Consider the following 57,671-nt stretch of genomic DNA (forward strand, 5'->3'; position numbering starts at 1 on the left):
AGCGTTCGTCCTGAGCCAGGATCAAACTCTCCATTATAGAGTAGTTGATTGCTAAATACTGCTGGCGTATCGCCGTCTCGAAAGACGCGCGATTCGCTTGATCTGCCGTAGCTGATCAGTAAGTTGTGTCACGAACACCAAAGCTTAAAATGACCGATTGCTCCGATCGCCCGGGGGCAACCATCGCAAAAGCCGTTCTCGCGCCAAGGCGCTCGTGACGTCTATTGTTGACGTTTTGCTGTTCAGTTTTCAAGGTTCATGTTGTGCGCCTCTCTTGGCGACTTGACTAATATAGCACGCTACAAAAATAACGTCAAGCTTTTATGAGAAACTTTTACCCTTTTAATTATAACTCAATATTCTTAATATTCAACTAAAAAATTATTACAATTTTGAAAGGAGGTTGCTTCCTTTCATGCAAATACTTGCCTCAATTTATTAATCGTTATTCACCACGTAAACACACCGTCTACTGGCCAATTATTTAACACACTTCCTACTATATATAGAAGAAAGCTTTCTCGACAATATAAAAAAGACTGCCAGCTTACGCCGACAGTCTTTCTTTAGACTAAGAAAATGAAATACAAAACAAAAATAACGAATAGCCCGTACATGATAGGATGAATTTCTTTTCTTCTTCCTGCAACCAACATTGTGATCGGATAGAAGATAAAGCCAATCGCAATACCCGTAGCGATGCTATAGCCAAGCGGCATCGCGATCATTGTTAGAAATGCTGGGACAGCAATTTCAAACTTGCCCCATTCAATTTGACCAAGAGCTGAGACCATCAAGACGCCCACTATGATCAAGGCTGGCGCTGTGACTGCGCTTGTGATTACTGACAACAATGGATAGAAAAGAATCGCAACCAGAAATAGAATTCCTGTAACCACCGAAGCAAAACCGGAACGTGCTCCAGCTGCTACACCAGACGTCGACTCAATGTATGACGTCGTAGTCGAAGTTCCGAAGATAGCTCCACTCACCGTTGCAATGGAATCAGCCAGTAAAGCTTTTCCAGCGCGTGGTAATTTATTGTCTTTCATAAGACCAGCTTGGTTTGCTACCGCCACTAATGTTCCGGCAGTGTCGAAAAAGTCTACGAACAAAAATGTCAGCACAATGACTAAGAATTGGATAGTCATTAATGAACCCGGATCATTAAAGATCGGTTCGAGTGCTACGCCGAATGTTGGCGCGAGACTCGGAACATTTAAATCAATGACTGCAGTCGGTAAGCTGATTACTTGGAAAACCATGCCGACGACAGCAGCAATCAGAATCCCAAAGAAAATTCCACCCTTTACTCCACGAACCATCATGATCACGGTAATAAATAAGCCGAAGATTGCGAGCAAAGCGGAGCCAGTCGTTAAATCGCCGAGCCCAACAAGTGTATCCGGATTCCCTACAATTATCCCGGCATTTTGCAATCCGATAAACGTAATGTAAAGGCCAATACCCGCACCGACTGCGTATTTCAATTGCGCGGGAATGGCATTGATGATGGTTTCACGGATGCCCGACAATGTCAGCAGGATAAAAATCAATCCCGAAACCAATACCCCCGTCAATGCGGTTTGCCAAGGTACGCCATAGGTAAGAACAACCGTATAAGAAAAGAACGCGTTGAGGCCCATACCTGGCGCCAAAGCAAGCGGGTATTTTGCTATGATCCCCATCAATAAGCTTCCGATAGCAGCCGCTAGCGCTGTTGCCACAAATACTGCACCATAATCCATGCGAAGAGCCGGATCCAAATCAGGAATCGAGTCCATCGTCAGCGTTAATGGATTGACTACCAAAATATACGCCATCGCTAAAAATGTGGTTAAACCGCCGATAAATTCTTGACGATAGTTTGTACCAAGTTCTTCAAACTGAAAATATTTTTTCATGCATAATTCCTCCGTATGCTTTTGTATAAGTCTACAAAAAAAACGCATACAGCGATTTGCCGTATGCGTCCGATTATCTCCGTCTGAAAACAGAGAGTCCGCCTATTTTATAAGGCGGACAAAAAATCGTAGTCGGATCATTTACGGTGAACCGGTAGAGACTCTCAGGCCATATTCCTGAATTTATACGACAAGCTTATTTAATTTCATAAATAGAATACCACGATAGGTATGAATAAACAAGATAAACACGAACAATTATCATTTTTTTTGATTAAAGGTTCGTAAAAAAAGGAAAACGGCTGCAATTTGCAGCCGTTTACTCTATTCCCACTCGATAGTTGCAGGTGGCTTACTCGTAATATCGTATAATACACGGTTGATGTGGTCTACTTCGTTAACGAGGCGGACACTGATTTTCTCGAGCACATCCCATGGGATTCTTGCCCAGTCAGATGTCATGCCATCGATCGATGTCACTGCACGGATTCCGATTGCGTAGTCATATGTGCGGGCATCGCCCATGACGCCGACGCTGCGGATATCCGGCAGCACCGTGAAATATTGCCAAACATCACGATCAAGGCCGGCTTTCTTGATTTCATCACGCAAAATCCAATCCGATTCGCGGACGATTTCAAGCTTTTCTTCCGTGACCGCTCCCATGATTCGAATTCCGAGGCCTGGACCTGGGAATGGCTGGCGCCAAACGATTTCATCCGGCATGCCAAGCTCCGTGCCGAGTGCACGCACTTCGTCTTTGAACAAAGTGTTAAGCGGTTCAATCAATTCGAATTGCATGTCTTCAGGCAATCCGCCCACATTGTGGTGGGATTTGATCGTTTGGGCAGTCGTTGTGCCGCTTTCGATAATATCGGTATAGAGAGTGCCTTGGGCAAGGAAATCCATGCCTTTTAGTTTCTCTGCTTCATCGTCGAATACATAGATGAATTCGTTGCCGATGATTTTGCGTTTTTGTTCAGGATCGCTTACGCCTTCGAGTTTTTTCATGAAGCGCTCACGGGCATCGATCTTGATGACGTTCATATGGAAGCCATCTGCGAAGGTTTTCATGACGCTTTCCGCTTCCCCTTTGCGGAGCAGGCCGTGGTCTACGAACATGCATGTCAATTGATCGCCGATCGCTTTGTGGATCAAGACGGCCACGACAGACGAATCGACGCCACCGCTTAATGCGCAAAGGACTTTTTTGTCGCCCACTTGCTCGCGAATTTTGGCGATTTCTAATTCAATGTAGTTTTCCATTGACCACTCGTCTTTCATGCCGCAAACGTCGAAAACGAATTGACGCAGCATTTCGTTGCCGTAAACGGAGTGGCGGACTTCCGGATGGTACTGAACTCCGTAAAGTTTGCGTTCTTCGTTGGCCATTGCCGCAACCGGGCATCCTGGGCTTGTCGCAATGACATCAAATCCAGGAGGTGCTGCTGTCACGAGGTCACCGTGACTCATCCAGACGATTTGTTCTTCAGGTACATCTTTGAAAATGGAACTTTCTTTTGTCAAAGTCAGTTCAGCTTTTCCGTATTCACGATTAGAAGCTTTCTCGACCTTGCCTTCCATACGAAGCGCCATCAATTGCATGCCGTAGCAAATGCCAAGGATTGGCAATCCCATTTCGAAAATTTCAGGGTCAATAGAAAATGCATTTTCATCATAAACGGAGTTTGGTCCGCCGGAGAAGATAATCCCCGTTGCATTCATTTCCTTGATTTCGGTCGCAGTGATTGTATGCGGATGGAGTTCGCTGTACACTCCGATTTCCCGGATGCGGCGCGTGATCAATTGGTTATACTGGCTGCCGAAATCCAAGACGACGATTTTTTTCTGTTCTTTCAACATAGGGCTGACTGGCAAATCCTTCACCTCTTCTGTTCGATTCAGGCCACAATATAAAAAAGAACGCGAAAAATCACTCCTCGCGTTCTTGTCCTCTACGTTAAAAAGGCGAATGCACAGGCAAATAAGCATGCGTCATCCGCCTTCATAGTCAAGTCATTTCCGGTGACTTGGTAGAGACATCCGAACCGTATCATCGGACATATATGAGGGCACTGTATTCTATAATTTTCTCAATTGTACAGGCTAGTGTTTTTAAAATCAACCGCTTGTCCGATTGATTAAATTTTCCCAACTTTCCTTCAGCTTCGGCCAATCGACTGAATGAGGGTCGCCGCCATAAATGGATTTCTCATACGCTGCCGTTAATTCTGTCATTTCTTTTGTGCCAAAAAATGAATCGACGTATTCAGCATAAGAACGCAGCGTCTGACCTGGCGCCCGCTTAATTCCATATAGTTCCAATTGCTTTAACAGCCGCAAATAGGCTTTTTCAAAAGTTTCTGCATCTGCTTGTTTTCGGCGGTAATACGGAATTAATACTTTGGGCATCCATTTTTTGCGGATCGAGAATAATAGGAGAGCCAACAAAAGCAAGGCGATAGTTGCTGCGATTAGCTTTCCAGCCTGTTCGGCTACAAATGCCAGGAATCGCTCACCTGTTGTAGGCTCAGCATTCGTGGCAGCGTTGCTATCCGTCTGTTCAGGCTGGGTTTCGGGTTCAGGTTCCGGGCGGTCTGGCATTTCTTCTTCCGGATCGGAAGCGTCGATTTCCAAATCGAAATCGATGGAAGACGAGCCAGTAAAGCCGATGGTTGGTTCGAACATCATCCAGCCTACTCCTGGCATATAGGCTTCCACCCAAGAATGTGCGTTATTGTTCGTAACTTCATAGACGTCGTAGCCATCCACTGTATCAATGACTTCTCCTTCATTGAAGCCTTTTACCCAACGCGCAGGAATATCCAAAGAACGCAACATAACGACCATCGATGTAGAGAAATTATCACAATACCCCCGCTGCGTCTCAAAGAGGAATTGGTCGACATAATCTTCGTCTCCCTCAGGAATGGCAATGTCACTTTGGCTATATTCAAAACCATTGGTGCCAAAATAGCGTTCTATCGCTTGTGCTTGAGCATAGACCGTATCGGAACCGGCAGCGATTTCTTGTGCCAGTTCCCCAACCCGGTCAGGCAATTCATCAGGTAGTTGCAGGTAGCGATCATATTCCGTTGGCAAGCCGTCAAGTTGTTCAACATCGGTTTCACGCAATGCGGTCAAACTGAAAGAAGGTTCGCTGTAAAATACTTCATAGACATCGGGTTCAAACGCTGTATTTTCCTGTAAAGTGTCGAAGCGTTGTTGAACGGGATCGTAGCGATAATCCAATGTTTCTTCCATTAAGAAAGAGGCGGTACCATAAGGATAGAGAACAAATGGAAATGGCAATTGCATATCAACAAGAGCTGAAGTACGGTCTTCTCCTTGTGGTGGAAAATCCGTCACTACTTCATCACCGTTTCGGTAGAATTGCTCTTGTGCATCTTCGTCCGAAAGCTCCCAGCCTTTTGTTGTGTAAACATCTTTCACTTCAACTTTCCAATATTGGCCTTCTTCGACTTCTGCCCTGAAAACAGTCGTATCATCGGAAACAAAAGAGCCACCGAGCTGAGAATCATCGACGCCATAGCCGATGCGCCCAACGCCGCCTTGCCCGACACCGCCCTGCCCCGAATAGGAAGTGATATATGGAACGGGGTCCGGCCAAATTGGTTCGGCTTTTGGCAAGTAAAAGGCAAAGGCCGTTGAAGCGACCAATAACATCAATAACGGAATTGAAAAGACCAATAGTTTATCGGTCTTCGCAGTTGCCGCGTGATGCTCCATCCACCTGGCCAAGTGCAATAACCCGGCCAATAGCAGGCCAATTACCATAATACGAACGATAGCTGCATCCCCTGAATAAGGGCTAAATGTATCCAATACCGCGATAAACACAACCGTCAATAGATAGAATAGGAAAATACTTAGGCGGAAACTAACCCAATAGTGGATCAGGTAAATAGCCATCCACAATAGTGCAAAAAACAGGACTGTGCGGAACGCATCGGTTGTTGCTTGCCAATCCTGACTGAACAGGGCCGATAAACTGATACTGGCCTGTTCCATAACAAAAGCTAGGCTTTCCGCCGTAAAAAACAGATTTCCGGTATATACATAGACGATAAACCATAAAATATAAATCACTTTCACCGGAGCGGTGACCCACCACGGGATATCGAAAAACGCCATTATGAGACCTATAGCTACAAAAGCTAAAAACAGTCTGTGATGGCCAGTTTCAGTTAATTCGATAACAGGGCGTAGCCATTCCGACAGCAGCAAAAAAACCAATATGTACAATAACCCCATAAATACTTTGTTTTTTCTGATCGAAGTCATGAGCGATTCGCCTCCATGAACGCCGAAGCGAAATTTCCAGGCTCGATTACTTTGACACGAAACCCTTTTGATCTGGCATATTGATGGTTTTGTTCGTCCTCAGGAGTGAGCGATTGACCTTTTTCTGTCACAACGAAACAGAGACATTGACTTAAGCTCGTCGCATTCCGCCGAATCTCGTCAACTATGCCGCGAGACAGCGAACCCGTGACATAAACTAGGCTTGATACATGAACTTGCTTTAAGTCCTGTCCGACGAGCGCCTCGATCGGGCGGTCTAAATCATCCTGAACTTTTGCCAAATGATAGAGCGCGCGTTGCAATTGTTCATCGCTTTGAATCAATGGAAAAAAAGCACGCGGTGTGCCGGGCGATAAATAAGCGACACTGGCACGGGATGCCACCACGGCAGTAAGGATCGAGGCAATCAATTCAACTTGCCTTTCGAAAACCGGAGACGGAGAACGGTCATCGAGCAAGAACAAATCCTGCGATTGACGGTCTTCGAATTCTTTCGTGCGCATCGTCTGCGTCCGCGCAAACGATTTCCAGTGAATCCACGAAACCCTGTCTCCCGGCTGGTAATCACGGATCCCGCTCGCCATCGTTGTATCTTTCACCAAAGTGTAAGGTGCTGCGATCGAACCTTGGTCAAAACTAGAGCCGATCGGCCGATATTTCATTTCAACCGTATTCGGGTAAACCAGTATAGATTGTGTGGCCGGCAATACTTGCCGCTTTTTTACCCATCCAAAAAAATCGGCCGTCTCCACCACTACGCCCTCTAAAATGTGCTCACCTCTTGGCATTTCCCCGATTTCGTAATCCCAGGAAAACTGACGGCGGAACCCTGGAATCAACAGCCGCTGACCGGATTCTGCCACGCGAACCTTAAAACGTGCAGATTGCGCTTGCTCTTCGAGGACTGTATACAGCAGCGGAAATGGCAAAGTGCGGCTCACCGTGACCGTGGCCGAAAAACGATGGCCGCTTTGGACGCGCGGCGTATGCACCACGCGTTCTGCGCGCAAATTCCGCAATGGATAAAATGACAACAAAATCGAATAGACGATAAATGGCACAGATATGTAAAAGATAAACCAACTAACAAATCCGCCTTGGAACATGGCAAATGCAAAAGTCAAAAAAAGCAGGATGAGCACAAATATCATCCTGCCCGAAGAGCCTAAAATTTGTTTAACCCGCTTCATTGATTTACAAGCCTTTGCACAGGAACACGCGTCTTGGCTATGATGCGCTCTGTCAGTTCTTCTGCGGTAATACCGTCATAGCGGGCTTCAGAGCGCAGCATGATGCGGTGGCCAAAAACAGGTTTTGCCAAATATTGAATGTCATCCGGCGTGACATAATTACGCCCTTTGAGCATGGCATAAGCTTGAGCCGCTTTCATTAAGGCAATCGAGCCACGCGGGCTGACTCCAAGATAAACGTAAGGGTCGCGACGGGTGTGAGTCGCCAACTCGACAATATAAGCGCGAATGGTATCGTCGACGCGAATCGTCCGCACCGCATCCTGCAGCTCCAGCAATTCCTCTAAGGTCAGCACCGATTCCAGCTCTTCGATCGGCGGAATAGACTGAGAACGTGTCAATACCTCAATTTCTTCTTCGCGTGTCGGATAGCCCATTTTTACTCTCAGTAAGAAACGATCCAATTGCGCTTCTGGTAATGGATAAGTCCCTTCGTATTCAATCGGATTCTGCGTCGCCATCACGAAGAACGGTTTTGGAATCTGCATCGTTACGCCATCCGTTGTCACTGAAGCTTCTTCCATTGCTTCCAATAATGCTGACTGGGTCTTTGGAGATGTCCGGTTGATTTCATCCGCTAAGACGATATTGCCCATAATCGGGCCCGGACGAAAATGGAATTGCATATCTTTTGGACTGTATATGGAAACACCTACCACATCTGAAGGCAGCAAATCCGGAGTGAACTGGATACGTTTAAAATCCGCTCCGACTGATTTTGCCAGCGCACGTACCAGCATCGTTTTGCCGACGCCCGGTACATCTTCCAGCAAAACATGGCCGTGTGATAATAAAGCGACCAAACTCAACTCAGCGATTTCACGTTTTCCGATAATCACTTTTTCGATATTATCTATGACTTTTCCCAATCGTTCTGTCGCTTTCACATCGGTTCCTCCTATATAAGTAAAAAAGGTTTTGAATTATCACAATCTTATTGCCATCATAGCGGATTTCAGGCGATAACTCAACTGAGCCATTGTGGCACACTTAGGGGACGGGGCTTTTTGAACGATGTGTTTACATAGAAAAACGGGAAAAGCACCCGCTTTTCCCGTTGATTGATCTTATTTAATTGTTTTTCCAGAAATCGTCAAAAATCGTCACCGGCAAATTGCGTTTATGCTGGGTTTTCAAATAATAACCTTCTAGTTTTTCACGCGCGTCTTCAGCAATTTCCTTGCCTTCGAGGTAATCGTCGATTTGCTCATAGGTGATGCCGAGCGCGACTTCATCTGGAATGGCTGGTTTATCTTCCTCTAAATCAGCTGTTGGGGCCTTAGTATACAAATGCTCAGGCGAACCAAGCGCTTTCAGCAGTTCACGACCCTGCCGTTTATTCAACCGGAACAAAGGCAATACATCCGCTGCGCCGTCGCCATATTTTGTGTAAAAACCGGTAATCGCCTCAGCCGCGTGATCAGTGCCTAGCACGACTGCATTGTACATGGCGGCCACCGAATATTGTGCTTTCATGCGTTCGCGCGCTTTTTCGTTACCTTTGGCAAAATCCGTTAGCTTGATGCCTTCCGCTTCTAGCGCACGGTCGCTTCCATCGACAGCTTCTTTGATGTTGATGGTATAAACTTTAGTTGGCTGAATGAATCGGATTGCATCCTGCGCATCGTGTTCATCGCCTTGGACACCGTATGGCAAACGCACACCGTAAAAACTGTATACCTGCTCGCCCGCTTCCTCATTCAGCTCGTCAACGGCCATCTGTGCGAGCTTGCCGGCAAGCGTTGAATCCTGGCCGCCAGAAATGCCGAGTACAAATCCTTTCAGGAAAGAATGATGCTTAAGATACTCTTTCAGGAAATTGACCGTCCGTTTGATTTCTTCCTGTGGATTGATTGAAGGTTGTACTTTCAATTCGTCAATGATCTGCTGTTGTAATGTCGACATGTAGATCCTCCTTATTTGTTCATGAATTCCTGTACTGATTCCCGCACTTCCTGGATGTTGCGCATTTTGTTATTCCAGCATTTCTCACTCAAATCAACTGGGTATTCTTCCGGGTTGAGCGATCGTTTGTATTCGTCCCATAGTAAATCGAGCGTCCCTACCGCATATTGTTGGATTTCCTGAAGCGATGGATTCTTATACACCACTTCCCCTGATTCAATCACTTGTTGATGGATGTTGACAGCATCGAAATTGGTGATGAACTTCGAGACAAAGGTATGGACGGGATGGAACATTTTCAGTCTTTCTTCAGAAGCTGGGTCTTCATCGTGCAGGGTGATATAATCACCTTCTGATTTCCCATTTTCCCTATCTATAATCCGGTAAACGTTTTTCAATCCAGGGGTCGTCACTTTTTCTGCATTGCCAGAAATTTTGATAGTGTCTTCCATTTCGCCGACACTGTTTTCGATCGAAACCAATTTGTAGACAGCTCCAAGTGCTGGTTGATCGTAGGCGGTGATGAGCTTTGTTCCAATGCCCCACGCATCGACTCGTGCGCCTTGCGCCTTCAAGTTGAGGATCGTGTACTCGTCCAAATCATTGGATACGACCACTTCGGTATCATGAAATCCAGCATCATCCAGCATTTTACGCGCTTCTTTGGATAAAAAAGCAATGTCGCCGCTATCTAGGCGAATGCCGCGGAAATTGATCTTATCGCCAAGTTCTTTCGCTACTTGGATGGCGATCGGCAAACCCGACTTCAAGGTATCATACGTGTCGACCAAAAAGACGCATTCACGATGGCGCTTCGCATAGGCATGGAACGCTTCGTATTCGTCTTTATATGCCTGGATCATTGAGTGGGCATGAGTGCCTGCTGCTGGAATGCCGAACAATTTGGCGGCACGGGTATTGCTTGTCGCTTCTAACCCACCGATATACGCAGCCCGCGTACCCCAGATCGCCGCATCCATTTCTTGTGCACGGCGCGTGCCAAATTCCATGACGCGTTCCGTGCCGACAACTTGCTTGATGCGGCTTGCTTTAGTGGCAATCAAAGTTTGATAGTTAACGATATTGAGCAGAGCCGTCTCAACCAATTGGGCTTCCAAAAGAGGGGCTTCGACACGGATTAGCGGTTCATTTTGAAAAACAAGCTCGCCTTCAACGACTGAATAGACATCTCCTGTAAAACGGACTTCTTTTAGATACTCCAAGAAATCTTCCCGATAGCCGAGTTCATCGCGCAAATAAGCAATATCACTTTCCGAAAAATGGAAATTCTTTAAATAATCAAGAACCCGCTCAAGCCCCGCAAATGTGGCATAACCATTGCCGAATGGCAATTTCCGGAAAAATAATTCAAATACCGCTTTCCGTTCGTGCATTCCATCCGCCCAATAGGTTTCCGCCATATTAATTTGGTATAAATCGGTATGTAATGCCAAGCTATCATCTGCATAACGCGTTTCCACTAAAATCCCCTTCTTCCACAGTAATGACTCTTATTATACATCAAATTCCTTATTTTATAAGCTCTTGTCTTCACACGTAAGCCCTATCATTGACATATACCCAAAAATATGAGATAGTATTCAGAGTTAACTACGAGGTAACATATATAAATTTTGATGACTGGCATTCTACGCAATGTTTTTGAAGATACTTATTCACACTGGCGCGATTAAAGGATCGCAAGGACGTAAAAGAAGGCAGGGTTTACGTTGCTTAAGTTTAAAGCACCCAGTGGAACTATTACCGCGGCAATGAAAGCAAACACTTTCAATGGAAATGATTCCCCGTTCATTACGGGTTAATATTTAAGTCAAAACGCATGATTGTTACCTAATAAACAAAGGGCCGCCCTCACTCGAGGGCGGCCCTTTTCCAATTTCCAGACGAAATAAAAGCAGCGCCGCACCGGTTCCACACCGAAGTTGACGCTGCTGTTTGTTATCGATTTAAATAATCTGTCACGGCGCCTTTAGAAGAACAAGAGACATTGTGTGCGTATTTCCCAAGGACCCCTTTTCGGTAAAGCGGCGGTGCTGTCCATTCGCTTCTGCGCTTTTCAAGTTCTTCTTCGGAAACGTCCATGGAGATTTCTTGCAGATCGGAATCGATCGTTACCATGTCGCCTTCTTGAAGCAAAGCGATCGGCCCGCCGGATTGTGCTTCCGGTGAAATGTGGCCAACGACTAGCCCATGCGTCCCTCCGGAGAAACGGCCATCGGTGAGCAATGCAACAGATTCGCCCATGCCTTTTCCGACGAGGATTGCTGAAATCGACAGCATCTCCGGCATGCCCGGACCTCCTTTGGGACCGACATAACGAATGACCAAGACATCGCCGTCGTTGATTTCGTTTGCCATGACCGCGGCCGTTGCTTCTTTTTCATTGTCAAAGACGCGTGCTGGGCCCGTGTGGCGATTGACTTTTACACCAGACACTTTAGCAACGGCGCCTGTTGGGGACAGATTGCCTTTTAAGACAATCAATGGGCCGTCTTTGCGCTTCGGATTGTCAAACGGCATGATGACGTCTTGCCCTTCTTCCAGGCTCAGCGCTTGCTGCAAGTTCTCGGCGACTGTTTTTCCGGTGACTGTCATGCAATCGCCGTGCAAATAACCCGCTTCCAACAACATCTTCATCACAGCTTGAACGCCGCCTACTCGGTGAAGGTCTTGCATGACGTATTTGCCGCTTGGTTTCAGGTCCGCAATATGCGGTACGATTTTTTGCAGGCGGTTGAAATCGTCAATCGTCAAATCCACTTCCGCTGCGTGCGCGATCGCCAGCAAGTGTAGGATCGCATTTGTCGAACCGCCAAGCGCCATGACCACGGTGATCGCGTTTTCGAACGCTTCTTTTGTCATGATGTCTTTCGGGTAGATGCCGAGCTCCAGCAAGTTATGGACCGCTGCACCTGCCGCTTCACAATCCGCTTCCTTATATTCAGACACGGCCGGATTCGAGGAGCTTCCCGGCAAACTCATGCCCATCGCTTCAGCAGCTGAAGCCATCGTGTTCGCTGTGTACATCCCGCCGCACGAACCTGCGCCGGGACAAGCGCTGCATTCGATTTTGCGCAATGCCGAGTCGTCGATGGTGCCGTTATTGTGCTGGCCAACACCTTCGAACACAGATACGATATCGATATCCTGGCTGTTGTAGCGCCCTGCTGCGATCGTTCCCCCGTAGACAAATACGGCTGGCACTTCGGAATTGGCGATGGCAATCAAACATCCTGGAATATTTTTATCGCAGCCGCCGATTGCAACGAGCCCGTCCAAGCTTTCTGCACCGACAACGGTTTCAATAGAGTCAGCGATAACATCTCGGCTCGATAGCGAATATTTCATGCCTTCTGTCCCCATGGAAATGCCATCAGAAACGGTAATCGTATTGAAGATAAACGGAACAGCACCGGCTTGTCGCGCACCTTTTTTAGCGGCTCTTGCCAGTTCATCGATATGTATATTACAAGGTGTGACTTCGCTCCATGTGCTCGCGATGCCGACCATCGGCTGCTCGAAGCCTTCGTCCGTCACGCCAACCGCACGCAGCATCGCACGGTTCGGGGCTTTCATCGGCCCTTCGCTAAAAACTTTACTCTTGATGCGCAAATCCTTCTTCATTAGTATCCTACCCTTTCTGTTCTATGTATCTGCTTCGCGGATTCACGGAGCACTCATTAAATTCACCGGCCCCAGATAAATCACCTAGCTAGCCATCCGGAATTGAGGATCCGGCTGATTTGAGTTTCTCTCTATTATAGAGTACATTTTTCAGAATTCAACGAATAAATCGATAATTAATAATAATATTTTACAATTTGTCACAATTACGTTTGTGTATCCGTTTTCACATGGTATGAAAGCATTTCTTCCATTCGTTCCCCCGTCTCTTCTCCATTTTTACATAGTGCGCTATAACATTAAAAAAGCACATAGCTCGCTTGCTATGCGCTTCGTGCTAAAACTATCCCAATTTAAAGCAAATCACTTTCGTATCGGTCATCTCCTGGATGGCGAATTTGACGCCTTCCCTGCCGAGTCCGGATTGTTTGACGCCGCCGAACGGCATGGCATCGATGCGGAAATCGCTGCTATCATTAATCATGACGCCGCCTACTTCGAGTTCTTCGATCGCACGGTGGGCATGGTCCAAGTTTTTCGTGAAAATCCCTGCCTGTAGCCCGTAATCGACAGCATTTGCCTGCTCAATCGCTTTATCCAAACCAGCCACTCGATAAAGCAAGACGACCGGCCCGAAGATTTCTTCTGTTGCGAGCGCACAACCTTCAGGAACATCCGTGAGCACAGTCGGTGAATAAAAAGCACCGTCCCGTTCCCCACCGATTTCAAGCGTCGCGCCTTTTGCGAGGGCTTCCTCGACCAGTGCCTCGACCCGTTTTGCTTCTTTTTCCGTGATCAATGGGCCCATATCGGTTATTTCAGATTGCTTGTCACCGACGATATAACGTTCGGTTCGCTCGATAAATTGGGTTTTAAACGTGTCGTAAACATTTTCTTCGATGTAAACTCGCTGGACGCCGAGGCAATTTTGCCCAGCTGCCCAAAATGCACCCGATACACAAGACGCTGCCGCGTCGTCCAAATCGGCATCTTGCAAGACGATAACAGGCGAATTCGATCCAAGTTCCATGCCCACTTTTTTCAGGCCGGCTTTTTTGGTGATCGCAAGCCCGGTTTCGACGCCTCCGGTAAAGCTGATCATCCGGACCGCGGGATGCTCGACTAGGACATCGCCGATTTCCCCGCCTCTTCCAGTAATGACTGACAGAATTTTTTCCGGCAAGCCTGCGTGCGCAAAAGCTTGTGCCATCAAAAGCGCACTGAGCGGTGTGACAGTTGCCGGTTTAACGATGATGGCATTGCCCGATGCAATCGCCGGGCCGACTTTATGCGCCACTAAGTTCAACGGATCGTTAAACGGCGTGATCGCCCCGATGATGCCGAGCGGAAAGCGCCGGTAATAGCCGACTTTGCCGATTCCACCAGGCGACTGATCAAACGGAATCGTCTCTCCGGTGATGCGTCTCGCCTCTTCTGCGCTCAAGCGCAAGGTCTCCACCGCCCGCCCTACTTCTTTACGCGCTTCACGGATTGTCTTGCTGCTTTCTTTCGCAATGATGCGCGCATATTGTTCGGAATTCGTCACGATATACTCCGCCGCTTTCCCAATAATGTGCATGCGTTCGACGACCGGCATCCGGGCTGACGTTTCAGCGCCTGATTTTGCTGCTTCGATGCATGCTTCCATGTCTTCTTTTGTAGCGGCAGGCACACGGTCGATGAGCGTCCCGTCTTGTGGGTCGGTCACATCGATCCACCGTTCCCCTTCTACCCATTCACCTGCCAAGAACATTTTCCGGCCTTCAATATGTGTCGCCATTCATACTGCCTCCTTTCATGAACGCACCGTTTCTCTCGCCTTTGCGATGGTCAATAAGTCGATCAGCAAAGAAAATCCAGTTTCCGTTTTGCCAGCCCCTGCACCGCAAAGCGTGACGGGCCCAAGCAAGTCGGTCTCGTAAGTGATGGCATTGAGCGCACCTGACACGGAGGCAAGCGGGTCATCCAGCGGCACTTTTTCAGCCGACACTTTCGCCGCAATGACCCCGTGTTCTTTTTTGGCTGTGGCAATCAACTTCCAACGTTTTCCTTCCGCACGCGCTTGTTCGATAAGTTCTGGCGTCATTTGCGAAATGCCGGTGCACTCGACAGCTTCGACCGATAAAGGCATGCCCATGACATGCTGTGTGAGGATGACGATTTTATAGCGCGCATCGTGGCCTTCGACATCACTCGTCGGATCCGCTTCAGCATAGCCAAGCTTTTGTGCTTCCTTGAGCGCAGATTCATAGCTTTCGCCTTCGTCCATTCGCATGAGCATGAAATTGGTCGTGCCGTTCAAGATGCCGCGGATCTCGGTTATGTCATTTCCGGCAAGCGCCAGTTTCGGCATCCGTAGGGCAGGCGTCCCACTCATCACCGTACCTTCAAAGCCCCAGGAGACGTTCTGCTTATTCGCTAAAGCCGATAATTCCTGGTAAGCGAGCGCAACCGGCCCTTTATTGGTCATGACCACATTTTTGCCGCTTTCGAATGCTGCGCGGCAATGGTCGATTGCCGGCTGGCCGGTTTTCACGTCGGTATAGGACACTTCCACTACGGTGTCGGCATTCGATTGTCTGATCGTTTCCAAACTGTCCCATCCAGCAACCAAGCCTTCCGTTTTCGGATAGCCGTCCAAGCTTCCCGTTTTTTGCACCGTCTCGAGCACCGCTTCGATATCAAGCCCTTCCGGATGATACAAAGAGCCTTTCCTGAAGTCCGAGATCGCCACGATTTTCGCTTCAAATCCCTCATCTTTTCTCAAGCTGTGCCGCTTATCATGCAGGATTTCCGCGAGCCCTTGGCCGACTACGCCGAATCCGATAAATGCCAATTTATGTGTCATGCTATTCCTCCCCTTCTCCATGTCTGCCCGTGAAAAAGCCGGTTGCCGCGTTCGCTAAAATGGCAGCGCCGAGCGGCAAACTGCGTTCATCAATATCGAAATTGGGCTTATGCAGATCCCGGTCGATCCCATCGCCTGGCGAACAGCCGAGAAAAAACATCGCCCCGGGCAATTGCTGCGTGACATAACCGAAATCTTCGCCTCCCATGCCAAACGGCTGGTGGGTGAAATTGATAGCGGGATCCGTTTTCCGGATGGCATTTGCGATTTGCCCATTTACGAATTTATCGTTGACCAGTGCTGGCTCCCCGTGTTGATAATGAAACGAATAATCGCCGCCCAATTGCTTCGCGAGGGCAAAAGCATCGTGGATTTCCATTTCGAGCCGGTTGCGCGTGCCGGCTGAATAGCTTCGGACGGTCCCCTCTATTTGAACTTCGTTCGGAATAATATTGCTGGCAGTTCCCGCATGAATTTGCCCGATACTGACGACTGCGGGCTCGAGCGCTGAAATTTTCCGTGGCACAATGCCGTGCAATGCTTGCAAAACAAGTCCGAGCATCCAAGTCGGGTCGCTGCCGAGTTCTGGATAGGCGCCATGCCCGCCGGTTCCTTTAATCATGCCGTGAAAGACATCGACATTCGCCATACTGATGCCGTCATGCATTTGGACTGCGCCAGCTGACAGCCACGGGCACATATGGAGCGCAATCGCCTGCTCCACGCCTTCATACGCACCCGCTTGCAATAAATAGGGCGAGCCGGACATGGCATTTTCATCGATCATTTCCTCCGCCGGCTGGAAAATGAACTTCACCGTTCCGTCCCATCGCTGCGAACGGAACCGTTCCGCAAGAAGCGAAGCGGCGCCAAGCAGGATGGCGGCATGCGCATCGTGCCCGCAAGCATGCATAACCCCAGGCGTTTGTGAACGATAATCGCATGCATTTGCTTCGTTGATTGGCAAAGCATCGATATCCGCACGCAGCGCAATCACCGGTGCCTGCCCTGTCCCGAGCGTCGCGATGACGCTCGTTTCTAGGCCCACTCCCCGGTGGATTGTCAGCCCTTCGATCGTTTCTAGCACGCCCGCGATAAAATCGGCTGTCTTGAATTCCCGGAAGCTCAGTTCCGGGGATCGATGCAGTGTTCGCCGCCATTCGCTGAGCTCTCCGCTCATTTTTTCCGCATTCGTCAGGAATTCATCTTTATGCTCCATGCTTACCCCCGGCTTTCCTTAGACGTTCATCACCGTTTCGACGTGCTGGAACGCTTGCTCGAAATCGTTAATGATGTCCTCGATTTCTTCAATGCCGCAAGATACCCGGATCAAGCCTTCCGGAATGCCCATCGCGGCGCGTTCTTCCGGCGTACATTCCACGTGGCTTGTCGTGCGCGCCGGACCGACTGTCGTCTCGACCGCCCCTAAGTTTGCGGCGCGGTTTGCGTATTGGAGTTTTGGCAACAAGTCGCGTACCGTATCGACGCCGCCTTTTACAGAAAAGCTCAGCATGCCGCCGAAGCCTTTCATTTGGCGCTTGGCGATATCATGATTTGGATGGGTTTCGAGACCTGGATAGAAGACGTCTTCAACGATATCTTTTGTCTGCAAGTACTTGGCGAGTGCCATGGCGTTTTTGCTTTGCTCACGTACACGCAAATGCAAAGTCTTCATGCCGCGAAGCAATAAATAGGCTGCCATCGGATCCATCGTTGCACCGTTGATTTCGCGGTAATGGTAAACCTGTTCGACCAGTTCGTGGGATCCGACCAAAACACCGCCGAGTGCATCTGCATGCCCTCCGAGGAATTTCGTCGCACTGTGCAACACCAAATCGACGCCGTCTTCAAGTGGATTTTGGTTGATTGGCGTGCCGAATGTATTGTCGATGATGACCAGGGCTCCCGCTTCATGCCCTGCTTTTGCCATGCGCGCAATATCTGTGATTTTGACGGTCGGGTTGGTTGGTGTTTCCAAGTAAAGGATCTTGCAGCCTTTTTTGAGTTCCGCTTCAATCGCTTCATGGTCGCCCGTGTCGACGAGCGCGACATCGATTTGCTGACGCGGCAGAAATTCCGTAAAGATTTTGTTGGTGCCGCCGTACGTATCTTTGATCGAGACGATGCGGTCGCCTGGTACAAGGAAGGTTGCGAGCGTATTGCTGATGGCTGCCATGCCTGTCGAGAAACTAGTCGCGGCTTCAGCCCCTTCAAGCAATTTCACTTTGTCTTCGAATGCCTGAACGGTCGGGTTCGTGTTGCGGCCATAGATATGTCCTTTCTTCTTGCCGATCGCAACGTCGTACCAATCCTCCATATCGTCATACGTATATGCGACGCTCAAGACGACCGGTACTTGCGATGCCCCGTGTGCCAAATAGTCTTTTTCTCCGCCCCAGACCGCTTGTGTGGATTGGTGGATTTTGTTGTTTGTCATGAACTCACTCCTCAATTTTGGATGCCTTCTAGGCAAGATGTTTTTTTATTTTCAAGCGTTCAGGCGCCACCTGAATAGCCGATCAAATGGCCTTTAGTGAATAAGCCCCTTGGCATATTCGCCAGCGTTTCACAGCCAGTTTCTGTCACACGGAAGGTTTCACTCACTTCAAAGCCCGAATCATCGAACCACATTGCCGGAATCATATGGAATGCCATGTTCGGTTCGAGTATCGTGCGGTCGCCCTTGCGGATGCTCGCGGTATGTTCGCCCCAATCCGGCGGGTAATTCAAGCCGACGGGATAGCCGATGCGCGCTTCTTTTTCAAATCCGTAGCGGGCGATCGTTTTGGTCCATGTCGCACACACTTCTTCCAAATAGATGCCCGGCTTGATCATCGCAATGCATTCGTTGATGCCTTCTGTCGTCACTTCCGCAAGATGCTGTAGTTCGGCGTCCGGCGTCCCGATAAACACGGTGCGCGCGAGCGGCGAATGATAGCGTTTATAGCAGCCGGCGATCTCCAGTGTTACCGATTCGCCTTGCTTATAGCGTTTATCGGTCCAGGTCAAATGCGGCGCGGCGGTGCGTTCCCCTGTCGGCAACAGCGGCATAATCGCTGGATAATCCCCGCCGTGCTCTTTCGTGCCTTTTACCTGAACTTCGAGAATCCGTGCCGCAACGTCACATTCCCTGACGCCTTCAGCGATCATTTCAATGCCCGCAGCCATCGCTTTTTCGGAAAAACGCGCAGCACGTTTCATATAGGCAATCTCAGTATCCGACTTCACGATCCGAACCCAGTTCACCAGCAAAGATGCATCCTGGAAACGGGCATTCGGCAATCCTTTTTGCAAACGTTCGTAGCATTTTGCCGTAAAATAATAATTTTCCATTTCAACACCGATCGAACGCCGGTCCTGACCGATCTGCGTCAAGATTTCCACGACGAAATCCATCGGGTGATGCGTTTGTGATTGCACATAGATTTCTGGATACGGGATGATGTTGTCGTGATAGAGCCAAGTAGTGATCTTGGCGCCATTGGCATCCATGATCCGCCCGACCCACAATGGCTGGTCTTCGTCTTCAATGACGATAAGCATTTGATGGACGTAAAACGACCAGGCGTCATAGCCGGATAAATAATTCATATTGGCCGGGTCCGTGATGAGCAGCACTTCAATTCCTTTTTCTGCCATTTGCTGCTTTGTTTTTCTGATACGCCCCTGATACTCTGCAGTTCCGAACGACATGGGGAATCCCCTCCTTGTAATCACGAATTAAAAGTCGAAATAATCAATCTTTTATCCTTGTTTCCACTATACTGGCTGTGCGGATTTCAAGGCATCTGTCATAGTGTATGAAAATGCACACTGCCCTTTAGTCAATTTTTCCCCATACAAAAAAGCCTTCTTAAAAAGAAGGCTTTCCAGAGTGTTGAAGAAGTCCACATTTCGCTCTCAATTTAAAAAAGAGAATCTTTTTCTATATCCAACAGTCAATAACCTCTCTAAGTATTTGGAGAAGCGTTCGCTCGTAACCCCTTCTGCTCAATAATGCTGCGCATTACTTTCGCAAAGATAACGTCTCCCGTAGGTCGACCTTATCTTTCCTGTGGATCAGCGAGACGACCGAGGCCCCGCAAGACGCGAAGCGGCTGAGGAGGCTTGGGCGCGAGCCCACGGAGTCGTGCGATAAGCTTCGGAAAATACGACTTTATCACTTTCTCAACAACCTGAAAAGCCTTCTTAAAAAGAAGGCTTTCGTTTAAATATTGTCGTATTCAGCAGCACCCATGCGATAGGTCCGGACACATAATTCCAGTAGAAACAAATCGTCCGGATCAATTAGCGATAAGCCGGTCAATGACTCGATTTTCCGCAAACGGTAAAGCAGGGATTGGCGATGCAGGTTCAACGCGCGTGCCGTTTGACTGACATTTCCCTGGTAATGATTATACGCCGAAAAAGTACCGATCAAGTCCATTTGCCGCTGCTGGTCGTAACCTGCGAGCGGCTGGATGGTCGACTGGATGATGTCTAGCATCCCTTCCGTTTTGGCCAATTGCAGCAATAGCCGGTCTGCCCGGGTGTCACGGTAATCCATCCGGTGCCCGGGCCCTTTTTTCTTACGCCCGATGTCTAATGCTGTTTTGGCATGCCGGAAACTGTCACTAAAGCCATCAAATCCTTCTGCATGATCACCGATACCCCAGGACAAGACAACTTCAGGCAACAAATTTCCGAGCCGCCGTTCGATCAAATCCAGGAAGTTAATTTGGTTTTCCTGCCCGCTTTCAAGCGGCTTTTCTAAGAAAATGATCAAATACCCGTCGGCATAACCGGTGATCACCGCACGTTTCATGGCATGCGCTGCGTAATGGACTTCTTCTTCGATATAAGCAACCATGCTTTTCGACCACTCTGTAAACGAGCTGTACCCATTTTTCTTGCGTTCGAACAATTCCCGGAAATTCTCTGGGCTGCCTGCCAGGCTAATATAGGAAAGCTCCAGATCATAGCCGAGCGCACGTGCACGAGAAGCCGCCTGCTCTTTGCTCGCAAATTCCCCATTGGCAAGCTCTCGGACAAAATCCATACGCAACGCCGCTTTGGTTTCTTCGACTGCATTTTGCCTAGAGCGCCATAAGGAAATCGTCGTTGCGGCATGCTCGAGCACATGCACCGAAAAGACATCAAGCCGCCCATCGGCAGTCTCCGGCAGTTCAACGAATAGATAACCCTGGGCTTCCTCCGATACTTGCAGCACCGGGACTTGGATAATTTTCTGGCCGCCCAGCTCACCACTGCGGAATTTTTGAATCATCGGATCGCGGTTTTCTTTCGGGGCTGCTCGATGAATCGGAAAAACCCCTTTCCCGACCTGCTGATCCCACTCTTCCAACTTAGCACGTGAAAAACCGGCGGCAGCTTGCATCGTCCCGTGGGCATCCGTGATGAGTAACGCACTGTCGAGCTCACGGCGAATATAGGCAGCGATTTTTTCCAATTCCGCATCTGCTAAGATCAGTTTCAACAAATCCTGCTGAACTTGCTCAGAGCGTTGCCGCTCTTGCCTGTGCAGGTCGTTCAAATCAATCATCACTTCTTCAATAACCGTGGAAAAGCGCAGCTCCCATGGCAGTTCAACGAGCAGGAATTCATTTTCTTCCGCCAATTGCGCAATTTCTTTTGGAATTTCATAAACATGCCGTCCCATCGCAATCATCAATGCAGCAGCACCGGAATCGATAATGTCCTGGACAAATCCCTGGAAAATCTCCAAATCATTATTGCATCCCATCGCCGTCGTCAATACCAGTTCATTACGGCGCACGAAGTTCTCTACCGGCATTTCCATGACAGATACCCAGTGTACAGGCTGCGCATTTGCTCGCTCTTTGGCGGTCCGGACGACTGCCCCCTCCAGCAATTCATAATCCAAAACATCTTGCACGGTCAATTGCATATAATCCCCTCCGCGCCTAGTTGGTTTCTGCCAGTATAGCAAAAACAAGCGCTTCAAAAAAGGCAGTGTCAGAATACTCTAACTAATTAGCGGATGAAAGGATTATTCCAATCCATTAATAAAGCGTAATCAAGTGATTCTTCATCAGCTAAATATCCAGGTATTATGCTAACGGGCATGCGGCCACAGCTCAGCAAGAAACTGATGACCGGATCCCTTAGTTCACCCGCCACTACTTGGTCCACGTATTGTTCCGCTGTCAGCTGTTCTGCATATCGATGATACCCTGGCATGCGTCCCCCGCCAATGAGCCGCTCAATCCCGTCTGCAACAACGCGTTCGTACATCGCTTCCATCAATAGTTTACCTAATTTCAATTGGCGGAATTTCGGTTTGATGCCGATATCGACAACGTAGAGTGATGTGCCTTGCGGATCATGTGTGTTGATGGATCCCGAACCCGTCAGTTGCTCCCACGTATGTGCGGGATGCTCGGGATCGATCGTTGTCAGCATCGCTGTCATGGATCCCGCAATCTCGCCACCGATTTCAACACAAATCGCACCCTCAGGGTAAAGTGTGATGTGACTTTGGAGTTGCTGCTCATTCCATAGTAGGTCCGGTGGAAACGGCGGTGGGAAACTTTCGCGCTGCACGTCGATCAAGCCCGGAAAATCTTTTTCCGTATAGGTCCGGATGGTTGCCATCACCGGGCGTCCATCCTTGAAGACATATTGCTGTTTTTTGTACATTGCCACCCCACCTTTCTTTTTGTTTAGTTTACCCGAAGTTGCTGCTTCTTCCCACAATCCTGTTAGAGACAAGAAAGGAAAATGACATAGCTCATGTATAGTCCATTAGGCAAAAGAAAGACCCGCCATGCCGGCAGGTCTTTGTACTTCTTATAAAGGAGGCAATACTTGCGGACCATTGATTGTCACTGATCCACCCGCTGATTCAGCGATTGAACCTGATTGCGGAAAGCCTGCGGATACTGCAAGAACTAGGGCCAATGCTAAACCGGCTATTACTTTCTTTTTGTGCACGTCTACTCACCACCATTTTCTAAAAACTGAGTTTGATAATAATGCGCTTTTTCCCACTTCCCTTGTTGCTTGTAATAAGCAGCAAGATCTTGGGACAACTGTCTTGTGTCTTTAATGTAACCATATTTTTTGAAAAATGGAAACATTTTATCTTCTTTATAGTTCAAAAGGTCTTGTTGGGAAAATTTCTGTTTTTCAAAATAATTGCTGTAAATATTGAAGTATTCCTTATCTTTTGAAGTGCCTGCCATGCGCAATTGTGCAATCAGCTCGGCAGTAGCCTCTTGCTCCATTGTCTTTATCTCTAATAAATTTACTATGACTGCTTTATGCAGGTAACTGCCTGGCTCAAGCCCCTTTTTCAGCTCTTCAAACAATTCTATTGCTTGTTCGTCTTGTTTTTCACTTTGCAATAGCTCTGCATAATTGTAAAGCACCGTCTGGTAAAGCTCTTTTTGTTGTGTTAATTTAGCGTTTCGTTTAATTACTTCGTACAGATTACCAGCTTGCGTTACTAAATTTCGTCTCGTGTAATTGATTGCTAACAATAGCTGGGCATGCAATAAGCGTATGTAGTTATGATCCTTTTCATACGCACGCACCGCTAGCTCGGCATAGTATGCTGATAAGGCTAAGCGGTCAAATAACAGAAGAATACGGGATTTTTGATAATAAAATTCTCCTTCAAGTTTCTGTGGGATGCTATGAAAACCATGGTCCAGCTCATCCATGAGTGCCATTGCCTCTTTATAATCGCCAAGGGAACTGAATTGAATAGCCTGGAAAAACTGTCTCATCCACAATTCAGGAGCTGTAAAAGAGGCTTTTAACTTATCGAGCAATTTTTGTTGCTCGTTGGCTTTTTCATATTGCTTCGCATGTAAATAATAGCGAAATTTATACAACTCATATTGATTGATGAGTGCGGTTGATTGCACGTAATTGTCTACTTCAACTAACTCCTGATACAGTTCTTCCATTCGGTCGAGATCGTAGTATAGAGAACAATCAATAAATCGCCCCAATTGCTGTTCAAGCCGCTTCTGATGCTCCAGTTCTTTCTTCAACTGCACGCCCATTTTTAACAGCAATGCTTCGTAAGTCTCTTCGTGGGGCGTGTAGGTATTGGATTCGATTTTGCTCAGATGCGAGACGGAACAAATGCCATCAGCGAGCTGTGACTGTGTGAGGTTGTGCTTGAGCCGATAATATTTGATCACAGAACCGATGTTCATATACTCACCTTTCTTTGTCAGAATATATAAATATTAACACAAAAAAACAAGCCTGGCTGTAATAGCCGGGCTTGTTTGGAACTCATGCTTATGGCAAGCGATAGAATCCGAATCCAGAAGCGGAATCGTCTCCAGATCCCGCATAATAACCGGATAGGATGTCGTTATTCGCTGCACGGTTTTGAAGATCGCTGCGGATTTGTGTATGCGTTGCAGTTGGGTTTGCTGCCCAGATTTTCGCTGCAAGTCCTGCTGCGTGAGGAGATGCCATCGATGTTCCACTGATTGTCGCATAGCCTCCATCGTACCAAGCTGAGTAAATACTTGCGCCTGGCGCTGATACTTCTACATCGTATTTGCCGATCGAATAGTCACCCGCGTATTGGCTATAGCCGCGTGAGGAGAAATCCGCTACACGGTACGTGCCGTTTTGCTGTACATTTTCAAGAGCTGCTACCGCTACGGCATTTTGCAAAGCACCTGGGAAGCCGATCGACCCTTGGTACGGGCCTTCGTTGCCTGCTGCTGCAATGACAAGAACGCCTTTACCGTATGCGTAGTTGACCGCATTCGTGATCAAGCTGCTTTCTGCTGAAGAGCCAAGAGACATGTTGATGACGGTTTTTTGCTTCAGTGCTGAAGCCTGGTCCGCTACGTGACGGATAGCTGTTGCGATATCATCGGCAGACCCTGTTCCATTGTCGCCTAGCACTTTATAAGCCCATAGATCAGCTTGCGGTGCTATGCCATACAACCCGCCATTGCCGTTTGCAAGTGCCGATCCAGCTACGTGCGTTCCATGTCCTTGACGGTCTGTACAAGAACCATTGACGATGCTTGTTCCGATAGTAAAGTCTTTACATTGCTCGACATTCGCCGCAAGATCTGCATGGCTTGTGTTGACGCCCGTGTCTAGTACCGCAATGTTGACGCCTGAACCACCTGTTGTTTTCGTAATGGAACTATTGTTATACATCGCTTTGATGCCCCATGGAGTCGACTGGGCTGCAGCCATCGCTTGATAGCGTGCCTGCGGTTCAAGCGTTGTCGTTTCTACTGTAAATTCCGGTACTTTTTCAATACTTATATTTTTATTTTTCTTCAATGCTTCATATTGTTTCTCAGTCATATCCGTCGTGAAGCCTTCGCTATTGAAATCCCACTGCACGCCGTATTGGTCTTTTGCCTTTTTCAAGTCACTTTTTCCTGGCATATCGACGAGCACACGGATCGTCTCGTTGGCGTTCGCTTTTTGTGCGTCTGGAGCTTCATTTGCTGAAACCCCCATTGCCGGTACGAGCATAGTCGCTGCCAACATAGCTGTGGTAATGAATTTTGCTGATTTTTTCATCTTTCGAATCCCCTTTTCCGAATAGATTTGCATGGCTCTTTGCAGCAAGCGGCGTCCCGCCTGTTTATCCTGCGGCTTGGCCATGCTTTAAATCTAGCAGACAATCAGCCGTTGCGTAATTGGGAAAATCCGTCTCTCAAAAAGCCGATGTCTTCATAATAAACCTTTGTACCTGCAACGATATGCCCTGAAATGAGAAAATGAAAAAAAGCCGCTCTAGGCGACTTCTACGTTAATAGGTATACCCTTGCTTCGTAGGGTTGCAATTTGCCGTCTATATGATGAGCGTAATTCGACAACAGCAATTGCCCTTCTGCAGGACTCCGCCACGAGCAGGTATCATCGTCGAGGTGCGAGATAATCAAATAGCGTTCTTGCCCATATTCTCGCGTATAAGCATACACATATGGACATTCCAAAAAAGTTAAATGTGTGCTGCCATAAATCAAGGCTTCATGCTGCTTTCTTAACTGCACCATCTTTTTGTAAAAAGACAGCACCGATTGCGGATCTCGCTGCTGCGCTGTTACGTTCAGCCAATTGAAATTCGGATTTAATGGACTCCATGGTTCGCCCCCTGTGAAACCAGCATTTGCACCAAAATTCCATTGCATCGGGGTTCTTGCATGGTCCCGGCTGATTTTCCTGAGGGTGTTCATCAAATCCCTGTGAGGCACACCTTTTTGGCGGTTGTAGCGATACATGTTTTTCGTCTCGATGTCCCGGTATAAATCGATGTCGTCAAATGGCGCATTGGTCATGCCGATTTCCTGCCCCTGGTAAATGAACGGCGTGCCTTGCATGAAGAAATACATACAAGCAAGGGCCGTAGCGCTTTCTCGCCACAGCTCTCGGTCGTTGCCCCAAGTCGAAACGGTTCGGGGGCGGTCGTGATTTTCCAGATACAAAGCATTCCATGCAATGCCTTGCGCGCTGCGTTGCCAGCGGTCCAGCACAATTCTCAAATCATCGACATCGACGCCTCCCACGCTTTCTTCACTCCAGGCTTCCTCATGTGCTTCCAAATGGAAAATCATATTGAATTTCCCTTCTTCTTCACTGATCCACTCCCCGATTTCGTGCGCCCTGATACTATTGGCCTCGCCGACTGTCACCATATCATAGCGGCCAAACGTTTCGCGGCGCAACTCTTCTAACAGCTCTTGGATTCCTTGAACATTGGTCATCTTCTCCCAAGCCGGTACATAATTCAGCCCTTCCGGATTCGGCATATCCGTGTAATCTTTTTTCAAATGATTGATGGCGTCTACACGGAAGCCGTCAATTCCCTTTTCGAGCCACCAAAGAATCATGTCGTATATCGCACGGCGCAACTCTGCATTTTCCCAGTTCAAGTCGACTTGGCTTTTCGAGAACAAGTGAAAATAGTATTGGCTCGTTTTCGGGTCATACGTCCAGGCCGGCCCTCCGAATATGCTTTCCCAATTTGTCGGTTTATCGCGCCAGACATACCAATCGCGTTTCGGGTTGTCGCGAGATGATTTCGATTCGAGAAACCACGGATGCTGGTCGCTTGTATGATTCAAGACGAGATCCATCATGATTTTCATGCCGCGGGAGTGGATATCTTCTAGCAAGCGGTCGAAATCTTCCATCGTTCCCATCTCATCCATAATCGCCTGATAATCACTGACGTCATAACCGTTATCAATATTCGGCGATTTGTAGACGGGGCACAACCAGATCATATCCACACCGAGTTCTTGCAGGTAATCGAGTTTGGCCCGGACGCCGTTCAAATCACCGAACCCGTCGCCGTCTGTGTCAAAAAAGCTGCGCGGGTAAATCTGATAAACTACCGATTCCTTCCACCATGTCTTTTTCAAGCTCATCCCCCTCTTTCTGCTGTTGCGGTATTGCAGCACCTCATCCATTAGCTGCGCTTTTTAGTAAATATACGCCTTTTTTCCTAAAACCCCTCTTTTTCCGCATCACAAAAGCCGCCCGCTAAGTGCGGACGACTTCGGTTAATTATTTAAATAATACTGTTCCATGGCGTTGGCGGAAAAACCTGCAACGTAATCACTGCCGCCATTGTCTTCAATGGATTCAATCATCATTGCCAAAATGAAGTCCTGCTGCTCTGCGTGATAGGAAACGAAAAATCCGTTTTCCTGCCCTTCTTCGCCGAGAGCGCCTTTCAATTCAGCGGTGCCGGTTTTGCCGGCGATCGGAACTGCGGCAATGTCCGCTGATTTGGCATAGCCGTCCGTGACGACATTGCGGAGATCTTCTTGAAGCACAGCCGCATTGCCTTCACTGATCAAGCCTTCTTTCCAAACCTGCCCCGCTTCTTCACTGGCATAAAGCGTCGGCTCATAGATCGTGCCGCCGTTCAAGAATGGTTCGTAGGCAGAAGCAAGATGCAGGATGTTGGCGAGCATCTCCCCTTGGCCAAAGGATGTATCGGCCAATTGCCCTTCAGACCCAAGAGTTCCGTCATTAGAAATCTGAGAACTTTCCAGCTCGATGGCAAATGGCAACTCCTCTCCGAAGCCGTACGAAGTCAAGCCGTCAATGAAGGTCTCAGTCCCCATCTCAAGTGCTTGTCTTGCGAAATAGATATTATCCGAGTAGACAAGCGCTTTGTTCAAATCGATCGGATTTGGCGCTTCTGGATGCAAGCGGGAGACACGGTACGAGCCCCATGAGCTGTCTTTTTGCCACGTCTGGCCATCAATTTCAAGCCCTTGCTGCGGATCAAGTGTTCCTGCTTCCATGCCGATCGCCGCTGTCACCGGCTTGATCGTTGACCCTGGCGCATAGCTTGCGGCAAAACGCGTGAACAATGGATTTAATGGGTCGTCCGATAGTTCGGCGTACCGTTCGCCGCTGATGCCGGCGATAAATTCATTCGGATCGAATCCTGGTGAGCTGATGAGCGCCAAGGTCTCGCCTGTTTCAGGTGACACTGCGGCCGCAGCACCAGGTTCTCCTTGCATCGAATCATAGGCAGCCGTCTGCAATTCAGCATCAATCGTCAGCTCTATATCTTCTCCAGCGGTCGGCTCCTGATCAGCGAGGACGATATCTTCCGCCCCTTCCGCCTGTTTTTCAATCAAGATGCGTGCACCGCTCTCACCGCGCAGCTGTTCTTCGAGCCGACGTTCGAGCCCTTGTCGGCCGATCAAGTCATTGGCCCCGTAGCCTTGGCCTTTCAATTCTTCCAATTGCTCCGCTGTAATGGAGCCGATATAGCCGGTCAAATGGCCGAACGCTTCCCCGTACGGGTATTCGCGCATCGCTGTTTCTTGGTAAGTCGCAACATCGCTCGCTTCGACATCAGCGATCAATTGTTCAGCCGATTTCGATGCTTTCGTCAGCGGCACGAATTGGTCCGGCTGCACCCAGCTTTGGTTCAAACTTTCTTCAATCGACTCCACCGTCAGCCCAAGCAGTTCAGCAGCTTCCTCTAAGTCGCCGTCCCCTTCTAGCCGTTCCGGTACCACCCCAAGGTTATAGCCTGTGCCGTTGATCGCGAGGCCGCGTCCTTCGCGGTCTAAAATTTCGCCGCGTTCAGCGGCTTCTGTTTGCACCGCTACTTCATCGTCCGCTTCCAGGTCTTTAAAGATTAGCGACGGATCCCATTCGACAAACCAATTCTCCCCGTTTTCTTGCTCTTCGTACATCAACGATACGGTTTGCTCGAACTCAATCGGCCCTGCCAGTGTCTCCATCTTTACGGCAAGCGGAAATTCGGCCGGTTCTGCTTCGTCCCATTCCGCGTCTTCTTCAGCCGTGTAGCTAACTTCTAAGTTTTCAATGCCCAAGTCCTCAATTAATTGTTGCTGCCGCTCATCAAATGCTTCTGATGGGAAGGTTTCTTTTGATACTTCAGTTAAATAGTTTTCGTACATCGCCGTGAAGTCTTGCTCATTCCAATGGCTGACGTATTCATCTAACCGGTCTTGTGGCGTCGGCTGCGGTTGGCATGCTGACAGGATAAGTGCACTTGCCCCTGCTGCCATTGCTATGTATCGTTTCATTTTCCTGACCTCCTGTGGCTTTCTGGCTTACATGTTCACCCGATGCCTGATTTCACTTATTGAACAAAATATTAACATGCTTTCTTCAAAAAAATAGCCGGTTAGGCGGAACTCACTGGACCATTACCCGGGTTAATTGAAGTTTCTTTTTATTTTACCAATAAGTGGCACCGAAGCAAACCCAATTCACTTGCGTTTAAAGCTTTGCAGTTTTTCTTTCTATATCTGCTATCATTTCCTTCACTATGGTAAAATCAGTAATTATAGAAGAGGAGGATGCTTATGATTAATTTAACATATTCTGAAGCCATCGAGTCCGCAGTGGATCTCAAAATGAAAACACGTTTGCAGCAAATCCAGGAGGATCTGTATGCGAAAAAAGGAGCCGGCTCTGATTTTCTCGGCTGGCTGGACTGTCCGTCTTCTTTGCCGGAAGATTTCCTGGTAAAAATCGAAGATACCGCTAAAGCCATCCGTGAAAAAGCGGACGTCATGGTTGTCATCGGTATCGGTGGTTCTTACCTGGGGGCAAAAGCTGTCCTTTCTGCGCTGTCACCTTATTTCCCGAAAGACGAACAATTGGAAGTCTTGTTTGCGGGACATCAAGTAAGCGGTGAATACTTAAAGCAATTGCTTGCCCATTTAGAGGGCAAAGACGTCGTCGTCAATGTCATCTCGAAATCGGGCAAAACGACAGAGCCGGCCATCGCGTTCCGTTTCCTGCGCGATTATATGGAACAGCGCTACGGCGACGGCGCTGCTGAACGCATCATTGTGACAACCGATGCAGAACAAGGGGCACTTCGTCAATTGGCCGAAACAAAAGGCTATGAACGCTTTATCGTGCCGGATGACGTTGGCGGACGCTATTCCGTCTTCACAGCAGTCGGGCTGTTGCCGATTGCTGCTGCTGGCCATTCGATCCGCAAGCTGTTAGATGGCGCCCAAGAAGCGGAAACGCTTTACCGGGAGGCAGGCCCTGATAGCAATCCTGCAATGCAATACGCGGCGATCCGCCATCATCTGTATGTGCAAGGCTATACGACAGAAGTCAATGCCATTTTCGAACCGAAGCTGTCGTTCGTTCAAGAATGGTGGAAGCAATTATTCGGCGAAAGCGAAGGGAAAGAAGGAAAAGGCATCTTCCCGGCATCTGTTGTCTTTACGACTGATTTGCACTCGCTCGGCCAGTTTATCCAGGACGGACAGCGTAATCTGTTCGAAACCTTCTTGCTCGTGAAAGAAGCACAGCAAGATTTGGAGATTTTCGAGACACCTGAAGACGGCGACGAATTGAATTACATTGCTGGCTTGTCCTTGCAGGAATTCAACCACATCGCCCATAAAGGCACATCAAACGCACATTTATCAGGCGGCGTTCCGCAAATGAGCTTAACGGTGGACCGTATCGACGAATCCGAGATCGGCCATTTGTTATACTTCTACATGTTGAGCTGCGCTTACAGTGCATATCTTTTGGGCATCAACCCATTCGACCAGCCAGGTGTTGAAGAATACAAGAACAATATCTTCAAACTGTTGAAAAAACCAGGATTCTAAAAAAAAAAACGCTTTTCCCGAACAGCCTATTGGCCAATCGGGAAAAGCGTTTTTCTATTACTGCAACATTAAGCGAGCTTGTACACTCTTGCCTCATACGGTTTTAGTTGATGCGCATCACGGTCTTGATAGTTCGCGAGCAGGAGTTCCGCGCCTTCCGGTTCCTGCCAAGCACACGTAGTGCTTCCCAGGTTTGAAAGGACGAGGACTTGTTCGTTTCCATGTGTGCGGGTATAAGCGTAAACGTCCTCACAGTCGGTTTCAGCCAAATCGTAGCTGCCATACACCAAGACCTCCATGTTCTTGCGCAATGAAATCATCTGTTTATAAAACGAGAAAACGGAGCTTGGATCCTGTTGTTGGCTCTCGACATTCAGCCATTCGAAATTCGGGTTCATCTGCAGCCACGGCTTACCTGTTGTGAATCCGGCATTTTCCTCTGCGTTCCATTGCATCGGCGTGCGGGAATGGTCGCGGCTGGTCGATTTCAATAAAGTCATGATGGCATCGTGTTCCATGCCTTCCGCCAAATTATAGAAATACAAATTATGCGTATGGACATCGTCATAATGATGGATTTCCTCGAACGGCGCATTGGTCATGCCGATTTCCTGGCCTTGGTAAATGAACGGCGTCCCTTGCATGAAGAAATACATACAAGCGAGCGCGGTTGCACTTTCGCGCCAATATTCGCCGTCGTTGCCCCACGTAGAGACAACGCGCGGCTTGTCGTGGTTTTCGATAAACAACGCATTCCAGCCGACGCCATCGACTGCTTTTTGCCAGCGCGTCAAGACGGTTTTCAAGTCGTTGACGTTGATACCTTGTTTGACATCGTTATCCCAAAGCGTCAAATCTTCAAATTGGAAGACCATGTCGAATTTGCCTTCTTCTTCGCTGATCCATTCGTCAATATCTTCTGCATAGACACCGTTCGCTTCACCGACTGTCATAATGTCGTATTTTGCGAAGGTCTCATCGCGCAATTCCGCAAGCAGCGGCTGGATGCCATCGACATTCATCATTTTCTCCCATGCCGGCACCCACGGTTTGCCTTCTTCGATCGGCAAATCGCTGAAATCTTTCTTAATGTGGCTAATGGCGTCGACGCGGAATCCATCGATGCCTTTATCGAGCCACCAATTAACCATTTTGTAGAGCTCTTCACGTACTTCTTTGTTTTCCCAGTTCAAGTCCGGCTGTTTTTTCGAGAAGATGTGCAAATAATATTGCCCAGTCTGCTCATCCAATTCCCATGCCGGCCCGCCGAAAATACTTTCCCAATTGGTTGGGCGATCGCGCCAGATATACCAGTCGCGTTTTGGATTATCGAGTGATGAACGTGATTCCAAAAACCACGGATGCTCATCACTCGTATGATTGATGACAAGATCGATGATCAATTTCATCCCGCGTGCATGTACTTCCTCCAGCAAGCGATCGAAGTCTTCCATCGTTCCAAGTTCGTCCATGATCTCCTGATAATCGCTGATGTCATAACCATTATCGTCATTTGGTGATTTGTACATCGGGCAAATCCAGATGACATCGATGCCAAGTTCTTTTAAATAATCCAGTTTTTCCGTGACGCCATTGATATCTCCGATGCCGTCTCCATTCGAGTCGTTGAAGCTGCGCGGATAGACTTGGTACGCCACGGCCTCTTTCCACCATGTTTTCTTCATAATCGTGTCCTTTCAAAGACTCTGACAAGAAGCCCTTTCGATCAAAGTCGCTGGAACGACGATGTTCCGCGGGGCTGCATTGCCATCGTTTATTTTTTCCAGCACTAAATTCGCAGCTTCCAAACCAAGGTCAAAAATCGAAATATCCACCGTGCTGAGTGGCGGCTTTAAGTGGCTCGACAAGGTATGATTATTGAACCCAACAATCGATACATCTGCCGGTACAGCGATGTTCAAATCCTCTAAATAACTAATCACTTCATAGGCGACCAAATCGTCATGTGTGACGATAGCAGTCGGCGGCTTTTTCTGTTTCATCAGCTTGCAGATGGCTTGTTGTTCTTGGCCTTCCATCGCTTCTTGCGTGACCACATATTCCGGTGTGAACGGAATTTCGGCTTCCGCCAAGGCTTGCCGATAACCACACAAGCGGTCCGAAGACACGATGAAATCAGAAGCCCCCCCGACGAACGAAATATCCCGGTGGCCCAGTGATATCAAATGATCTACCACTTCCTTCGCAATGGCGACATTGTCATTATCTACATAAGAAATGGCATCCGGACGTGTATAAGGCCGTCCAACGACGGAAAACGGCACGCCATTCGCTAGTAGGTAGTCCAAGATTTTATCATCAATTTTAGAATACAGCAAGATAACACCATCGACGCGCTTGCCTTGTGTCATCGCCACGACTTCTTCGTAGATTTCCTGTTCTGTCGCGCTGGTCGATAAATACAAACCGTACTGGCTCTGATGGGCACTGACCGAAATGCCGCGCAAGACTTCCGGGAAAAACGGGTTTTGAAAAGCGAGCGTTGTGGAATTCTCCATGACGACGCCAATCGCCTTGCTTTTTTGCGCCACCAAATTGCGTGCCTGAAAGTTTGGATAATAGCCGAGCTCGTCCATCGCCAGCCTTACTTTGCGTTTTGTTTTCGGAGTGATCTTCGGATGATCCGCAATAACCCGGGAGACCGTCGCCGGCGAAACTTCCGCCAGTCTCGCAACATCTTTAATTGTAATCGCCATAGCGTTTGCCTCCCTTATTTGATAGCGCCATCCGAGACACCTTTGATAATCGAGCGTTGTGCAAAGAAATAAAAGATAATGACTGGAATGATGGCAAGCGTCAGGCCGGCCAATGCCAAATGCCATTGCTTCGTATATTCCCCGAAGAAGAAGAACATCTTCAAGGGAATGGTCTCACTGCCGGTCGTATTGATAACTAGCGATGGCAACAGGTAATCATTCCAGATCCAGATGATATTCAATATCGCGACCGTGACCGTGATCGGCTTGAGAATCGGGAAGATGATATGCCAGAACACTTGCCAACGGTTGGCCCCGTCTATTTTTGCCGCTTCATCAAGCGATTTTGGAACATTGTTTAAAGCCCCATGATACAGGAAAATCGACAAGCTCGCCCCAAAGCCAATATACATGAAAATCAGCCCGCCACGGTTCAGCATATCGAATTGGCCGAACACTGTGACAAGTGGAATCATCACCGATTGAAACGGGATGAGCATCGCCGAGACGAACAGGAAGAACAAGAAAGTGGACATCTTGCTTTTCGCCCGTGATAACGCGTAAGCTGCCATCGCCGAAAACAAGACGATCAACACGACGCTGACGACCGTGATCAATAAAGAATTGAACAAGGTTCTAAGAAAATCGAGTTCCTGGAAAGCCGTAATGTAATTATCGAAGCTCCATGCTTCCGGAGGGCTTGTCGTATCGAGAAAGATTTCTTTTTTCGATTTAAAGGAATTGACGAACATTAAGTAAAACGGCAATAACCAAAGGATCGCCAGCAAAATGCCAAGCACTTCGACTTTTATATTCCAGCGGTTGCGCATTACATTTCGACCTCCCGGCGTTTATTGATATACACTTGAACAAGTGCGATGACCGCAACAATCAAGAAGAAAATGATCGCTTTTGCCTGCGCATAGGCGAAGGCATTTTGTACGAACGCAGTCTTGAAAATTTCCATTGCGACCATTTCCGTCGAGTTGTATGGCCCACCTGCTGTCAGCGACAAGTTCTGGTCGTACAGCTTGAAAGTATTCGACAAGGTCAAAAACATGCTGACGGTGAACGCCGGTGCGACGAGCGGGAAGATGATGTAACGGAAGCGCTGGATCGTCGAGGCGCCGTCAATTTCCGCCGCTTCGATCAATTCGTTCGGCAAGCCTTCCAAATAAGCAATATAGATGACCATGATGTAACCGGCCATTTGCCAGCTCATCAAAATGACCAAGCCCCAAAATCCGGTTTCCGTTGTTGACAACCACGCTTGCAAGCTTTCCATGCCAACCGCTTCGCCGACACTCGCAAACACTTTCAGGAAAATGAACTGCCAGATAAACCCGAGGATCAATCCGCCGATCAAGTTCGGCATGAAAAAAGTCGTGCGCAGCAAACTGCTCGTCTTGATCTTCGACGTGACGATTAACGCGAGCGACAGCCCGATGAAGTTGATCAAAATAACCGACACGACCGAAAATTTCGTTGTAAACCAAAGCGAATCCAAGAAGCGCTCATCTGTAAACAAGTTTATGTAGTTCTGAAATCCGACAAATTCGCCGGTTTGAATGCCATTCCATGCCGTGAATGAATAGAAAAGCCCGAGCACCATGGGCACCACTACGACCAAGCCAAGTGCCAACAGCACCGGCGCTAAAAACAACCAATAGGAAAGTTCCCGTGTACGCATATTTTCGCCTCTCTTTCTATTTTAGCCTTGAAACAAAACAAAGCAGCACATTGGCTGCTCTGGTTTGATAGACAAGTTACTCGCCGCGGTCTGCTTCCCATGCGGATTTTGCTGAATCGACCACTTCGTCCCAGCTCGCTTCATCGCTCAAGTATTTCTGGATGTTGGCACCCAGTTCATCTTGGCCCCATCCAGTCGGATAGCCCATAAAGACCCAACCGATTGTGTCGCCTGCTTCTGAAGCATCGTAAATTGTCTTGGACATCGGATCGGTAATTTTAGATGTGTCATATCCTTCGTATGCAGGAATGAATTTAAAATCTTCCAAAACGGCTGTTTTCCCAGCATCGGAAGTGTAGAGCCAATCAAGGAAATCTTTTGATGCTGTCACCACTTCTTCATCTTGGTTCGAGTTGACGCCCCAATACATCGGTACACCGACTGGCAATCCACTTTCTTCCAAACCTTCTACTGGAATCGGCATCATGCCAACGCCGGAGTCTGCCAATTCCTGATCAATGCCGGCAATCGAGCCGTAAGCCCAGTTTCCTTGCTGGATGATCGCCACGCGCTCAAGTGAGAACAACTCTTCTACTTGTTGTGAATAGTCGAGGCTGACTGTTGGCTGTTTGGAATACTCATTTTGCAGATCAAGAATTTTCTTGAAGCCTTCGCCATACTCAAAGTCGACCGAGTCCGCATCGTATGCAGTTAAGACATTATTATCGAATTCAGGCGCGAGGAATGTGTTCGACAAGTGAAGCCCTGTGACCCACGTTTCTTTACCTGGCAAGGCGAAGACCGATTCAAGACCAAGTTCGTCTTTTTTCGAATCGAGCGTTTTCACCGCTTCTTCTAAACTTGCGTAATCAGTGATGGAGGCGGCATCGATTCCCGCTTCCTCGAACAGGCGAGTATTATAGATAAATCCGTAGCCCTCCTGGTTATATGGCAATCCGAGCACTTCCGACTCAACTGTTACCCCATCAAGCGTTCCTTCAAGAGCTGCATCTGCTGCTCCTGTATCAGACAGGTCTGTCAAATTGTCTTTCCAATCTGCTACATCTTGAGGACCGCCAATGTTGAAGATGGCTGGTTCATTGCCTGAAGCAAAACGGGAACGAAGTGCAGCGCCGTAATCTTCGCCGCCACCGACTGTCGTGATCTCGATATTGACATCAGGATTTTCTTCCTCGTATTGAGCGACGACATCTTCAAACTGGTCTTTAAACTCCACTTTAAATTGGAAGATATCGACTGTTACTTGCTCACCGCCACTTTCTGCCGTTGACCCGTCATCCCCTGAACTACACGCTGCAAGTGCCCCCGCTGACAATAAAACAGATGCCATTAACCCTTTGCTGAACTTTAAATCCTTCACTTGAACTCCCCCTTTGAGTTGTTGTGCAAACGATTGCACAATATAGCGAAAAAAATTGGAAACTCTTTCGTAAGCGTTTCCAATAATTAATTAAATACAGATTATCACAATGAAAACGTTTGCACAATCTATTTTTTAAATTTTTCAATTGTTTTTTCAAAAAGTATTTATCGGTACATGAGGGTTCGATCTATCTTCCCTGCCAAGCTGCGAACCTTAAAGACAGCGGACAGGGCAGCATAGACTGTTCAAGGTGTTTATCGATCCAGCACGAGCAGCGCTGCCCCGAGCATGCCAGCGTCGTTCTCGAATCGCGCTATTTCGACAGGCAGCGGATTTAACAATACGGTTGCCAATTGGCTGTTCAAATCATCAATCCAAGCTGAGGCGGATTCCGATACCCCTCCGCCGATAATGAGCATGTCCATATCGAATATGGCCTGCAAGCTGCTGATGTAGATCGCCAAGTCTTCAGTGAATTCCGCGACCAGCTTTTGTGCTTGGGAATCGCTTCTTGCCATTTCAAACAATTCGGGCGGCGTGACTGACAATCCCGCTTCCCGAATGCGTCGCACCAGTGCGGTGCCTGATAGATACTGCTCCGCACAGCCAAGCCGGCCGCAAGCGCAGCGTGAGCCGTTCGGATATAAAGTCATATGCCCCAGTTCTGCAGCCCCACCGTGCGTCCCACCGCTTAACAGTTTGCCGTCCCAAATGATACCGCCGCCAAGTCCCGTGCCGAGCGTGATGCAGACAACACGCCCCAATCCCCGTGCAGCACCGAATTTCGCTTCAGCAAGCGCCGCGCAATTGGCATCGTTCTCTACTTCTACGGGCCGTCCAGTTGCTTTTTCCAAGGGCGATTTGACTTCTGTCCCTGTCCAACCAGGCAGCATATCGCCCGCGAACACGATACTTCCTGCTTTCGGATCGACAAACCCGTGTGTTCCGATGCCAATTGCAGACACAGTGGGATGTTCCTCTAAAAACTGCAACACTTGGTGCTCTAAATATGGATACAACGGAAACTGCGTTTTCACTTGACGCTCTGCGAGTATCCGCCCTTCTGCATCAATGACCCCCATGCGGATTTTCGTTCCGCCGATATCTACCCCAATGACGTTATTCATTCTCTCCATCCTTCCTTCCGTTCATTCTTTTACTTTCCTGTCCTTATCATAAAAGCATAGTGCTTCATACGGTCTAAGCTCTATCGTTTCCTGCAGTGCTGAATCCGGATAATTGCCAATCAACAGGCGGCCCTTAGGCATGGGCAATTCACGCGGCGTTTCGGAGAAGTTGCAGTACACCGTCAATTGCTCATCTGCCGTTTTCCGTGTATAAGCAAAAATTTCTTCATCAGCTCGATGCAATAAATTGAAATCGCCTTCTGTAATAACGTCCAAGTCTTTGCGAAGCGCGATCAATTTCCGGTAATAATTGAACACTGAATCCTCTTCCTCACGGTCGGCAGCATTGATGTCCGGATAATTCGGGTTCACGGAAATCCACGGCTCGCCTTTTGTGAACCCTGCATTTTCAGAAGCATCCCATTGCATCGGCGTTCTCGCATTGTCTCGGCCTTTTGCATGGATCGCCTTCATCAGCTCATCGTGTGGCACATCTTGCGACCTCTTTTCCTGATACATATTCAGAGTTTCAATGTCCCGGTACTCGTCAATGGCTGAAAATGCCACATTGGTCATGCCGAGCTCTTCCCCTTGATAAATATACGGCGTCCCTTGCAGAAAATGCAGACAAGTGGCGAGCATTTTCGCCGATTCTTTTCTGTATGGCCCATCGTTTCCAAAGCGTGAGACAATGCGCGGCTGATCGTGATTGTTCCAATACAAGCTGTTCCAGCCTTTTCCAAAAAGCTCTACTTGCCATTTCTCCAGGTTTTCCTTTAAGTCCGGCAAATGCAGCGGCTGAAGCTCCCATTTGCCGCTCGGTCCCTCGTCTAAATTCATATGCTCGAAGGTGAAAATCATATTGAGTTCCTTGCGCTCAGGGCCTGTGTACAATTTCGCATCTTCTGTCGTCGCGCCTGGCATTTCCCCGACAGTAACAATGTCGTAATCAGCGAGCGCTTTTGTGTTCATCTCCTGCAAAAATTCATGGACGCGCGGCCCGTTAAAGAAATGCGGAGTGCCATCCCCATCGATGCCGTCCGGGAAATCCTGGTCTTTGGAAATCATATTGATGACGTCCATGCGGAAGCCATCGACCCCTTTATCCAGCCACCAGCTCATCATTTGATATACTTCATCCCGCAGTTCTTCATTTTCCCAGTTTAAGTCTGGTTGCTTTTTGGAAAACAAATGCAAATAATATTGCTGTCTTGCTTCGTCAAATTGCCAAGTCGAACCGCTGAAAAACGAACGCCAATTGTTCGGCTCGTTTTTCCATATGTAGTAATCAGGTCGTTCTGTAAACCATACGTGTTCGTCGGAAGTATGATTGACAACTAAATCCATGACCAGCCGCATTCCGCGCGCGTGAATGCCTTGGAGCATCTGGTCAAAATCATCCATCGTTCCAAACTCGCTCATAATTTTTTGGTAATCGCGGATATCATAGCCATTGTCATCATTCGGCGAATCATAGACGGGCGATAGCCACAATACGTCAACGCCAAGTTCCGCCAAATAATCCAGTTTGCTGATGATGCCTTGGATATCCCCAATTCCATCACCGTCTGAATCCATGAAACTTCTCGGGTAAATCTGATACACTGTTGATTTTTTCCACCATTCCGTCATTTCTTCGCCCACTTTCCTGAAGATGTATTCATTTCTTATCATCATACGGAAAATTGAAAAAGAAACACAGCCCTTTTTAAGTAAACCTTTTATAAAAATAAGTTGACTTAAAATAAGCCATTCTCTATACTCAGTTTTAGTACATAGTAAGCGGAGGGTTTTACATGACAACTTCAGTAACCAGATCCAGCAATCATTCACGCACTTTAACGCTTGTCCACGTCTCCATGTTTGCCGCATTGATGGCGATCGGGGCCAATATTTCCTCTTTTCTGATCGTCGGGGGCGTGCCGATTACTTTGCAGACGTTCTTCGCGATACTCGCCGGCATTCTGCTCGGCAAACGTCTCGGCGCTGCTTCAATGATCGTCTATGCCGCAATTGGTCTCGCTGGCGTACCGGTTTTCGCCAAGTTTTCAGGCGGCATGGATACCTTGATCTCGCCGACATTTGGCTTTATCCTATCCTATATCTTCACCGCTTTTGCTGCCGGCTGGATTGCCGAAAAAATGCCTTCCAAAAAAGGATTTATTTTAGCAGCCCTTGCAGCCACTGCGATTAATTATGTATTTGGCACCAACTGGATGTATGCTGCGTATAAATTATGGTTTGCCGCGCCAGAAGGCTTTTCTTACGGCATGGCCTGGGCATGGATGGCAGTGCCTCTTCCAAAAGATGTATTGCTCGCTGTATTTGCTGGTTTGTTCGGTTTCCGAATGCAGCCCATCATCAAAAAATATTTACCTTAAACGACTAAGCCATTGGCCGAGACTCCGGCCAATGGCTTATTTTTGTACACTCGATTCGTCAACGCGCAGCTTGTAGTTTTGTTCGATGATACGCACCAAGGCGCTGAGGCTCTCATTGACCGGCGTTGCGATTCCGTGCTTTTTCCCTAATGTGACAATGCCTCCGTTGATGACTGCGATCTCGGTCTGGCTTTTTTTTAACACGTCCATGAGCATCGATGATTTATTGGCGCCAATGTCCTGATGTCCCATGCGCAAACATTCTTCCGCGACTGCTTGCGCGTCCGCCTCGACCCCTTCTGCCTGGGCAACGAGCACCGCTTCTTCGACAATAGCCCGCAATAGGCTTTCTCCTTCTGGCGTATTGAGGATGTCGCCGTTTTTCAGGCGCGTCAAAGCCGTAACGGAGTTGAACGCCGCATTGACGAATAGCTTGTTCCAAATAAGCGCTTTAACATTTGGTGAGACAGCTGTTTCCAAGCCCGCCTCGCTGAGTTTTTCAGCGAAATATTCGATTGTCTTGTTGTCAGTATCTGCTTCGACATTGCCAAGGTAATTCTTGCCCCATCCCCTATGCAAAATCGTGCCGTCATGTTCAACGCTTGCGCCGTGGCCAAGTGTCCCGGACACCACCGTATTTGGCGGAAACAACCGCTGGATGGTTTCGGCGTTGCCGATGCCGTTTTGCATCGTGACAATTAGCGTTTCTTTCGCCAGCTTGCCGCGTAATTTTTCGAGCACCGATTCATTGGCCTGCGCTTTCAACAAGACAAGCAAAACGTCCACTTGCTCGCCAGCTTGTAATTCCTGGACGATTTCCAGATCAATATGTGTCGTCGAATTATCTTTTTCGACGATGCGCAAGCCTTGCCGATGAATCGCTTCCACGTGGCTATTCATGCGGTTGTATAAGCGCACATCTTCACCGATTGCTTTTAGTTTGCCTCCCACAAGGCACGCCATCGCCCCTGCCCCAGCAATTAAAATCTTCATCCTATTCCTCCTTTGGAATCCCCTGCTTTCTGCTTTCTCATTTCACTATACCAAAAAGGCCTCCTGGTATGCAGGAGGCCTTTTCAGGTTGTCGAGAAACTTAGGTAACCCGTATTTTCCGAAGCTTATCGCACGACTCCGTGGGCTCGCGCCCAAGCCTCCTCAGTCGCTTTGCGCCTTGCGGGGTCTCGGTCGTCTCGCTCTACCACTGGAGTCGAGCAAACGCTTCTCCAAATACCTAGTGAGGTCATTGACAGTTAAAAATAGCAAAACACGCTTCTTTCCATAGTTGAGAGCGAACCATAAACTTCTTCAACATTAAGAAAAGACCTCCTGATATGCAGGAGGCCTTTTCTTAGTTTGTTGCTTTCTTGTTGCGGTTAGCTTTGTCGTTTTTACCAATCTTGCGGATATCCGCCAAGATCAACGCACCGATCAACAGCAAGCCGAGATAGCCGACTGCCGGGTACAGATAATTGACTAGTGACGTAAAGCCGACGAAGCTCAGCGCAAATGCGATTAACCCGGCAATAATCACGAAAATCCGGAATTTCTTTGTGCCGATTTCTGCAAAACGTGCTGAAAATGACAACAACATGCTGACAGCAGTATTGTAAATCATGGCAAAAATGACGACCGCCATGATGATACCAAGGATTGGCGAGATGTCATCCCCGATAGCAAGCATCGGCAAATCCGCTCCCCCGACAACATCCACTTTCGCGAATATCGCCACATAGCTAAGCAGGATCAACAAGCCAAAGCCTAGCCCACCGATTAATCCGCCACGCGCTGCCACTTTCTCATCTTGTTCAGCACCGCCCATCACGAGCGACATGGAAGCCCCAAGCGCGATGGCGAGCGATACGTAATTGACTGCCGATAATAGCCAGTTCGGTGTCGCGGACAGCTGCTCTTTAGCCACTGGATCGAGCGCACTAAAACTGCTATCCATCGTAATAACGCTGTAGATAGCGATGCCCACTACCATCAAAATCAAAAATGGTGTGATGCTGGAAATGACGGTAATGACTTTCTTGACGTTCATCATGATGGTGATAATGACCAAAATAATCATGATGCTGCGCCCGAATGCCGGAGCCAAATCGAATTGCTGGGAAAAGATGGATCCAGCCCCTGCTATCATTACGACTAATACCCCAAACAAAGTCAAAATCAAAGTATAATCCACTACTTTTCCGAGCCATTTTCCGCTGATGCGGTAGACAACATCTTCATGCGAAGTCGTCTGCATACGGCTTCCGAGACGTGTCAAAATCATCCCGATATAACCGAATAATGCCGTAGCGACCAAGACGCCGCCTATCCCCCAGTATCCGTAACTAGTAAAATATTGCAAAATCTCTTGTCCTGAAGCGAAGCCAGCGCCGACGACAATCCCAATGAATGCACTGGCTATTTTCAAGCTTCTTCTCATAAAATCCTCTCCCTTATCCTGATGGTAAATAACATAGATGCTTCTAAAAATGTATTTTATGTAGATATTTTTTCATACCCCTGATTTGGGGGGTATCAAACAAATCCTTGCTTTTAAACAACTTTTCGCTTATTCTTCCTTATTAGTAAAGAAAGAGGAAAGGCGGGAGAAATAGTGGATTTGGCGGATTTTGAGCAAGCGATTGAAAACTTTATCGGGCAGGCAGGGCTTTGGGCTCCGCTGCTATTCATATTGCTGCACTTGATCCGTCCGCTGCTATTTTTGCCGGTCATTGCTGTATGCATTGCTGGCGGATTTCTATTCGGCTTTTTCCAAGGAGCTTTGCTGTCTTTCATTGGATTGACGCTGATGAGCTTTGTCTCTTACGTGCTGATCAATAAATTCCCGCGTTTTCGCGCTAAACTCGCCGCCTTGAAAGACAAATTATTTCCTGACCGCAACCTGACCGTTTCCCAAGTGATGATCTTGCGTGTCATGCCCTTTGTCCATTTTCACCTATTGTCTTTTTATTTGATGGAAATGACCAATACGCGCCGGGAATACATGTATTACTCTGCGCTCGGTTTGATTTCGCCAGCCCTTTTGTATACGGCATTTGGGAGGGCCATATCGCAGTTTCCATGGTATACGACAGTGAGCATGTTCTTGCTGCTCGCTGCGGTTTTCAGTTTTATCGATAAATGGCAAAGCCGCAAGCATAAATTGGATAAAACCTGACAAGCGCAGACGGGATGCCGTTTGCGCTTGTGTTATTGAGGTATAGTAATACAGTAGATAGAGATGAGAGGAAGGAAACAATGCCTATATTCACCAAGAACGACATCAGTTTATATTACGAAGATATCGGGAGCGGGCAGCCGCTTCTCATGTTTCACGGCTTGACTAGCAGCTCTGCCATGTTCTACCGCGAAATGAATTTTTTCCGCAACAAGCACCGCATCATTGCGTTGGATTCCAGAGGCCATGGCCATTCGGCAAAACTTAGCGACTATACACTCGACGACCATATCGAAGACGCTGTTGCCTTATTGGATCATCTGCAGCTCGAATCAGTTGATGTTCTCGGTGTATCGATGGGAAGTTATATTGCCCAAGGACTAGCCGCAAGACGCACTGAACGCGTACGCAAATTATTGTTGGTAGCTACAAAATCAGTCGGCGAAAAATCTTCCATGGCCGAATTATTCGAGCGCCACCCAGAAGAATTTGATGGCTTGTCCATCCATGACAAATTGGAAAAAGCACAAACTTATATGTACCATCGTTTGACGGCTGTCCAGAAATGGCAGGCAAAGACCGCTGAAAATAGCCCCCAATTGAGCTTAGAGCAGCAAGGCATCGCGTCTAATGCCCTGGAGCGCTTTAATTTGCGTCCGGAACTTCCGTCGATTACGGCAGAAACCTTGGTTATCAGCGGACGCTATGACGAACTGAACCCGCCTGAGAAAGGACACGAGACCGCGCAGCTCATCCAACATGCAAGTTTTATGGAGTTCAAGCGTTCCGGCCATGCGCCGAACGTGGAGCAGCCTCGGCTATTTCTCGGCATCGCCGAAAACTTTCTCGACGATTGAATTTCTTTTAATGAATGCTATACCCACAAAAAAGCACGGCGCAAAAATGCGCCGTGCTTTTTAGAGTGTTGAAGAAGTCCACATTTCGCTCTCAACTTTGAATGAGAGAACCTTTTTCTATATTTAACATTTAATGATCTCTCCAAGTATTTGGAGAAGTGTTCGCTCGTAAAACCTTCTGCTCAATAATGCTGCGCATTACTTTCGCAAAGATAATGTCTCCCGTAGGTCGATCTTATCTTTCCTGTGGGACCAGCGGGTTTGAGAGACCCCGCAGGGAATGAATGAGCGAAGCTTGACTGAGTTCATTCATTTGCGACGCTTGAGCATAGCGAAAGTGGAGCAAGCCGAGGAGGCTCGATTCCCGCCCCACGGAAAGCGAGCGATAAGCTTCGGAAAATACGACTTTATCACTTTCTCGACAGCTTGAAAAGCACGGCGCAAAAATGCGCCGTGCTTTTATTGTGCTGTATAGCCGCCATCTAAGACCACTGCCTGGCCGGTGATGCCGCGCGCTTTATCGCTCGCGAGAAACATCGTGTAATCGGAAATTTCCTGCACCGACAACAAGCGTTTTTGCGGAACCAATGGATAAATGACTTCTTCTAAAACTTTTTCCAGCGACACATTACGCGTATTCGCCAAATCCCCCATCTGATTGCGCACAAGCGGTGTATCAACATATCCCGGGCACATCGCATTGACGGTAATGCCATGCTCAGCGCCTTCCAAAGCCGACACTTTCGTCAAACCGATGACGCCGTGCTTGGCGCTGTTATACGCTGCTTTCCCGGCAAAGCCGACCAGTCCGTTAATCGAAGCCATATTGATGATACGTCCGAAACCTTGTTGTTTCATGATCGGGAACGCATGCTTGGTAGCGATAAACGGCGCGACCAGCATAATTTTGACCAGCAATTCGTATTTTTCGGTTGGAAATTCCTCAATCGGAGCGACATGCTGCATGCCCGCGTTATTGATTAAGATGTCCAAAGAGCCGAATGTTTCTACTGTTTGAGCGATCGCTGCTTTTATTTCCGCCTCGCTAGTGACATCGCATTTGATGCCGATACATTCAAAACCTTGCCCCTTCAACTCGTCTGCAGCTTGTTTCACTGCGTCTTCATTGATATCGGTCAACACGATTTTGGCGCCCTCTTTAGCGAAGTCCTTGCTAATTTCATAACCGATGCCACTTGCGGCACCAGTGATTAATACCACTTTGCCCTCTACCATAATAGAATCCCTCCGAATGAAAGATTAAATACCCAATCCTAGGCTGAACAGGATAATCGCAATTGTTAAGCCAATCAGCGGCACGATGACGGTTACAGCCCCCATCGCCCCGTAAGCTGCCTTGTGGGTCTCGCCGCAAATCCCTTGAATTGTCGTCACGACATAACCATTATGTGGCAAGGAATCGAGCGCGCCGGAAGAAATCGCAATGGTCCGGTGAAGCGCTTCTGTGTTTACACCCATATCGATATAATGAGGCGCAATGAGCGGAAGTGCGATGACTTGTCCACCTGAAGCAGATCCTGTCAGTCCTGCGATGACACTGACAGCTACCGCACCGCCGATCAGCGGGCTTCCCGGAATGCTCGTCATGGCATCGACTGCCACTTGAAACGCTGGTACGGCTTTTGCCACGCCGCCGAATCCGACGACTGCTGCAGTGTTACCGATGGCGATCAATGCGCCAATCGTTCCATCAGTTAATGCTTTGCCAAGATTCGTGAAATATTTCATGTTCAATAGATAAGTCGTAATAACACCGCCAAGCAAGGCCAAAATCAAGGCAGAAGTACCGAGCGAATCATGGAAAATGAATGATACCGCTAGCACCACAAGTAAGGGGATTAAGCCCGTCATAGGGTGCGGCAATGCACGATCGGCCATTTGCGGATCGGATTCACGCGCTTCGAAACGCTCGCCTTTTTTCACCGCTTTATTGATCATGCGTTTCAGCCACCAGTAGCCGAAGAATGCCATGAAGATGGCGACAATGATGCTGACTTCCCAGCCGGCATACGGGCTAGTGTTCAAATAGTCAATCGGAATCCAGTTTTGGATCTCCGGCGACCCCGCAGAAGTCATCGTGAAGGTCACAGACCCAAGCGCTAGAGCTGCCGGGATGAAGCGGCGTGGCAAATCGGCTTGTTTGAATAAGCTGAGCGCCATCGGATAAACCGAAAATGCAACGACGAACAAGCTCACGCCGCCGTATGTAAGAACTGCACAGGCAATGACAATTGCGAGAACCGCTTTGGACAAGCCAAATTTGCCGACCAGCCATTTAGAGACGCTATCTGCAGCTCCTGTATCTTCCATGACTTTGCCGAAGATGGCTCCAAGCAAGAACATCGGGAACCACGACGTGATGAATCCGGAGAAGCCACCCATATAATTTGATAGTAAATTGACTTCCCCTTCTTCCACTAATTGCGGAAATAGCGGCAAGCCGCTGAGTACGGCGACAAACAATGCCGACAATGGTCCGGCAATTAACAAGTTGACACCTCTCATCGTCAACACAATCAGGAGAATAAGTCCCCCGATCATTCCAATCATACTTAACATGATAAATCCCCCTTAAAATACATTTCGTTTTTTCGAACACTTTGAAAACGCTTTCTTTCGTTCGGATAGACGATGGATAAATTGTCTAAATATTTAGTCCTGAAACCTTTAATCACTATACAACGGGTAGCAGAATAGGTAAAATGAATAATTATAATAGGTTTCATAGATATTAGTTATAGATAAGGAGTTCTCATATGGACATACGCCAGCTCAGTTATTTTATCGAAGTCGCCAAGCACCAAAGCTTTACCAAAGCAGCTCATTCTCTTCATGTAACACAGCCTACACTCAGCAAAATGGTCAAAAATTTGGAACAAGAAATGGATGTATCGCTATTTGACCGCTCTTCACGCAAAGTGCGGTTGACCGATGCCGGAGAAGTAGTTTTCGTCCAAGCGCAGAAAATCGTCAATAGCCTTGATGACTTGTCCTCGTCGCTTTATGACATCATGAACTTGAACAAAGGCAAAATCACCATTGGCTTGCCCCCTGTCATCAGCACCTTGTTTTTCCCAACTATCATTGCCGAGTTCCAATCCTGCTATCCCGATGTAACCGTTATTCTCGTAGAAGACGGCGCCAAGAAAGTGGAAGAAAAAGTGGCAGATGGTGAAGTGGACCTCGGGTTCGTTATGTTGCCAGTCGATGCCGAACGTTTTGACGTCATCCCTTTTGTTTCCCAAGAAATCAAGTTGCTTGTTCACGAAGACCATCCGCTTGCTGATCGGGAAACGCGTGACTTAATCGATTTTAAAGACGACCCGTTTTTGCTGCTTAGCAAGGAATTTACACTCAATGGGCGAACCGTCGAATTTTGCCGCGGGGAAGGATTCGAACCAAAAGTTGCCTATGAAAGCTCTCAATGGGACTTTATCGTCGGCATGGTGGAAAAAAACCTGGGAGTCACTTTGATGCCGAAATTGATTTGCGATCGTGTCCAGCACGGTCCGTTCAAAACCATTTCCCTTACCCAAACCTTCCCTTGGCGGCTTGGCATCATCATGGCCAAAAACCGCTATGTGCCCTACGTTTCCCGCGAGTTCATCACACTCGTCAACCAGCTCCCGAAAGTCTAAGTCACTCAAAAAAGAAGCCGCCTAAAAAGGCAGCTTCTTTTTGATTTCACTTATTTTCGGTCGACGAGTGTTTGGATCAGGCTTTTCAGTTCGCCGACTTCTTTTCTCAAACCTTCAATTTCCGATGTATCTTCTTTGATGCCCTCTAGTTCAGCTGTCTCCTTATCGATTTCATCCGAAATCTTCTGTGCGTTGTTGACGATCTCCCCGACGATCAAGTTGATCATCAGAAAAGTCGAAACGATGATAAAGGAAATGAAATACAGCCAGGACCACGGCTCTGCCGCAAAGACCGGACGGAAAATCCCACTAGCCCAAGACTCCAAAGTAAAAATCTGGAATAAGGAAATGAGCGACAGCCCGAGGTCCCCGAAATACTCCGGTTCAATGTCTGCATAAAAGAACGTGCCAATCACGGCATAAACGTAAAAAATAATCGACATCAATAAAATGACACTCGTAATTGTCGGTATCGCCATAAACAAAGCGGTCACGACACGGCGCAGCGAAGGAATCGTCGACACGGTCCGCAACACGCGCAGCACACGGAAAATCCGCAATACGCTGATAAACGAGGAGTTGTAAAGGATCAGGCTTCCAACCACAATGAGGAAATCGAAATTGTTCCAGGCATTGCCAAAGAATTTTGTCCGGTACACAAATAATTTGGCGAGTATTTCCAAGGTGAAAAAAGCCAGGATGATGATATCCAGCACCAATAGCCAGGAACCATAATTGTCCGCAATAGCAGGATAAGTCTCCAAGCCGACCAGCAGCGCATTGATTAAAATTAAAACAGTAATAAACGTATTGAACCGCGCACTCTCCACGATTCGCTTCAATGACTCTTTCATAGGGCGATAGACGACTCCTTATAACATCTGATATACCCAGCGCACATTGCGCCAAGCAGTTCCACCCAATTATATCATGCACGTATCCAGAAGTGACGATTCAATCCCGCCGCCCAATAAGGTTTGTTGCCAAAATGTGACGCCCACATTCGCCAAAGTCCCCAGACGATAGCTAAAATAAGACATAAAAAAAACGCCTCCGAGGAGACGTTTCTTCTATTCTTCCGATAGCGAAGCATAAACGATCAAGCGTTCTTCTCGTGTCCCCCGGTCATAATCATAGGTTCCGGAACACGTGATTAATACAAGTTCCGGAGATGAATGATAACCGAAGAGCGAATCGACATCTGCCAAATCGAGTGGCACCGATTCCATCTTATGGACCTTAAAGCGCAGCTCGCGGCCTTCACCGGAAACGACAATTTCATCTCCCGGCTCAAGCTCCGTCAAGTCCCAAAAGACAGCCGGGCCATCCAAATCATCCACATGACCTGCAATGACGGCTCGCCCTCTTTGGCCAGGACGATAGCCAGGCGAGAACCAGCTCAGTTCATCGCCATTATCCGGCACTGCCATTTCCCCCGTATCCGTTACGCCGAGATGCGTGACATCGGCTTCCAATCCAATAGATGGAATCGCCAAAGTTTCTGGCGAGATGCCTGGCTGATTCAGTTCATTGATTGGATTAGCCGCTTGTTTTGACGGCGCTTCAGGTTGCTTGATCTCTTTGACTTTCTCTTGAGCTATCGCTTGCTCGGTCCAAGCTGGCTCTGCCTTGACGGCAAAGCCAACTTCCGCACTGCGGATGCTCACTTCATCTTGTGGTGACGTACAACCTGCAAGAAATAGTGCTGCAAGGAGCAAAGCAAGTTTATTGAAATCGTTTTCTCCACACAAACCCGCTAGCTGCGATCAAGACTAGTGCGCCGCCAACCAACAACCACATAGACTGGGACTGTTGCGGTGTACCAAGTCCGGTTGTTGGCATTTCATCCGGTGTTGCAGCAGCTTCGTAATCAACAAGCGCAATCACTTCAAGCGAATCGACTGTATTGACCGCAAAGACCGAGTAGACTGTGTCTGCAGCCAGTTCAGTTCCTTCTAATGGCAAGACTTGTGTGCCATCCGGCAAGCGGATTTCCAAGTCATAAGTGTCTGGGGCTACTTCAGCGTAATCCGTGATTCCTGGGAACTCAGCTCCACTGAACAACGCATCGCCGCCGATGATGCCAACATCAACTGCTGGAGCATCCGGGGATAAATGGCCGACGCGGATCTTCGCTTGGCCTTCTGTTACTTCCATGGAATCTTCAGCGACAACAAATTCGATAGACTCCAGGAGGTTAGCAGCAGCTACTGTATAAGCTTTTCCAGCTTCCACTTCGAGGTCAGCCTGCAAGACGCCTTCTCCTGCTGCATATTCCGTACCAGCAGCAAAGACTTCTACATCATGTGTTCCAGCCGGGACTTCCAAGTATCCAGAGTCGGTTTTGAATGGTACTTCTTCGAGCGTTAAATCACCGTTGACGTATACATCCACTGCAGGAGCATCAGGCGAAGCATGCAGGACCCGCACTTTTGCCATATCGCCATGGTTGTCAGCCATAACTAATGAACCGAAAAGCGAGAGCAATACGAGCATCGCGACAAGAGAGACAGAAATTTTCTTCATTTTTCCAACCTCTTTCCATATAGTATTTGTATAACTTTTGTACACCTCAGTTATACAACATATCCGGAAGAAAATCAATAATTTTTGAATTATTCTGATAAATTTAAGCAATTAGACATAAGAACTGATGCAAACTTACATGGAATAGAAAAAGTTGCCAGGAATGCTTCTTCCTGACAACTTCTGTACATTAGTTCAATTGTCTGCATTCAAATCGATTAAACTTTTTACTGGCGTCCCATTGAGTGCTTGTGTCGCTAAGCGATCAGCTTCTGAGTTTTCTTTTCTTGGAACGAGTTCATATTCAGGACGAATGCCGATTTTCTCCAATCGCTGGTCAATGCGGTCAGCCCATCTTGCCAAGCTCTGTTCCGGCACTGCCCATTCGCCGCTCATCTGGTTGACCAGCGTTCTCGAATCCCCAATAAAACGGACAGGCAGATGATGGGCGCCCAGCAATTCAATCTCCTGGGCCGCCATCGACAGCGCCGCATATTCCGCTTCGTTATTCGACTCGATCTCGTCGATAATGGCATTTTTCCTCAAGCGATACTCCTTGCCATTTTGCTTAAAGTAAATAGCGCAGCCAAGACCCGCCCGTTTCGACTGAAGATCAAAGCCGCCATCGAAATACGCCACAATGTCATGCGGTTCTATTTCCACTTCTTTGACGTAGTTCTTCAGCTCTTTCAAACTCCAATTGCTGTTGTGACGGTCTGCAAATTGAAGGCGCTTCGTGCGGCCTGTGCGTTCGAGATCTTGCGCCACCACCAATGCTTCGTTTGCTTCAAGCTCTTCAGAAAGAAATTCAACCACTTTGTTCTTCGGTGATTTATACGTCCAATCAATCCGTACTTTCATTCAGTCACCGCCTTTATCCTTCAGTAAGGCTAAGCTTATAGCCCTTTGTCTTCAAAGCGTTTGAGATCATCTTTATGTCCCATCGCAATTAAAATGTCACCTGCAGCCACTTGGTCTTCAAGTAAAGGAGCGATATTGACATCCTCGCCATGTTTGATCGCCAAAATCATGCAGCCATAATCTTTGCGGATATTCAATTCGCCCAGCGTTTTGCCAATCACTTTTTTAGATGCGGCCAGTTCAATGATGCTGTAGTTATCGGACAGATTGATATAATCGACCACTTTTTCAGAGTCGACGTGATGCGCTGTCCGGACACCCATTTCGTATTCCGGCTGGATAACGCGGTCTGCCCCGATGCGTTCTAAAATCTTTTGATGCTGCTGATCACGCGCTTTGACCCACACTTTCGGTACCCCGAGTTCTTTCAGCATGAGCGTACACAAAACGCTTGCTTGCAAATCATCGCCGATTGCGACGATGGCATACTCGAAGTTACGAACGCCCAGTGATTTTAAGCTGCCTTCGTCTGTGGCATCGGCTGTTGCCGTATGACTCGCATAATCGGACATCGAGCTGACCGTTTCCGGATTCGAATCAATCGCCATAATATCGTGTCCCATCCCGTAAAGTTCTTTGCAGACACTGCTTCCAAAGCGACCGAGCCCGATTACCACTATTTGTTTTTTCATGCCTGTCCCTACTTTCCATTGCATAATTCGAACGATTCCCCGTTACCAAAATAGTACGCTACTCATTAGCGTTTTGTCGAAGATTTCACCCCATCTAACCGTAAGTGTCGACAAGCTTTCTTCCATAATGCATAAAGCCATACTGCTGCTCGCCAAACAAGCAAATGGCACAGCCTTCCTCTTTATACTACAATGGATAATATCCTCAATATCCGATAAAGAAAGGTTGTTTCCCCGATGAAACCATATGATTCCATTACTGACTTAATTGGCGATACGCCTGTTGTTAAATTAAACCGCCTTGTTCCTGAAGGCGCAGCGGACGTTTACGTAAAACTGGAAATGTTCAATCCTACAAAAAGTGTTAAAGACCGGGCGGCTTACAACATGATCGAGCAAGCCGAAAAATCTGGAGCCTTGCAGCCCGGGTCGACAATCATCGAACCGACTAGCGGCAATACTGGCATCGGCCTGGCGATGGTCGCTGCAGCGAAAGGCTACCGATCCATTCTGGTATTACCGGACAACGCCACTCAAGAACGCATTAATTTACTTAAGGCGTTTGGTTCGGAAGTTGTTCTAACAGCGAGCGATGATAAAATGCCGGGTGCGATCCAAAAAGCCTTGGAGTTGCGTGAAACGATCCCTGGCAGCTATATCCCCCAACAGTTTGAGAATCCATCGAATCCTGATGCTCACCGCGGCACGACAGCCGTCGAGATTCTCGAGCAAATGGATGGAGAACTTGATGCATTCGTCGCTTCTGCCGGAACAGGCGGCACGATTACCGGAACCGGTGAAACCTTAAAAGCACATTTGCCAAACCTCCACATTACCGTCGTCGAACCCAAAGGCTCTCCTGTCTTGTCTGGCGGCAAGCCAGGAAAACACAAACTAGTCGGCACCAGTCCCGGATTTGTGCCGGATACGTTGAATACTGCTATCTACGATGAAATCATGGCGATCGAAGACGAAAATGCTATCGATATGTTCCGCCGCGCTGCCCGAGAAGAAGGCGTCTTTGTCGGCCCTTCTGCTGGCGCGACCATCTATGCCGCCATCGAAATCGCTAAACGGCTGGGGGCCGGTAAAAAAGTATTGTGTATTGCGCCGGACACCGGAGAACGCTATTTAAGCATGAACCTATTTGAATAAATGCCACACGAAAAAAGCTCCTGCTTCTCTAGCAGGAGCTTTTTCGTTTACCTATTGCTGTTGTTGCTGCGCCTGGCTGTCTTTTGTCTTAAGATATTGCTTTTTCGCTTTTTCCCGGTTGCCGCAAACTTCCATAGAACACCATTTCCGTTTGCCGCTGACGTCCACAAAAAAACTATAGCAAGGCGCGCTGCCGCATTTCTTCACTTTTTCAAACAGTCCTTCTTTGATTCCCCGCAACATCTCAAAAGACACGAGCGATAGAAGGCCAGCAGTCCCGCCTTTGCTCGGAATCGGCGTTAACTCCGAATCGAAATAAAGCGGTGCTTGTTTGATATACTGCGCCAATGACTCCAACGGATACTGTGAAATCTCCAGTTGCGACAAATGCTCTCTCCATTGAATGCGAAACGCCTGCAATTCACTCGCATCGATCGGCTGCTCCATTAATTTACTGATTTGCTGTGAATCGAGCAGGTTCAATTGCTGCATGAGTTTCAGCCATTCCTCGACTCCACCGCCATCCACCAGAAAATCCATTCTCTTGCTTCGTTGGCGTTTGGTCGTATTTAGCAGATTCAAAAATAAATAGTCGCTTAGGTAAGGATATTGAGTTTCAAACTTTCCGTCCATTTTATACACTTCCTCGAAACTTAATCGTTGACGTATATCATAACATACTTTAAAGTTATTTTCTAACCTCATGAATAATCATGAATGGTTAGAAAAACAGATGAGGAGAGATTACATGTCTATCAAAGAAGTAACAGATGCCACATTCACTGAATTGACTGGCCAAGGAACTGTCATTGCAGAACTAGGAGCAGCTTGGTGCGGCCCTTGTAAAATGATCGCTCCTGCACTCGAAGAAATTGACCAGGATTCCGAAAATAAAATCAGCGTCGTCCAATTGGATGTCGACGAAAACCCAAAAACGGCCCAACACTATGGCGTTATGAGCATCCCGACACTCCTGTTCTTTAAAGACGGCGAATTGCAAGAAACGACTGTAGGTTTTAAACCGAAAGAAGAAATCCTTTCTATCGCTGAAAAACTCGTGTAATTGAAAACTAATATTCGCTAAGCAACTTAATTACCGAAAGGGAGATGATGTGAATGACAACGCAAATGAGACAAGAATTCGATGAATACATCAAAAAGTTTAAAGCTTCCAAACCAGAAGAAATCCAGCAGCAAATGGAGGACGCCATCACTGAACTTGAAGCTTCCGACGAAGGCAAAGGCTTGAAAAAAGGCGACAAAGCCCCGAACTTCACGTTGCCGGACGCTGCAGGAAACTCGATATCACTTGATGAGCAATTAAAGCAAGGCCCAGTCATTTTGACTTTCTATCGTGGCAATTGGTGCCCTTACTGCAATATGGAACTACGGGCTTACCAACAGATTATCGGAGACATCCATGGCGCTGGTGCTGAACTATTGGCCATCAGTCCACAGACTCCGGATCATTCCATGTCGGCACAGGAAAAACATGACCTAGAATACAAAGTATTGAGCGATGTCGGCAATAAAGTAGCAGACGACTTCAATTTGGTCTATCGCTTGCCGGATTACTTGATCGATATTTACAAAGGCAATAAATTAGATGTCGACCAGTACAACGGCGATGCCGAATGGACGTTGCCGGTCTCCGCTACGTATATCATTGCAAGCGATGGCACAATCGCTTACGAATACACAAAAGCCGATTACAAAGATCGCGTAGAACCGTCTGAAGTATTGGCCGAGTTGAAAAAACTGAAATAATTTCTAACCCCCATCTTTAACCGGATGGGGGTTTTTGAATGTTTAAGAACATTTTTCGGCCATTCATTCAATGCATGCACAGTTTCTTAGATGGTTGATGACATTCAACCCACCCAATAGAGAATGAAGAGCAAAAGAGCGGCAACGGCCGTTCTTTTTTCGTTTAAAAGTTCTCGGGAATTATTGACAATTCCTATAAAACTACTATACTTTATTAAATGATATCCGATTGGAAAGGTAGGTTTTATGGCCGGTGAATGCATTTGTTTATTGAAATTCAGCATATCGACAAGATTTATACCGATAAAGACAATAATGCCAACACGGTATTAGAAGATATAAACCTCGAAATCCCGAAAGGCCAATTCGTTTCGATTCTTGGCCCTTCCGGCTGCGGCAAGTCGACTTTATTGTCGATGATCGCCGGGCTCACTTCTGCCTCATCCGGTGACATCGTCGTTGACGGGGCCACCGTACAAAAACCAGGAAAAGACCGCGGCATGGTGTTTCAGGAAGCTGCCTTGTTTCCCTGGATGACAGTCACGGAGAATGTCATTTTCCCGCTCCGTAAAGACATGAACAAAAAACAAGCGGTCGAACGCGCACGCCATTTCCTGCAAATGGTGCAGCTCAGCAATTACGCCGGGCATTACCCACACGAGTTGTCGGGTGGCATGCAGCAGCGCGTATCGATTGCACGCTCCTTGGCGATGGATCCGGCTGTGCTGTTGATGGACGAACCGTTCGGCGCACTCGATGAACAAACACGTAGCCGCCTTCACGGGCAGCTCGAGAAGATTTGGATCGATACGCAAAAAACCATCGTTTTCGTTACACACAGCATTCAGGAATCGATCAAATTATCGGACCGCATCGTAGTAATGGGCACTCAACCCGGCACGGTCATCGCCGATATCAATGTCGACATCCCACGCCCACGCGATGCACAAAAGCAACAAGTCACTGCACTTGAAGAACGCATCATGGGGCTATTGAAAGGCGAAATCGACAAAGTCATACACGAGGAGCTTGCCTATGAAGCCCGCCGTTAAGCGCCTCATTTTTTTCGCAGCACTCATCTTGTTCTGGGGGCTCGGCTCCCATTTCGAATTATGGCACGAAACGATTCTTCCCTCCCCGTTCAGTGTATGGAATGCACTGATTGCTGGATTTGCCGACCTGACCTTAGTCTATGATTTGGTCGCGAGTTTCCGCCGGCTCTTGATCGGCCTTGCCGTTTCCTTATTGATCGGCACTGCACTCGGCATCTTGCTGGCGCGTTCCAAAACGGCCGATGACACAATCGGTTCGATGGTGCTTGCCTTGCAAAGTGTACCAAGCATTATCTGGCTGCCGCTTGCCATGATGTGGTTTGGCCTTGGGGAAGGCGCTATCATCTTTGTCGTCATTCTCGGCGGCACATTCGTCATGACACTCAATGTACGGACAGGTATTAAAAACGTCAATCCGCTTTATATCAAAGCAGCACGCACGATGGGATCGAACGGCATCGACTTGTTCTGGAAAGTCATCATCCCAGCGTCCATCCCTTATCTGGTGACCGGCGCACGTCTCGCCTGGGCATTCGCCTGGCGCGCATTGATGGCCGGCGAACTCCTCAGTGCCGGCCCGGGGCTCGGTTATACCTTGCGCTATGCTTCTGATTTCGGCAATATGGCGCTCGTTATCGGCGTCATGATCATCATCGGAGTTGTCGGCGCAGTCGTCGACCAATTGATTTTCCAACGCATCGAAAAAAACGTCCTGAAACGCTGGGGACTCGAATCTTAATATCCACAATCATTTGAGGAGGAATCATTTTATGAAAAAATCTGGACTACTTCTAACTTCACTTGCAGCTGCAGGAATCCTATCGGCTTGCGGCGCTTCTGGCAACGCGACAGGCGATAGCGAAGATACCCTTGTGCTCGGCTATTTCCCAAATCTCGACCATGCCACGGCAATGGTCGCAAAAGACCAACAGCTCTATGAAAGCAATTTACCGGAAGGCACGAATGTTGAATACGTCACATTCGCTGACGGCTCAGACTTCATGACTGCGCTAAAAACCGGCGATATCGACGGCGGGCTGGTCGGTCCTGGCCCTGCGATGAACAATTACACGAACGGCGCGGATGTGCGCATGATTGCTGGCGGGGCGAGCGGCGGAACGGTCGTTATGGCACGCGACGGCAGCGGCATCGAATCCATCGAAGACATCCCAGGCAGCACATTCATCACGCCGCGCGTCGGCTGCACGCACGATGTCCAGTTCGAAACCTATATGAAGGAAAACGACATGACGTCTAACCGCATCGGCGGCGAAATGATTCATCAAACCGGCAAACCGGCACAATACGAAGCCATGTTCGAAACCGGTAAAATCGATGTCGCGGTCGCTCCTGAACCTTGGGCCTCCGTTCTCGCACAAAATACTGGCGCGAAAGTCATCATCCAACCCGATGAAATTTCCTTCGGGACATCACTTCCGGCTTCTGTCCTCGTGACGTCCAGCGAATTGATCGAGTCTGATCCCGAAGTCGTCCAAGGCATTGTCGATGCGCATGAACAGGCAACCGCATATATCGAAGAAAACCCTGAAGAATCCAAGGAAATTGTCATTTCCACAATCGACGAGATCACAGGACAGGAACTCGACAAATCGGTTATCGATGGTGCCTGGGACAATATGTTCTTTAGC

At 48.0% G+C, this 57,671-nt stretch carries 47 protein-coding genes and 2 riboswitches (1 of these 49 running past the window's edge); of the genes, 11 read left to right on the forward strand and 36 right to left on the reverse strand.

The features are described 5' to 3' along the window. Window positions 1-566: 566 nt before the first annotated feature. From AY633_RS08725 to AY633_RS08815, 19 genes are all read right to left on the reverse strand, one after another. Window positions 567-1,904, reverse strand: a complete 1,338-nt coding sequence (locus AY633_RS08725) for an NCS2 family permease (protein WP_068487974.1) — start codon at window positions 1,902-1,904, stop codon at window positions 567-569. A 109-nt stretch (window positions 1,905-2,013) separates the two neighbouring features. Further along, window positions 2,014-2,115: riboswitch (purine riboswitch) on the reverse strand. Window positions 2,116-2,228: 113 nt separating this feature from the next. Further along, window positions 2,229-3,767, reverse strand: coding sequence for a glutamine-hydrolyzing GMP synthase (gene guaA / locus AY633_RS08730; protein ID WP_068488292.1), 1,539 nt, complete (start codon window positions 3,765-3,767; stop codon window positions 2,229-2,231). Window positions 3,768-3,892: 125 nt separating this feature from the next. After that, a riboswitch (purine riboswitch) is annotated at window positions 3,893-3,994 on the reverse strand. A 31-nt stretch (window positions 3,995-4,025) separates the two neighbouring features. Then, window positions 4,026-6,209: a transglutaminase TgpA family protein gene (locus AY633_RS08735; RefSeq protein ID WP_068487975.1), complete on the reverse strand. Its 2,184-nt coding sequence runs from the start codon at window positions 6,207-6,209 to the stop codon at window positions 4,026-4,028. After that, window positions 6,206-7,381, reverse strand: coding sequence for a DUF58 domain-containing protein (locus tag AY633_RS08740; protein WP_253183185.1), 1,176 nt, complete (start codon window positions 7,379-7,381; stop codon window positions 6,206-6,208). Before AY633_RS08740 ends, AY633_RS08735 begins: the two co-directional genes overlap by 4 nt. A 35-nt stretch (window positions 7,382-7,416) precedes the next feature. Continuing rightward, entirely contained in the window at window positions 7,417-8,367 is a 951-nt protein-coding gene (locus AY633_RS08745) for an AAA family ATPase (protein ID WP_068487977.1), read from the reverse strand. Between the two features lie 184 nt (window positions 8,368-8,551). After that, complete coding sequence (gene nadE / locus AY633_RS08750) at window positions 8,552-9,385, reverse strand: ammonia-dependent NAD(+) synthetase (protein WP_068487978.1); 834 nt, start codon at window positions 9,383-9,385, stop codon at window positions 8,552-8,554. Window positions 9,386-9,396: 11 nt separating this feature from the next. Then, window positions 9,397-10,866 (reverse strand): nicotinate phosphoribosyltransferase, encoded by a 1,470-nt coding sequence (locus AY633_RS08755; RefSeq protein WP_068487979.1) that lies wholly within the window; start codon window positions 10,864-10,866, stop codon window positions 9,397-9,399. A gap of 478 nt (window positions 10,867-11,344) precedes the next feature. Then, entirely contained in the window at window positions 11,345-13,030 is a 1,686-nt protein-coding gene (gene ilvD, locus AY633_RS08760) for a dihydroxy-acid dehydratase (protein WP_068487980.1), read from the reverse strand. 343 nt (window positions 13,031-13,373) lie between these two features. Then, window positions 13,374-14,810 carry an aldehyde dehydrogenase family protein gene (locus AY633_RS08765; protein ID WP_068487981.1) on the reverse strand — a complete coding sequence of 479 codons (1,437 nt, stop codon included), beginning with the start codon at window positions 14,808-14,810 and terminating at the stop codon, window positions 13,374-13,376. 15 nt (window positions 14,811-14,825) lie between these two features. Further along, on the reverse strand, window positions 14,826-15,878 hold the full coding sequence (locus tag AY633_RS08770; RefSeq protein WP_068487982.1) for a homoserine dehydrogenase: 1,053 nt from the start codon (window positions 15,876-15,878) through the stop codon (window positions 14,826-14,828). 1 nt (window position 15,879) lies between these two features. After that, a complete protein-coding gene (locus tag AY633_RS08775) occupies window positions 15,880-17,097 on the reverse strand; it encodes a M20 metallopeptidase family protein (protein WP_068487983.1) in 1,218 nt (405 codons plus the stop codon). An 18-nt stretch (window positions 17,098-17,115) separates the two neighbouring features. Then, window positions 17,116-18,315, reverse strand: a complete 1,200-nt coding sequence (locus tag AY633_RS08780) for a cystathionine gamma-synthase family protein (protein ID WP_068487984.1) — start codon at window positions 18,313-18,315, stop codon at window positions 17,116-17,118. Between the two features lie 59 nt (window positions 18,316-18,374). Beyond that, a complete protein-coding gene (locus AY633_RS08785; protein WP_068487985.1) occupies window positions 18,375-19,571 on the reverse strand; it encodes a M24 family metallopeptidase in 1,197 nt (398 codons plus the stop codon). A gap of 514 nt (window positions 19,572-20,085) precedes the next feature. Next, window positions 20,086-21,786 (reverse strand): PucR family transcriptional regulator, encoded by a 1,701-nt coding sequence (locus tag AY633_RS08790; protein WP_068487986.1) that lies wholly within the window; start codon window positions 21,784-21,786, stop codon window positions 20,086-20,088. A gap of 86 nt (window positions 21,787-21,872) precedes the next feature. Beyond that, window positions 21,873-22,538, reverse strand: coding sequence for a GNAT family N-acetyltransferase (locus AY633_RS08795; RefSeq protein WP_068487987.1), 666 nt, complete (start codon window positions 22,536-22,538; stop codon window positions 21,873-21,875). 296 nt (window positions 22,539-22,834) lie between these two features. Continuing rightward, window positions 22,835-24,067, reverse strand: coding sequence for a helix-turn-helix domain-containing protein (locus AY633_RS08800; protein ID WP_068487988.1), 1,233 nt, complete (start codon window positions 24,065-24,067; stop codon window positions 22,835-22,837). An 88-nt stretch (window positions 24,068-24,155) separates the two neighbouring features. Continuing rightward, a complete protein-coding gene (locus tag AY633_RS08805) occupies window positions 24,156-25,418 on the reverse strand; it encodes a S8 family peptidase (RefSeq protein WP_068487989.1) in 1,263 nt (420 codons plus the stop codon). A gap of 227 nt (window positions 25,419-25,645) precedes the next feature. Next, on the reverse strand, window positions 25,646-27,271 hold the full coding sequence (locus AY633_RS08810) for an alpha-glucosidase (protein WP_260804549.1): 1,626 nt from the start codon (window positions 27,269-27,271) through the stop codon (window positions 25,646-25,648). Between the two features lie 135 nt (window positions 27,272-27,406). Then, a complete protein-coding gene (locus tag AY633_RS08815) occupies window positions 27,407-29,425 on the reverse strand; it encodes a penicillin-binding transpeptidase domain-containing protein (RefSeq protein WP_068487990.1) in 2,019 nt (672 codons plus the stop codon). A gap of 276 nt (window positions 29,426-29,701) precedes the next feature. Here AY633_RS08815 and AY633_RS08820 point away from each other — a divergent pair, with 276 nt between their 5' ends. Next, window positions 29,702-30,985, forward strand: a complete 1,284-nt coding sequence (locus AY633_RS08820; protein ID WP_068487991.1) for a glucose-6-phosphate isomerase — start codon at window positions 29,702-29,704, stop codon at window positions 30,983-30,985. Between the two features lie 68 nt (window positions 30,986-31,053). Here the strand turns inward: AY633_RS08820 and AY633_RS16455 are convergent, their stop codons facing one another. The 7 genes from AY633_RS16455 to AY633_RS08855 form a co-directional block, all read right to left on the reverse strand. Then, window positions 31,054-32,670 (reverse strand): glycoside hydrolase family 13 protein, encoded by a 1,617-nt coding sequence (locus tag AY633_RS16455; protein ID WP_068487992.1) that lies wholly within the window; start codon window positions 32,668-32,670, stop codon window positions 31,054-31,056. Between the two features lie 12 nt (window positions 32,671-32,682). Next, window positions 32,683-33,702 (reverse strand): LacI family DNA-binding transcriptional regulator, encoded by a 1,020-nt coding sequence (locus tag AY633_RS16460; protein WP_068487993.1) that lies wholly within the window; start codon window positions 33,700-33,702, stop codon window positions 32,683-32,685. A 14-nt stretch (window positions 33,703-33,716) separates the two neighbouring features. Beyond that, complete coding sequence (locus tag AY633_RS08835) at window positions 33,717-34,532, reverse strand: carbohydrate ABC transporter permease (RefSeq protein WP_068487994.1); 816 nt, start codon at window positions 34,530-34,532, stop codon at window positions 33,717-33,719. Beyond that, the gene (locus AY633_RS08840; protein ID WP_068487995.1) at window positions 34,532-35,392 is read right to left on the reverse strand and encodes a carbohydrate ABC transporter permease; all 861 of its coding nucleotides are present in this window, start codon (window positions 35,390-35,392) and stop codon (window positions 34,532-34,534) included. The genes AY633_RS08835 and AY633_RS08840 overlap by 1 nt, the downstream gene beginning before the upstream one ends. A gap of 76 nt (window positions 35,393-35,468) precedes the next feature. Beyond that, window positions 35,469-36,773: an ABC transporter substrate-binding protein gene (locus AY633_RS08845; RefSeq protein WP_171900946.1), complete on the reverse strand. Its 1,305-nt coding sequence runs from the start codon at window positions 36,771-36,773 to the stop codon at window positions 35,469-35,471. Between the two features lie 257 nt (window positions 36,774-37,030). Further along, window positions 37,031-37,903 carry an ROK family protein gene (locus tag AY633_RS08850; protein ID WP_068487996.1) on the reverse strand — a complete coding sequence of 291 codons (873 nt, stop codon included), beginning with the start codon at window positions 37,901-37,903 and terminating at the stop codon, window positions 37,031-37,033. Window positions 37,904-37,924: 21 nt separating this feature from the next. After that, on the reverse strand, window positions 37,925-39,535 hold the full coding sequence (locus AY633_RS08855) for a glycoside hydrolase family 13 protein (RefSeq protein WP_068487997.1): 1,611 nt from the start codon (window positions 39,533-39,535) through the stop codon (window positions 37,925-37,927). Between the two features lie 164 nt (window positions 39,536-39,699). Here AY633_RS08855 and AY633_RS08860 point away from each other — a divergent pair, with 164 nt between their 5' ends. Beyond that, window positions 39,700-40,284, forward strand: coding sequence for a biotin transporter BioY (locus tag AY633_RS08860; RefSeq protein WP_068487998.1), 585 nt, complete (start codon window positions 39,700-39,702; stop codon window positions 40,282-40,284). A gap of 36 nt (window positions 40,285-40,320) precedes the next feature. On the opposite strand, the gene AY633_RS08865 is transcribed toward AY633_RS08860, so the two are convergent. Beyond that, the gene (locus tag AY633_RS08865; RefSeq protein WP_068487999.1) at window positions 40,321-41,277 is read right to left on the reverse strand and encodes a ketopantoate reductase family protein; all 957 of its coding nucleotides are present in this window, start codon (window positions 41,275-41,277) and stop codon (window positions 40,321-40,323) included. Window positions 41,278-41,632: 355 nt separating this feature from the next. Beyond that, window positions 41,633-42,715, reverse strand: a complete 1,083-nt coding sequence (locus AY633_RS08870; protein WP_068488000.1) for a YkvI family membrane protein — start codon at window positions 42,713-42,715, stop codon at window positions 41,633-41,635. Between the two features lie 174 nt (window positions 42,716-42,889). On the opposite strand from AY633_RS08870, the gene AY633_RS08875 reads away from it, so the two are divergent. Together AY633_RS08875 and AY633_RS08880 are read left to right on the forward strand one after the other, a co-directional pair. Then, complete coding sequence (locus tag AY633_RS08875) at window positions 42,890-43,453, forward strand: TVP38/TMEM64 family protein (protein WP_313903503.1); 564 nt, start codon at window positions 42,890-42,892, stop codon at window positions 43,451-43,453. 80 nt (window positions 43,454-43,533) lie between these two features. After that, window positions 43,534-44,310, forward strand: a complete 777-nt coding sequence (locus tag AY633_RS08880; protein WP_068488001.1) for an alpha/beta fold hydrolase — start codon at window positions 43,534-43,536, stop codon at window positions 44,308-44,310. A 459-nt stretch (window positions 44,311-44,769) separates the two neighbouring features. Here AY633_RS08880 and AY633_RS08885 read toward each other — a convergent pair whose 3' ends face one another. Both AY633_RS08885 and AY633_RS08890 read right to left on the reverse strand, forming a co-directional pair. Next, the gene (locus AY633_RS08885; protein ID WP_068488002.1) at window positions 44,770-45,546 is read right to left on the reverse strand and encodes a 3-hydroxybutyrate dehydrogenase; all 777 of its coding nucleotides are present in this window, start codon (window positions 45,544-45,546) and stop codon (window positions 44,770-44,772) included. A 24-nt stretch (window positions 45,547-45,570) separates the two neighbouring features. Next, on the reverse strand, window positions 45,571-46,890 hold the full coding sequence (locus AY633_RS08890; protein ID WP_068488003.1) for a GntP family permease: 1,320 nt from the start codon (window positions 46,888-46,890) through the stop codon (window positions 45,571-45,573). 197 nt (window positions 46,891-47,087) lie between these two features. Between AY633_RS08890 and AY633_RS08895 the strand changes: the two genes are divergently transcribed. Further along, window positions 47,088-47,969: a LysR family transcriptional regulator gene (locus tag AY633_RS08895; RefSeq protein WP_068488004.1), complete on the forward strand. Its 882-nt coding sequence runs from the start codon at window positions 47,088-47,090 to the stop codon at window positions 47,967-47,969. A 50-nt stretch (window positions 47,970-48,019) separates the two neighbouring features. Here AY633_RS08895 and AY633_RS08900 read toward each other — a convergent pair whose 3' ends face one another. The 5 genes from AY633_RS08900 to AY633_RS08920 all read right to left on the reverse strand — a co-directional run bounded on the left by AY633_RS08900 (window position 48,020) and on the right by AY633_RS08920 (window position 52,048). Then, window positions 48,020-48,823: an ion transporter gene (locus AY633_RS08900; RefSeq protein WP_068488005.1), complete on the reverse strand. Its 804-nt coding sequence runs from the start codon at window positions 48,821-48,823 to the stop codon at window positions 48,020-48,022. 216 nt (window positions 48,824-49,039) lie between these two features. Next, window positions 49,040-49,636, reverse strand: a complete 597-nt coding sequence (locus tag AY633_RS08905) for a class F sortase (RefSeq protein WP_260804550.1) — start codon at window positions 49,634-49,636, stop codon at window positions 49,040-49,042. A 58-nt stretch (window positions 49,637-49,694) separates the two neighbouring features. Next, a complete protein-coding gene (locus AY633_RS08910) occupies window positions 49,695-50,495 on the reverse strand; it encodes a DUF4397 domain-containing protein (RefSeq protein ID WP_068488007.1) in 801 nt (266 codons plus the stop codon). 195 nt (window positions 50,496-50,690) lie between these two features. After that, window positions 50,691-51,356, reverse strand: coding sequence for a reverse transcriptase-like protein (locus tag AY633_RS08915; RefSeq protein WP_068488008.1), 666 nt, complete (start codon window positions 51,354-51,356; stop codon window positions 50,691-50,693). A 35-nt stretch (window positions 51,357-51,391) separates the two neighbouring features. Further along, window positions 51,392-52,048 carry a potassium channel family protein gene (locus tag AY633_RS08920; protein WP_068488296.1) on the reverse strand — a complete coding sequence of 219 codons (657 nt, stop codon included), beginning with the start codon at window positions 52,046-52,048 and terminating at the stop codon, window positions 51,392-51,394. Window positions 52,049-52,285: 237 nt separating this feature from the next. Between AY633_RS08920 and cysK the strand changes: the two genes are divergently transcribed. After that, entirely contained in the window at window positions 52,286-53,203 is a 918-nt protein-coding gene (cysK, locus tag AY633_RS08925) for a cysteine synthase A (protein WP_068488009.1), read from the forward strand. A 51-nt stretch (window positions 53,204-53,254) separates the two neighbouring features. Here cysK and AY633_RS08930 read toward each other — a convergent pair whose 3' ends face one another. After that, window positions 53,255-53,836: a CGNR zinc finger domain-containing protein gene (locus tag AY633_RS08930; protein WP_068488010.1), complete on the reverse strand. Its 582-nt coding sequence runs from the start codon at window positions 53,834-53,836 to the stop codon at window positions 53,255-53,257. A gap of 115 nt (window positions 53,837-53,951) precedes the next feature. Between AY633_RS08930 and trxA the strand changes: the two genes are divergently transcribed. From trxA to AY633_RS08955, 5 genes are all read left to right on the forward strand, one after another. Further along, window positions 53,952-54,266 carry a thioredoxin gene (gene trxA / locus AY633_RS08935; protein ID WP_068488011.1) on the forward strand — a complete coding sequence of 105 codons (315 nt, stop codon included), beginning with the start codon at window positions 53,952-53,954 and terminating at the stop codon, window positions 54,264-54,266. Between the two features lie 53 nt (window positions 54,267-54,319). Further along, a complete protein-coding gene (locus tag AY633_RS08940; protein WP_068488012.1) occupies window positions 54,320-54,970 on the forward strand; it encodes a peroxiredoxin-like family protein in 651 nt (216 codons plus the stop codon). 263 nt (window positions 54,971-55,233) lie between these two features. Then, window positions 55,234-56,022, forward strand: a complete 789-nt coding sequence (locus AY633_RS08945) for an ABC transporter ATP-binding protein (protein WP_068488297.1) — start codon at window positions 55,234-55,236, stop codon at window positions 56,020-56,022. Beyond that, window positions 56,006-56,761: an ABC transporter permease gene (locus AY633_RS08950; RefSeq protein WP_068488013.1), complete on the forward strand. Its 756-nt coding sequence runs from the start codon at window positions 56,006-56,008 to the stop codon at window positions 56,759-56,761. Before AY633_RS08945 ends, AY633_RS08950 begins: the two co-directional genes overlap by 17 nt. A gap of 31 nt (window positions 56,762-56,792) precedes the next feature. Next, window positions 56,793-57,671: the 5' portion of an ABC transporter substrate-binding protein gene (locus AY633_RS08955; RefSeq protein WP_068488014.1), read on the forward strand. The gene runs 114 nt beyond the window's last position; only the first 879 of its 993 coding nucleotides appear in the window; its start codon is at window positions 56,793-56,795; the stop codon falls past the right edge of the window.

It is taken from the genome of Planococcus maritimus (assembly GCF_001592825.1).
GTDB lineage: Bacteria > Bacillota > Bacilli > Bacillales_A > Planococcaceae > Planococcus > Planococcus maritimus_C.

What these genes read in the sequence shown, in the direction of transcription:
- AY633_RS08775 (WP_068487983.1), bottom strand. Translation starts at nt 17,097, where the DNA reads ATGGAGCATAAAGATGAATTCCTGACGAATGCGGAAAAAATGAGCGGA.
- AY633_RS08885 (WP_068488002.1), bottom strand. Translation starts at nt 45,546, where the DNA reads ATGGTAGAGGGCAAAGTGGTATTAATCACTGGTGCCGCAAGTGGCATC.
- AY633_RS08860 (WP_068487998.1), top strand. Translation starts at nt 39,700, where the DNA reads ATGACAACTTCAGTAACCAGATCCAGCAATCATTCACGCACTTTAACG.
- AY633_RS08770 (WP_068487982.1), bottom strand. Translation starts at nt 15,878, where the DNA reads ATGACACATAAATTGGCATTTATCGGATTCGGCGTAGTCGGCCAAGGG.
- AY633_RS08915 (WP_068488008.1), bottom strand. Translation starts at nt 51,356, where the DNA reads ATGAAAGTACGGATTGATTGGACGTATAAATCACCGAAGAACAAAGTG.
- cysK (WP_068488009.1), top strand. Translation starts at nt 52,286, where the DNA reads ATGAAACCATATGATTCCATTACTGACTTAATTGGCGATACGCCTGTT.
- AY633_RS08790 (WP_068487986.1), bottom strand. Translation starts at nt 21,786, where the DNA reads ATGCAATTGACCGTGCAAGATGTTTTGGATTATGAATTGCTGGAGGGG.
- AY633_RS08930 (WP_068488010.1), bottom strand. Translation starts at nt 53,836, where the DNA reads ATGGACGGAAAGTTTGAAACTCAATATCCTTACCTAAGCGACTATTTA.
- AY633_RS08940 (WP_068488012.1), top strand. Translation starts at nt 54,320, where the DNA reads ATGACAACGCAAATGAGACAAGAATTCGATGAATACATCAAAAAGTTT.
- AY633_RS08895 (WP_068488004.1), top strand. Translation starts at nt 47,088, where the DNA reads ATGGACATACGCCAGCTCAGTTATTTTATCGAAGTCGCCAAGCACCAA.
- AY633_RS08780 (WP_068487984.1), bottom strand. Translation starts at nt 18,315, where the DNA reads ATGACAAACAACAAAATCCACCAATCCACACAAGCGGTCTGGGGCGGA.
- guaA (WP_068488292.1), bottom strand. Translation starts at nt 3,767, where the DNA reads ATGTTGAAAGAACAGAAAAAAATCGTCGTCTTGGATTTCGGCAGCCAG.
- AY633_RS08910 (WP_068488007.1), bottom strand. Translation starts at nt 50,495, where the DNA reads ATGAAGAAAATTTCTGTCTCTCTTGTCGCGATGCTCGTATTGCTCTCG.
- AY633_RS08765 (WP_068487981.1), bottom strand. Translation starts at nt 14,810, where the DNA reads ATGGCGACACATATTGAAGGCCGGAAAATGTTCTTGGCAGGTGAATGG.
- AY633_RS08835 (WP_068487994.1), bottom strand. Translation starts at nt 34,532, where the DNA reads ATGCGCAACCGCTGGAATATAAAAGTCGAAGTGCTTGGCATTTTGCTG.
- nadE (WP_068487978.1), bottom strand. Translation starts at nt 9,385, where the DNA reads ATGTCGACATTACAACAGCAGATCATTGACGAATTGAAAGTACAACCT.
- AY633_RS08850 (WP_068487996.1), bottom strand. Translation starts at nt 37,903, where the DNA reads ATGAATAACGTCATTGGGGTAGATATCGGCGGAACGAAAATCCGCATG.
- AY633_RS08870 (WP_068488000.1), bottom strand. Translation starts at nt 42,715, where the DNA reads ATGAGAAGAAGCTTGAAAATAGCCAGTGCATTCATTGGGATTGTCGTC.
- AY633_RS08740 (WP_253183185.1), bottom strand. Translation starts at nt 7,381, where the DNA reads ATGATATTTGTGCTCATCCTGCTTTTTTTGACTTTTGCATTTGCCATG.
- trxA (WP_068488011.1), top strand. Translation starts at nt 53,952, where the DNA reads ATGTCTATCAAAGAAGTAACAGATGCCACATTCACTGAATTGACTGGC.
- AY633_RS08920 (WP_068488296.1), bottom strand. Translation starts at nt 52,048, where the DNA reads ATGAAAAAACAAATAGTGGTAATCGGGCTCGGTCGCTTTGGAAGCAGT.
- AY633_RS16455 (WP_068487992.1), bottom strand. Translation starts at nt 32,670, where the DNA reads ATGAAGAAAACATGGTGGAAAGAGGCCGTGGCGTACCAAGTCTATCCG.
- AY633_RS08805 (WP_068487989.1), bottom strand. Translation starts at nt 25,418, where the DNA reads ATGAAAAAATCAGCAAAATTCATTACCACAGCTATGTTGGCAGCGACT.
- AY633_RS08855 (WP_068487997.1), bottom strand. Translation starts at nt 39,535, where the DNA reads ATGACGGAATGGTGGAAAAAATCAACAGTGTATCAGATTTACCCGAGA.
- AY633_RS08900 (WP_068488005.1), bottom strand. Translation starts at nt 48,823, where the DNA reads ATGAAAGAGTCATTGAAGCGAATCGTGGAGAGTGCGCGGTTCAATACG.
- AY633_RS16460 (WP_068487993.1), bottom strand. Translation starts at nt 33,702, where the DNA reads ATGGCGATTACAATTAAAGATGTTGCGAGACTGGCGGAAGTTTCGCCG.
- AY633_RS08865 (WP_068487999.1), bottom strand. Translation starts at nt 41,277, where the DNA reads ATGAAGATTTTAATTGCTGGGGCAGGGGCGATGGCGTGCCTTGTGGGA.
- ilvD (WP_068487980.1), bottom strand. Translation starts at nt 13,030, where the DNA reads ATGAAGAAGGATTTGCGCATCAAGAGTAAAGTTTTTAGCGAAGGGCCG.
- AY633_RS08735 (WP_068487975.1), bottom strand. Translation starts at nt 6,209, where the DNA reads ATGACTTCGATCAGAAAAAACAAAGTATTTATGGGGTTATTGTACATA.
- AY633_RS08950 (WP_068488013.1), top strand. Translation starts at nt 56,006, where the DNA reads ATGAAGCCCGCCGTTAAGCGCCTCATTTTTTTCGCAGCACTCATCTTG.
- AY633_RS08880 (WP_068488001.1), top strand. Translation starts at nt 43,534, where the DNA reads ATGCCTATATTCACCAAGAACGACATCAGTTTATATTACGAAGATATC.
- AY633_RS08800 (WP_068487988.1), bottom strand. Translation starts at nt 24,067, where the DNA reads ATGAACATCGGTTCTGTGATCAAATATTATCGGCTCAAGCACAACCTC.
- AY633_RS08840 (WP_068487995.1), bottom strand. Translation starts at nt 35,392, where the DNA reads ATGCGTACACGGGAACTTTCCTATTGGTTGTTTTTAGCGCCGGTGCTG.
- AY633_RS08795 (WP_068487987.1), bottom strand. Translation starts at nt 22,538, where the DNA reads ATGTACAAAAAACAGCAATATGTCTTCAAGGATGGACGCCCGGTGATG.
- AY633_RS08725 (WP_068487974.1), bottom strand. Translation starts at nt 1,904, where the DNA reads ATGAAAAAATATTTTCAGTTTGAAGAACTTGGTACAAACTATCGTCAA.
- AY633_RS08815 (WP_068487990.1), bottom strand. Translation starts at nt 29,425, where the DNA reads ATGAAACGATACATAGCAATGGCAGCAGGGGCAAGTGCACTTATCCTG.
- AY633_RS08785 (WP_068487985.1), bottom strand. Translation starts at nt 19,571, where the DNA reads ATGTCGTTCGGAACTGCAGAGTATCAGGGGCGTATCAGAAAAACAAAG.
- AY633_RS08890 (WP_068488003.1), bottom strand. Translation starts at nt 46,890, where the DNA reads ATGTTAAGTATGATTGGAATGATCGGGGGACTTATTCTCCTGATTGTG.
- AY633_RS08810 (WP_260804549.1), bottom strand. Translation starts at nt 27,271, where the DNA reads ATGAGCTTGAAAAAGACATGGTGGAAGGAATCGGTAGTTTATCAGATT.
- AY633_RS08820 (WP_068487991.1), top strand. Translation starts at nt 29,702, where the DNA reads ATGCTTATGATTAATTTAACATATTCTGAAGCCATCGAGTCCGCAGTG.